This window comes from Epilithonimonas sp. KH_059, assembly GCF_057838485.1.
The window spans coordinates 1,727,094-1,784,764 of sequence record NZ_CM174468.1 but is presented as its reverse complement, the minus strand read 5'-3'; the positions used below and the strand labels follow the sequence as shown (position 1 = coordinate 1,784,764).

Here is a 57,671-nt window from a genome sequence, read left to right as displayed (position 1 = left end):
TAAGCCTATTCAAGCATTCATTCTTGACGCATCGTAGAGCAAACGATTTCAAATTTTGATATTCATGCAGAGTCTCACGTTTTTGCCAAAACTTAATCATCAAATCTTGCACAATATCTTGCGCTTCGTCACTGCTACGCACGAATTTTTTGGCAAAACGATACATCTCATCTTTGAGAGTAAATACGGTCGCTTCAAAATCGTCCTGAGTCATATTTTTGGGTTCTAATAATAAGACAATACCAAGTCTTAAAGTATTACATCGAATCGAAAAAATCCGTCAAAAAAAGACGGATTTTATTATTTAGTATCCTAGAGTCGCTTCTATTGCTGCTCGTACACATATTTTAGAATTGCTTTGTCGCTCTCCAAAAGAGGAATTTTCCGTCTTGACATTGCTTTCTCTGCTACTTCGTAGGCTTTTTCTATTCTAAACTTAGGATCTCCTTTCATTCCACCCCAGGAAAAATGCTCCACTAAATTGGGTGGGAAACCACTTTTAAAAATATTAGCCCCGACGCCAACAACCGTTCCTGTATTTAGCTGTGTATTAATAGCCGTTTTTGAATGATCCGCCATGATTAGACCCGCAAATTGAAGTCCGGTCCCTTCGAAGCGTTTGGTTCGGTAGCTCCAGAGTTTCACTTCTGCGTAATTGTTCTTTAAATTGGATGAATTTGTATCGGCTCCTAAATTACACCATTCACCAATCACAGAGTTTCCGACAAACCCGTCGTGCCCTTTGTTTGAGTAGCCAAAAATAATGATATTATTAATTTCCCCTCCTACCTTGCAATGAGGACCAATCGTAGTGGCGCCATACACTTTTGCCCCTAAATTGAATTTAGAATGATCTCCTAAAACAATAGGACCGCGCAAATGACAGCCTTCCATTACTTCCGCATCCTTTCCAATATAAATTTTACCGCTTCTTGTGTTTAACGTTGCAAACTCTAACTCAGCACCCGGTTCTATAAACAGATCCTTTGGATCTCCAAGAAACCCACAAGTCTCTGAAAGAGGTGCGGAGGTTCTTCCCTTGGTAGCAAGTTCAAAATCGAAATCAATGGCCTCCTTATTAAAGGTAAACAAATCCGTCGGCTGCGAGTAAAACAAAAGATCTTCTGTAATATCCGTCATCTTCTCAATTTGGCTCAAAGAGAAATCCTTCATATTCACTCTCGCCACTAGAAGTTCATTGTTATAAACAAGTGCTTCTCCCAAACTTAAAGATCTAATTTGCTCTAGTACACTTGGAGTCGGTAAAAAATTAGGAACAATAAATAAGCTCTCTACCATTTCCGGCGCTGGGAACTTAGCCTCGAGATACGCCTCTGTCACATAGCTTGCTCGATCTGTATCTAAAAGTTTTTGCCAACGTTCAGCAAACGTATAAATACCACAACGCATCGAGGCCACTGGCCTTGTATAGGTTAAAGGAAGAAAATCCTCCCAATATTGGGCATCTGAAAACACTAATTGAATCATAAATAACGTATTATCTTGGTATCAAAAATACGATAATTCTGCTATTTTTACCTATTCTACCCTAAATAACCACAAAAAAAGCTGCTCCTTTTGGAACAGCTTTGTGGTAATTAAATACTTCTTTTTCCCAATGGGCAAAAAGAAAAGTAATGATTCGCTTACTTCGCGAACTTTTTATATTTGTTCATGAACTTGTCTACACGACCCGCCGTGTCAACTAATTTCACTTTCCCAGTATAAAATGGGTGAGATGTAGAAGAGATCTCCATTTTGATTAATGGGTAAGTCGATCCTTCGAACTCAATGGTGTCTTTTGTTTCTGCAGTTGACTTGCAAAGAAACATCTCGTCGTTACTCATATCTTTGAAAACAACAAGTCTATAATTTTCTGGGTGAATTCCTTGTTTCATAATAAAAATTTTAAAAAAATTAAAGGTTTGCTTCAGAAATAGTAATGGATATTCCTCTGCTAAAATTTAGACTGCAAAATTAAGATTTTTTTTCAAATACACAAAATGATTTGCAATAAAAATTAAGCCAAAAGTAATCCGATTTTATTACATTTGACAAGTTAGGAAAGTATCTGCTTATCAACTACTTTTTCGCCTCGATTTGTTCGCGGCATTTGCAGAGTACTTCAGCCAATTAATCGATATTTTTAGGAAAACAAAAACAGTTTAGGGTTTGGAAATCACACAATTACAAGCTAGGGTAGATCAGTGGATCGAGACGGTTGGCGTACGCTATTTTAGCGAACTTACCAACATGGCGATCCTTACTGAAGAAGTAGGAGAAGTAGCACGAATCATGGCCCGGCGCTACGGAGAACAAAGCGAAAAGCCTAGTGACCAAGAAAAAGATTTAGGCGAAGAGCTTGCAGATGTTCTTTTTGTCACTTTGTGCCTCGCCAATCAAACCGGTATCAATCTCCAAGATGCTTTTGATCGCAAGATGCTTTTGAAGACGAAACGCGACGAGCAAAGACATCAAAACAACCCAAAATTAAAATAAAGTCTTACTTATTAGAGCGTATGTTACTTACACACTCCACATTAATACCCAATCAAACCGTACAAATATGCGGTTCAAAAAGCGTTTCCAATCGCCTCATTATATTAAATGCCCTTTTCCAAAACGTAAAAATGGAAAATCTTTCGGATTCGAAAGACACACAGGTTTTAATCAATGCCATTCAAAGTGAGGAGCAAACGATTAACATTGGTCACGCAGGGACCGCGATGCGCTTTCTAACCTCCTATTATGCAATTCAGGAGGGTGAAGTTAAAATTTTAACGGGCTCTACACGCATGAAACAGCGTCCAATAGGCCCATTAGTTGAAGCGCTACGGGAACTCGGGGCCGAAATTGAATACGTTGAGAAAGAAGGGTATCCTCCTTTAAAAATAACAGGACGCAAAATCCAAAAGAGTAAAGTTCGGATTGCCTCCGATATCTCGAGTCAGTACATTACCTCTCTAATGTTAATTGGTGCGAAACTAATCCATGGGATCCGTATTGAACTTGAAGGAGAAATCACTTCTAAACCTTATCTCCTACTCACCAGAAGACTCCTAAAGAACATTGGGATAGAAGTGCAGATATCCGATAATAGAATTGATATAAAGCCCTTAAAACTCGAAGAAAAGCTATCCAACACTACGTTTGTAAAAGTGGAAAGCGACTGGTCCTCGGCATCTTATTTTTACTCCCTGGCAGCCATTGCAAGACAGCCTATTAAACTTCGTAGTTTCAAAAGCCATTCCTACCAAGGGGATTCAGCCTTAAAGCGGTATTACTGGGAGTTTTTCGGTGTGAATACAGTCACGGATACTCAAGAAACACTAATTAGTCTACTTCCAGAGCTAGCCCATTATCCTGAGGCAATAACAGCGGATTTAAACGACAGTCCAGACATTGCTCAAACGCTTTGTGTGACAGCTGCCATCTTAAAAATTCCGTTTTATTTTACGGGACTTAAGACTTTAAAAATAAAAGAAACAGACCGACTTCTAGCCCTTCAACAAGAACTAAAAAAAATTGGTTGTATTGTAAAGGTGACAGAAGAAACCATAGAGACCTTGGAATACACATCCCCGGACTCCTCGATCGAAATCGAGACTTATGACGACCATCGAATGGCCATGAGTTTTGCTCCGTATCTATTGCAAGGAGATCTGAAAATTTTAGACCCGATGGTGGTTGAAAAATCTTATCCTAAATTTTGGAGCGATCTAAAGCACGTAACAAAACCTATAAAAACAAATAACATTGAATAAAGTAATCGTAATCACGGGGAGTTCCACCGGCATAGGTAAGACCCTAGCGGAGCATCTTTCCACACAAGGGCACACTGTCTATGGTCTCAGTCGTAAGGACATTCAAAACCCACAGTTTCAAACGATCCCTACCGATATAACCCAAAAGGCTGAAATAGCTTCTGCCCTTTCGTATATCCTAGAAAAGGAAAAAAGAGTTGATGTCTTAATTAACAACGCAGGAATGGGAATGGTCGGAGCCATTGAAGACGCACTAAAAAATGAAATCCAAAAATTATTTGCACTAAATCTAATTGGAACCGTGGAAATGATTTCGGCTGTTCTTCCTAGTATGCGCGAAAGAAAAGCGGGACAAATCATTAACATCTCAAGTATTGGATCTGAAATGGGACTTCCGTTTCGGGGATTTTACAGTGCTTCGAAAGCGGCTGTGGACCGCGTCACCGAAGCCATCCGATATGAAGTACGCCCCTGGAACGTCCAAATTTGCAGTCTGCATCTAGGCGACATTCAAACCAGTATAGCGGATTCCCGAGTGAAAAGCTCCATTTCAAAGCCTTACGAAGACGTATTCAATAAAGTATATGGACTGATGAATACCCACGTAGACAAAGGAAGTACGACCCTCGAAGTCGCTCAGTACATAGAGTCACTGCTTCACAAGAAAAACTGGAAGGCACACTATTATTTCGGTAAATTGGGTCAGAGAATTGGAGTTCCTCTTAAATGGCTCTTGCCTCAGAACTTCTACGAAACCCTCATGAGGAAATACAACAAAATAGAGTAATACCCCTCTGCATTAACCCACAAAAGCATCCCTTCTCGGATGCTTTTTTTGTTGTGTATGGGAGCATAGGGACTAGATCCCTTGTTGGTTTAGGGGTTCTTATCTTCTGTATTCGAGAAGTAAGGGCATAAAAAAATCCCCAATCACAATGTGATTGAAGATTCAAAAAAAAAAACTGGCGGCGACCTACTCTCCCGCGTTAGCAGTACCATCGGCGCTAGAGGGCTTAACTTCTGTGTTCGGAATGGGAACAGGTGAGCCCCTCTGCTAAAACCACCCTAAATATTGTAGGTTGTCTCCATTTATGTGTGATAAATGAAGTCAGCCTTATTAAAGCGATAAAAACGCTCACAAAGAAAAAACCTTTCTTGCACTTTTGAGTGACCAAATAGGCTATAAATCTACGGGTAATTAGTACTACTCGGCTATGCTGTTGCCAGCTTTACACCTGTAGCCTATCAACGTCGTCATCTCCAACGACCCTTAAAAGATGTCTCATCTTGAGGCAGGTTTCGCACTTATATGCTTTCAGTGCTTATCCGTACCAAACGTAGCTACTCTGCGGTGCGCCTGGCGGCACAACAGATACACCAGAGGTTTGTTCAAATCGGTCCTCTCGTACTAGATTCAAGCCCTCTCAAACATCTAACGCCCGCAATAGATAGAGACCGAACTGTCTCACGACGTTCTGAACCCAGCTCGCGTGCCACTTTAATGGGCGAACAGCCCAACCCTTGGGACCTTCTCCAGCCCCAGGATGTGACGAGCCGACATCGAGGTGCCGAACCTCCCCGTCGATGTGAGCTCTTGGGGGAGACTAGCCTGTTATCCCCGGAGTACCTTTTATCCTATGAGCGATGGCCCTTCCATACGGAACCACCGGATCACTATGTCCTGCTTTCGCACCTGATCGACTTGTAGGTCTCACAGTCAAGCACCCTTATGCCATTACACTCTACGCACGGTTACCAAGCGTGCTGAGGGTACCTTTGAAAGCCTCCGTTACTCTTTTGGAGGCGACCACCCCAGTCAAACTACCCACCACGCAGTGTCCTTCTTTCGAAGTTAGGCTCCAAGTAAGCAAAGGGTGGTATTTCAACAATGACTCCACCGACACTAGCGTGCCAGCTTCAAAGTCTCCCACCTATCCTACACATTGCTTACTCAAAGTCAATACGAAGTTATAGTAAAGGTTCACAGGGTCTTTTCGTCCCATTGCGGGTAATCGGCATCTTCACCGATACTACAATTTCACCGAGCTCGTGGCTGAGACAGTGCCCAGATCGTTACACCATTCGTGCAGGTCGGAACTTACCCGACAAGGAATTTCGCTACCTTAGGACCGTTATAGTTACGGCCGCCGTTTACTGGGGCTTCAGTTAAAAGCTTCGCTTACGCTAACTTCCTTCCTTAACCTTCCAGCACCGGGCAGGTGTCAGACCCTATACAGCATCTTTCGATTTAGCAGAGTCCTGTGTTTTTGATAAACAGTCGCCTGGGCCTCTTTACTGAGGCCTCCCCTGAGGGAGGCGTCCCTTCTTCCGAAGTTACGAGACTATTTTGCCTAGTTCCTTAGCCACGACTCACTCGAGCACCTTAGGATTCTCTCCTCGACTACCTGTGTCGGTTTTGGTACGGGTTGCTTCACTTCGGCTTTTCTTGGAAGCACTTTCCCTGCAGCAGCTTCGCCCGAAGGCTAGGCCTTGACTATTCCGTCAGTCTCCAGCAGGTACGGCACTCCGTCCCCTTTTTAGTGTGAGCAAGTATGGGAATATTAACCCATTGTCCATCCACTACCCCTTTCGGGTTCGCGTTAGGTCCCGACTAACCCTCAGCTGATTAGCATGGCTGAGGAACCCTTAGTCTTTCGGTGTGCAGGTTTCTCGCCTGCATTATCGTTACTTATGCCTACATTTTCTTTTCTATAAGCTCCACAATACCTCGCAGTACTGCTTCAACGCCGATAGAATGCTCCCCTACCCAGTATAAATACTGCCATAGCTTCGGTAATATGCTTATGCCCGATTATTATCCATGCCGGACCGCTCGACTAGTGAGCTGTTACGCACTCTTTAAATGAATGGCTGCTTCCAAGCCAACATCCTAGCTGTCAATGCAGTCCAACCGCGTTATTTCAACTTAGCATATATTTGGGGACCTTAGCTGTTGGTCCGGGTTCTTTCCCTCTCGGACATGGACCTTAGCACCCATGCCCTCACTGCTGATCATCATTTATTAGCATTCGGAGTTTGTCAGGAATTGGTAGGCGATGAAACCCCCGCATCCAATCAGTAGCTCTACCTCTAATAAACTAAAATCAACGCTGCACCTAAATGCATTTCGGGGAGTACGAGCTATCTCCCAGTTTGATTGGCCTTTCACCCCTACCCACAGGTCATCCGAAGACTTTTCAACGTCAACCGGTTCGGTCCTCCACTTTGTGTTACCAAAGCTTCAACCTGCCCATGGGTAGATCACAAGGTTTCGCGTCTAATCCTACTAACTATGCGCCCTATTCAGACTCGCTTTCGCTTCGGCTCCGGACCTTAAGTCCTTAACCTCGCTAGTAAAATTAACTCGTAGGCTCATTATGCAAAAGGCACGCCGTCACTCAACTTGTGAGCTCCGACCGCTTGTAGGCGTACGGTTTCAGGTTCTCTTTCACCCTTCTATTCGAAGTGCTTTTCACCTTTCCTTCACAGTACTTGTTCACTATCGGTCTTTCAGGAGTATTTAGCCTTGGAGGATGGTCCCCCCATATTCAGACAGGATTTCTCGTGTCCCGCCTTACTCATTTATCATTTAAATATGCCTTTCATATACGGGGCTATCACCCTCTATGGCCGCTCTTTCCAAAGCGTTCTATTAAACATATAAAAACTTTTGGGCTAATCCGCGTTCGCTCGCCACTACTTACGGAATCTCTTCGATTTCTTTTCCTCCGGGTACTTAGATGTTTCAGTTCTCCGGGTTTGCTCTGCTTACGCAGTAATACATCTTCAATGTATTGGGTTGCCCCATTCGGACATCTGCGGATCAATTCGTGTGTGCCAATCCCCGCAGCTTTTCGCAGCTTACCACGTCCTTCTTCGCCTCTGAAAGCCTAGGCATCCGCCATACGCCCTTAACGATTTCTTTCCTATTTTTTTAGTTTCCTAAAGCACTCAAAAGTGCTCGGTTTTCTCTTTGTGATGTCTTTACCGTTAATGTCAATGATCTATTTCGCTTTCTTGAGTGTCCGAGTACACAATTGTTGTTTTTGGCTCCAATCGTAACTTTTAAACTCGGTCTCAAAAACCGTGGAGAATAAGGGAGTCGAACCCTTGACCTCCTGCGTGCAAGGCAGGCGCTCTAGCCAGCTGAGCTAATTCCCCCTTCTTAAATTAGTAGTCTCGGGCAGGCTCGAACTGCCGACCTCTACATTATCAGTGTAGCGCTCTAACCAGCTGAGCTACGAGACTTCATTATAAAGAAACCAAAAGGCCTCTTAATCTCTCTGTTCCCTGATACTAATCCTAGGGGTTTATGAATAAAATAATAACAACCAAATAATTAAAAAAAACCAAAGCGAAAACTTTTGAGTAAGTACTCTAAAATTATTTTTCTGACGTACTGTCTCTAAAATGAGATGTTCCAGCCGCACCTTCCGGTACGGCTACCTTGTTACGACTTAGCCCTAGTTACTTGTTTTACCCTAGGCAGCTCCTATTACGGTCACCGACTTCAGGTACCCCAAACTTCCATGGCTTGACGGGCGGTGTGTACAAGGCCCGGGAACGTATTCACCGCGCCATGGCTGATGCGCGATTACTAGCGATTCCAGCTTCATAGAGTCGAGTTGCAGACTCCAATCCGAACTGAGACCGGCTTTCGAGATTCGCATCACTTCGCAGTGTAGCTGCCCTCTGTACCGGCCATTGTATTACGTGTGTGGCCCAAGACGTAAGGGCCGTGATGATTTGACGTCATCCCCACCTTCCTCTCTACTTGCGTAGGCAGTCTCACTAGAGTCCTCAACTAAATGTTAGCAACTAGTGACAGGGGTTGCGCTCGTTGCAGGACTTAACCTAACACCTCACGGCACGAGCTGACGACAACCATGCAGCACCTTGAAAATTGTCCGAAGAAGGATCTATTTCTAAATCTGTCAATTCCCATTTAAGTCTTGGTAAGGTTCCTCGCGTATCATCGAATTAAACCACATAATCCACCGCTTGTGCGGGCCCCCGTCAATTCCTTTGAGTTTCATTCTTGCGAACGTACTCCCCAGGTGGCTAACTTATCACTTTCGCTTGGTCTCTGAATCCGAAAATCCAAAAACGAGTTAGCATCGTTTACAGCGTGGACTACCAGGGTATCTAATCCTGTTCGCTCCCCACGCTTTCGTCCATCAGCGTCAGTTGTAACTTGGTAACCTGCCTTCGCAATTGGTGTTCCGAGTAATATCTATGCATTTCACCGCTACACTACTCATTCCAGCTACCTCAACTACACTCAAGACCGACAGTATCAATGGCAGTTCTACAGTTGAGCTGTAGGATTTCACCACTGACTTACCGGTCCGCCTACGGACCCTTTAAACCCAATAAATCCGGATAACGCTTGCACCCTCCGTATTACCGCGGCTGCTGGCACGGAGTTAGCCGGTGCTTATTCATACAGTACCTTCAGCTCTCCTCACGAGGAGAGGTTTATCCCTGTATAAAAGAAGTTTACAATCCATAGGACCTTAATCCTTCACGCGGGATGGCTGGATCAGGCTTTCACCCATTGTCCAATATTCCTCACTGCTGCCTCCCGTAGGAGTCTGGTCCGTGTCTCAGTACCAGTGTGGGGGATCACCCTCTCAGGCCCCCTAAAGATCGTAGACTTGGTGAGCCGTTACCTCACCAACTATCTAATCTTGCGCGTGCCCATCTCTATCCGCCGGAGCTTTCAATATTAAATGATGCCATTCAATATATTATGGGATATTAATCTTTCTTTCGAAAGGCTATCTCCCAGATAAAGGCAGGTTGCACACGTGTTCCTCACCCGTACGCCGCTCTCAAATATCCGAAGATATTCTACCGCTCGGCTTGCATGTGTTAGGCCTCCCGCTAGCGTTCATCCTGAGCCAGGATCAAACTCTCCATTGTATGTTTGTTTGACCTACTCAAAGTTTTGACTTCGCTTTGGTTTTATATTTTTTCCTTACTTGGTTGTTGTTATTGTATTTTCAATGATCTTCTATTCCTCTCGCTACTCAAATTACTTCTGTCGTTTCATCTGATTTGCGAGTGCAAAAGTATAAACTTTTTTTTACTTGACAAAATGTTTTGGAAGTTTTTTTTAAAAAGTTTTTCTTAATCCCTGACGGGCCTAATAAAACCAAACTCCTAACCTCTATCTCCTTCTACATCTTCCTTCTCGTTTACTTCTGCGCTCCTACGTTCTTTCGATTTCGGATTGCAAAGATAGGGGTTTTTCCTTGTGCTCCAAATTATATTTGAATTATTTGTTAACGAAAGTGCTAACCTTTTGAAATTGAGTGAGAAAAATTTCAGCATTTTTGCCTTCTTTTTTGGAGCCTTTCTCCAGCAGGCAACAAATCGAGATTCTAGGGTATAAAACGTAAAATCGCAAAGTCCTCCAAATTCTATTTTCCCCAGCTTCTCAAAAGAGAAAATTAATTTTGTTTCGGGTAAATAGTAGTAAGAAATTCTGCGAACGATCTTTCTACATTTACTATATCTCCCGATTTAAAATTAAGTCCTCCTTCTGAACTTGCATGATTGGCCCGAACACCTGCAGGCAAAATAAGGAAGTATTGAACCGGCTGCCCCTCTTTATAGGAGAGATTAATTTTGGAACCTAAGAGCCTACCAACGGAAATACTTTGCATATCACCTGGCACTAATTCCGATTCTATATAAGATTTAGGTTCTAGGACCACGACTTTATTATTGATCCTAACTTTGATAGGCTTGTCATAGGAGGAAATCAAATAGACCTTATTGTCTCGCACCGGCTTTTTTGCCACTTCATATAGATTCAAATAATAATGAGACCTATTAAGCTTATAGGGACTCTGATCGATCGTCTCCAAGGATTTCAGTTCAAAGGCATTTGCTCCGATGCTTTTTGCCTTCTTATAGATCTTATCAAAGAGATCCGTTTCGCTCATTGCATACTCTTGAATTTCCAACTCGCCTAAATAGACTTTCTCTTTCTCAGAGGAATCTACTTTATATAGGAACTTATCCGTTCGATCACTAATTTTCTCAGCCTTGCTCAAAGTGACTTGCTGAGCAAACCCCAATTGAACGCCTAAGAATAAACTAAGTAAGAGGGACTTCTTTATCATTCTTTCGTGGTTAATAATTCAACAGTCTCTTCTAAACTTACGTCCCAGTATTTCGGTTCAATGCCATACACCTTCTCAATCTTATCCAGTGCCATGGTGCTGCGTTTTGGTCTCGGAGCCGGAGTGGGATAATTTGAGGTATCAATACGATTAAGCTGGATCTCACTCTTCGAGAGCTGTGCAATCTTCGAAGCAAATTCAAACCATGTAGTTTCCGGATAATTGGAAAAATGGAAAATCCCATAGACTTTTTCTCGATGAGAAATAATATCCAGGATCGCCTGGGCTAAATCATTGGCATTTGTGGGCTGTCCAAACTGATCGTGTACAATCCCTAGTTCTTTCTTTTGTTCAAAAAGATTTAGCATGGTCGTCACAAAATTCTTACTAAACTCGGAGTAGAGCCAGGAAGTACGCAGGATTACAGTTCGGGGGTTGGCTTCAAGCGCCAGGATTTCTCCTTCTCGTTTGGAAGCTCCATAGACTCCAAGTGGACTCGTGAAGTTGTCTTCCTCGTAGGAGAGGTTAGTATCCCCATCAAAAACATAATCCGTTGAGATGTGAATAAGCTCTACTCCATACTCTTTGCAAGCAAAGGCAAGATTTTCAACTCCCTGAGCATTGATTAAAAAAGCTCTCTCCCCTTCGCTTTCCGCTAAATCTACGGCCGTGTAGGCAGCCGCATTAATACAGTAGTGAGGCTTAAAATCCTCAAATACCTCCTCGATACTCGAACTGTTTGTAATATCAAGTTCATTGGAACTGCAGAACTTGAACTTGTACTCTAGTTCATACTGCGCAGAAAGCTTTTCTAAACATTGACCTAGCTGTCCACGTCCTCCAGCAACCAGTATTTTTTTCCTTTTATTATGCATGCTTATTTTGTTTTCGTAAGAATTCGGTTCTTGACTGAAAATCCTTTTGGGGTAAATCTACCAAATACTTGTGAAAAAGCTCACTCGTCTCCGGTGGATGAACCTGCGATTTTCGTGTTTTAAGGTTAAAGTAAATCACTGTAATCCATAAAACGCTATGAATGGTTTGCCCATCCTCACTCTTCATGAGGATCTCCACTTTAGAGATTCGATCTCGCACCTCTATCGTTTTGCTGGAAATCACAACTTTTGAATTGTATTTCACCTCTTTCAAATAGGCAATCTCATTTTGTATTGCAATCCAGGTACAACCTGTTTGCTTCATATATTGTTCGTAGGTAAAGCCGTAGAATTCTTCTACGTGGTCCTCTCTTGCATTGAGCATGTACTCTAAATACTTGACATTATTTAAATGCCCGATGGGGTCACAGTCGGAGAAGCGAACCTTTACACTGCTTGAAATCTCGTTTATCATTTGACAAAAATAAAAAAACCACCCTTATAAAGGATGGTTTTGTGTTTTAATAATTAGAAATTATAGTCCTAGCTCTTTTCTAACGAGCGCAGTTGCATCCGCTCCTGCTTTGTAGATCAGACCTGAGTTATTTGCATCAAAGATGAATTCCCATCCGTTGGCTTTGGCTACTTTCGTTACGGCATCGTTGAACTTTTTCTCAATTGGAGCGTACGCGACGTTGGTTTTATCCATTAAATCCTTCTGAGCTGCTTGTTGCAATTGCTCTAGGTTTCCTCTTAATTTAGCGAGCTCTTGGTTACGTTGCTCGTTAATCTGTTGAGTTTGCGTCGGCGCTTCTTTGCTGTATTTTTCAAAAAGATCGTCTGCTGCTTTCGCTTGCTTTTCTAGCTCAGCTCCTTTAGAGTTACGAAGTGCTAGTAATTGATCATCTGCTTTCTTCTTCTCTGGCATTAAATTTAAAACTGCTGCTACATCTAATGAAGCTATCTTCTGAGCTTTTGCTACCCCTACAGACATTACCATCATTACGGCCGCAAATAATACACTTAGTTTTTTCATAATAGGTCGTTAAATTATTTTAATTGTTGTTGTTTACTTCTACTGATTTTAGATTGTACGATTGCCTAAAAGTTAAATTCCCGGCAAATCAGATCGCAAATCTAATAATTTTTACTAATTAATTTTCATTTTTATTAGGATACTTTTTAAGAGTCCTATGCTCTATAAACAAGAACTATGCCTTGCCCCTCCTTCAAATCGTAACGCATTGCTACAGAGACTGATTCATTAGGAAGTGAGTCTGCCATCCAGAAGGTTCGCTTGTACCAATCGGCGAATCAAATCCATAGGCGAAGTCAAATCCAATCAAACCAAAGGCACCCATATAAACCCGGATTCCTACCCCAGCAGAGCGCTTAAGCTGGAACGGATTAAAAGTACCCCATGAATTCCATGCGTTCCCTCCTTCCACAAATCCAAGTGCATAGATCTTTGCAGTTTGGTTTAAGGAAATTGGATAGCGGAGTTCCGCGGACAATCGGCTATAAATAGTCGCCCCTCCGTAAGGAGTAATGTCGTACGGAGACGAAGGAGTATATCCGGTAGTCGAAGCGTTTTCATATCCACGAAGTGGAATTAACTCACGCCCATCAAATCTTCCTCCAAAAAGTCCAGTCCCTCCCACGTAAAAACGTTCAAATGGAGGTGGGCCTAATTCTTTATTGTATCCGTTCATAAAGCCCATTTCCGCTGTACTACGTAAAACCAGTTTCCCGATCACCGTATTGTAGGTATCTGCTTTCAATTTCACTTTATAGAACTCCATCCATTGGTATTTTTCAACCGGAGACATGTTTGAGTAATCTTTATCACTTAACAAAGAGTACGGCGGTGTAAATTTCACAGTCGCCTCTATATTGGATCCCGTCGTAGGGAAGATAGGGTCAAAACCGGCAGAATTTCTAGTAAGTCCAATATTGAACGTGAAGTTCTTCGCATTACCATAGTATTCGGTGGTTTCCCCGAACTGGAATGGATAGTTTTCAAAATTATAAGACTGGAACTGTACTCCTGTGTATAAAGAGAACCAATCGTCTGGCCAGCTAAGTCTTCTATTTAGTCCCGCATTTGCAGAGAAAATACCTAATTTCTGATCCATACCGAAGGAATCGGTATAATTTACTTTCGAGTAATTAACTCCTACAGACAATGCCGTAGGTTTACTTCCAAATAGCCAAGGCTCCGTGAAGCTAATTCCATAATTCTGGAAATACTGTCCGGCTTGTGCTTGCACCGAGAAAGTTTGTCCATCCCCTTGCGGTACAGGTTTAAATTCTTTAAATCGGAGGAAGTTTCTAAGAGAGAAGTTATTGAAAGTTAATCCAAGAGTTCCAATAAAGGAGTTCCCTCCATACCCTGCTTGCAACTGCACTTGGGATGAACCTTTCTCTACCACCGTCCAATGCATATCCACAGAGTTATCTTGTGGGTTGGGAGATATGTTTTGACCTAACTGTTGTGGGTCAAAATAAGGAAGTCCAGCAAGTGTGAAATAGGTTCTTTTAATCATAGATTTAGAGAACAAATCGCCCGGCTTGGTTTCCAGTGCTCTTAAAATTACGTGGTCATGAGTGGTTGTGTTACCCGACCAGGTCACTCGGTTCCAAGAAGCTTTCTCGCCCTCGTTAATTCGGATTTCTAAATTAATGGAATCTCCGACAACCGATTTCTCTACCGGTACAACCTGGGAGAATAAATATCCATTATTTAAATAAAGGGACTTGATGTCGGTGTCGTCTTCCGCACCGCCGTCTTCGCCCACTTTCTTATTAAATCCGACCGCATCATAGATGTCACCGCTTTTGTATCCAAGGAGTTTTTCTAATACCTCTGTGGAATACGTAGTATTGCCTAGGAACGAAATATCCCCAATGTAATATTTTTTCCCTTCGTTTAGTTTTACATTGACTTCAATGTCATTTTTCGGATTTCTCCAAACCGAGTCGGACACGATTTGCGCATCTCTAAACCCTAAGGATTGGTAGTAGTTGATTAGATTTACTTTGTCTTCCTCGTACTTTTCCTTGATGAATTTAGAAGACTTCAAGATACCGCCGATTCCAAAACGTTTTTGCTTGGTTTCTTTAAACCCTTTCTTTCTTAATTTTGCATCGGAAACACTATCGTTGCCCTCAAATTCAATGTGGGCAATTTTGATACGACGACCTCTGTCCACCTCGATGGTCCAGTCGACAAGTTCGGGATCGCTTGCATTGACTTTGTCCTCAATCGTCAATTTCGCATCGGCATATCCCTTGCCTACATATTCCAATGGAATTTTTGATTTGATGGAGGAAACCAAATCACTAGTGATTTTCGTTCCCGGTTTCAAGTTGTAGTCCTTTACAAATTTTTCTTGCTTAGACTTGGTAACCCCTTTTCCTTCAAACTTAACTTCCCCAAGTTCTTTTAGGTCTTCAAGCTTGAATCGAAGAACCACTTGTTCTCCCTCGATATTCTCCACATAGACTTCTACGACAGAGAAAATATTCTGCTCCCAGAGTCTTTTGATTGCGGAACTGATTCGCTGTCCTGGAATTTCTACTTTCTCATTCTTATTGAGGCCTGTAAAACGCAGAATCTGAGCAGGGGAGTATTTTTTTACACCGTCAATCACGATATCCTTCAGGAAATACACTCCCTGTTGGTCTTGCTCGGCTACCGCAGCATTTTGCTCCTGCGAACCGCTGGTGGGCGGCGTTTCTTGGCCATAAAAATAGGCCGAAGCCGCAAACATGATGATGGGTATGAATTTTAATCTCATCTTTATAATCTAAGTCTAATCTATATCTCTTTTATTTTCGCTTTCTAGCTGTTCGCTGATCTTTCCGTATCTTCTTTCTTTGCATTGGTAATCCAAAATGCATTTAAAGAAGGCTTCTCGATCAAAGTCGGGCCAAAAAATATCTAAAAACTGAAGTTCTGCATAGGCAATTTGCCACAACAGAAAATTACTAATTCGAACCTCGCCACTGGTTCGTATCAAAAGGTCTACTGCAGGAAACGAGCGCGTATACAAATGGTCCTCAAAAACGGCCTCTGTAATTTCACTGGAATTCAATTCCCCCTTTTTAACCTTTTCACTTATCGCTTGAACGGCGTTTAAAATTTCTTTCTGTGACCCATAGCTTAAGGCAAGAATAAGATTGCCATTATTGCTCTCTTTGGTCAACTCCATCATGGTTTCCAATTGATCTCTCACGAGATCGGGCAATTTCTCAATTTCTCCAATCACATGAAGCCTTAGCCCTTTTGTATATATGTTTTCCGCTTCTAATAGAAGGGTTTCTGACAAAAGATTCATCAGACTGTTCACCTCAGACTTCGGACGATTCCAATTTTCAGAGGAAAAGGTGTAGAGAGTTAGGTAGGGAATCCCAATTTCATTGCATGCGTTTATTGCATCACGAACTGCTCGAACCGCACTTTGGTGTCCAAAGGTACGCTGCTCACCGCGCTGTTTTGCCCACCTTCCGTTACCATCCATGATAATGGCTACGTGTTTTGGTAGTTTATTCAGATTTAGTTCGTCTTTATAACTCTTCATATTACTTCTACAGGCCTGCAATCTATTGCTTAAATCTATACCTATCTTGGAAATCCTAATTCAATAAAGGATTTTATTCCTAGACTCATCTTCAAATTACTAGTTTTCCTTTGAAAGGGTCTTTAGAGTCCAATTCCAAATTTGTGCAAATATAAAACAATTTTACATTAACGAAATTCTTAATAGATAGTTAAATTAGACTAAATTCTTATAAAATTGACCTCATTTTGAGGCTTTAAAATCACAAGGGAATTATTTACTTCGTGCTAAGGAAGATTTTACGCTTCCGATCTTAGGTAAGCTCATTCAAAAACCGAACGAGTCGAGGGCTTAGCTCTCCTCGTTTCGCTAGGTCATAATCTTTCTGAGAGCAGGCTAAATTGCTTTGCATTTCTTCCGCATTTCCAAAATACCAAAGTGAGGAGAACGTATCGCGATGGAACGCATACTCACCTTGCGGCGTAAGCACCCAAAACGTCTCGTAACTGCGATTTTTAGGATGAGAGGACTGAATGTTGATCCCTTCAATCAAATACCAAATCATTTGCGCAGCCAATTGAAGATTTAACTCGCTTTGGGAATCTAGTTCCAAATTGAACAGCCCTACGCTTTTGAGATTCTGAGATAGTCCTACTTCCTTCATTAAGGCGCACACTTCGCGGCGGTTCAATCCATTCACCTGTGGGTGAATAGAGAACGGCGTACTAAAACTCTCGACCGCATCACAGTTTAAGGTCACTAGATCTGAACTTCGCAAATACGGTTCGATCGATTCCATCCCGTTCATCATCTCCGCTAGTCTAACTTCTTGAAAATCCACTTCTTTTAAAAGGCTGATGCTGTCTAATTGACTTAAATGCTTTTGGTAGCCTAAATGATGATAATTTTTGATTTCGAAGTGCTTGGATGCGAAAATCCGACTTAGAAAATTCCTTTCGTTTATCGTATCCTCTTCGTTCTCAAGCGAGATATAGTTTGAAATTTGCGAATAGGAAATCTCCTTTTGATGAAAATCAAGTGCACTGTAGAGCGAAAAACTCAAATCACTACTCCCCCCAATCACAATGGGAATGGTTTTATTATAATGGCAAGCGGATAAAACTTCTTGCAAAACATAGCTAGTATCCTCGCTTGATTTTCCTGAAATTAAATCCCCAAAATCGTACATGGGAACTTGAAAATCATGCGATGAGAGCTGAAATAGCTCTTTTCTTAAAAAATGAAAATCACGGGCATGCGCTTTTCGTCCTGCCCCCCGGTAATCTGAGACGAAGAGTAAGGCAATTCCTCCTTGAACGAGTTCATTTTGAAAAAGGCTTCCTAATTGCCATTTTTTGGTTCTAATTTCCCCAGGTGCGGCAATAAAATCTTGGTAATTCATAGCATGCAATGATCGAAGTCGAAATTTTAGTAAAAACCCTCAGAGCTTTGGCTCTGAAGGCTAGGTTTAGTTTTTCTTCTTATTTTGTTTTTGTACCTCCTTTCGCTGCGGAAGGTTTCTTTGCCGCCGCTTTTTTAGGAGCTGCCTTTTTGGCGGCGGGTTTCTTTGCCGCCGGCTTCTTCGCGGCCGCTTTCTTAGCTTTGAATGCACTTGGATCTTGTTCGGTGATCCATTTCTTCACTTGCTCGAGATCTACTTCTTTTAATTCTTCTTGAGAATATTTTTCGCCCTCATCGTTCTTTGGGATCTTGAAGTTTGCTTTACCGAACTTAATAAAAGCGCCCCACCTTCCGTTTTCAATTGCGATTTTCTCGTCTTGCCACTGCTGTACATAGCGATTGGCCTCCTTTTCTAGTTTTGCGGCAATTAATTCCTCGATATCGTCTTTTGATAGATTCTCAAAATCATACTTTTTGGGTACATTTACATACAGATCCTTGTACTTTAAGAAGGGGCCAAAACGTCCTTTGCCTTTGGTGACAGGTTCACCTTTGTAGGTGGAAACGGGCGCATCTGCAATTTTTTTCTCCTCAATGAGCTCTGTAGCTCTTTTCTGATCGATGCTCAAAGGATCTTCTCCTTTGGGTATACTTATAAAGGTATCTCCCCATTTCACATAAGGACCGAATCGGCCTACCGCTACACTTACTTCTTTCCCTTCAACCGGTTGAAGAGAGAACGGAAGCTTGAATAGCTCTAAGGCCTCTTCAAGAGTAATGGTGGCTATGTTTTGATTTGCCATCAAACTTGCAAACGTCGGTTTCTCTTCGTCGTCCGATTCCCCAATTTGAATCATCGCTCCGTAACGCCCCATTCGCGCGTAAATCGGTTTGCCTGTTTTTGGATCGTCTCCTAATTTTCGTTCTCCTGTGGCGCGTTCTGCCGTTTCCTCTACATTCTCAATTCTGGGATGGAAAAACTTATAGAATTCCCCCATCATCGTTTGCCAAGGTTTTTGTCCGTCGGCAATTTCGTCAAACTCTCGTTCCACTTTCGCGGTAAAGCCATAATCCAGAATTTCCGCGAAGTTTTGAGTCAAAAATTCATTGACCACTTCGCCGATATCGGTCGGAATAAATTTATTGCGATCTCCACCGTATTTCTCTACGAGGACTTCACGAACAATTTCTTTTTCAAGAGTGAGCCTTACGGCCTCTCTTTCCATCGGTTCTATTTCTCTCTTGTCGACATATTCACGGTTTTGAATCGTCTGAATCGTCGGCGCATAAGTAGAGGGTCGACCAATGCCAAGTTCTTCTAATTTCCGAACCAAAGCGGCTTCCGTATAGCGCGCAGAAGGTTTTGTATATTTTTGAGTGGCCGCAATTTGTGTGTAGGAAAGAATCTCTCCAATGTTTACTCGCGGAAGGATTTTATCATTCGTGTCTTCGTCCTCATCCTCGTTTTTGTTAATTCCATACGCTTTTAAAAAGCCTTCGAACACGATTACTTCTCCTTGTGCTTCAAAATGGGGGGTCACGTTCACAGCCCCAATTTCAATAACTGTTTTCTCAATTTTCGCATTTGACATTTGCGAGGCAAGTGTCCTGCGATAAATTAATTGGTATAATTTATTGAGTTGTGCATCTCCTATGCTTTTAAGAGAAAAGTCCGTAGGACGAATCGCCTCGTGAGCTTCTTGAGCAGAGGCCGATTTGGTTGTGTAGTTTCTAGGATTCGAATACTCCTCTCCAAATTCGGATATAATTTGAGCTTTCGCCCCGTTTATTGCTTCTTGCGATAGATTCACACTGTCCGTTCTCATGTAGGTGATAAATCCTTCTTCGTATAGCCTTTGAGCGAGACGCATGGTCGAGGTCACATTGTACCCTAGTCGAGAAGAAGCTTCCTGCTGAAGGGTTGAAGTGGTGAACGGAGCAGAGGCCGAGCGGGTCCCTGGTTTCTTTTCTACATTAAGCACTTTGAATTCACTTCCTTTTGCTTTCTCTAGAAATTCAGAGGCAAGTTCTTCGCTTTTAAAATCCCCTTTTAGCTTTGCAGGCAAATCTGCTTTTTCTTTGGTTAAGAAATTCGCACTCACCTTATAAGAAGAGGCGGAATTAAATTCCCGTATTTCTTTTTCCCTCTCTACAACTAATCGTACGGCAACGGACTGAACACGTCCTGCAGAAAGTCCCGTTTTGACTTTCTTCCAAAGAACAGGGGACATTTCAAATCCTACAATTCTATCTAACACGCGTCGTGCCTGCTGTGCGTTTACAAGATTTTGATCAATGGATCTTGGGTTTTCCACCGCTTTTAGAATCGCATTTTTTGTAATTTCATGAAAGACAATTCGTCTTGTATTTTCACTTTTTAATTTTAGTTCTTGCGCAAGATGCCACGCAATCGCTTCTCCTTCGCGGTCCTCATCCGAAGCGAGCCAAACAATCTGTGCTTTTTTTACTGCCGCTTTTAATTCGCTTACAATTTTTTTCTTGTCTGGGGACACTTCGTAATCGGGAGTAAAGGTTTCAAGGTCAATGCCCATCCCTTTCTTAGGCAGATCTCTAATGTGTCCAAAACTGGATTTCACCTCAAAATCACTACCAAGATACTTTTGAATGGTTTTTGCTTTCGCTGGGGATTCGACAATCACTAAATTCTTTGACATCCTCAATTATTTTTTGCAAAAGTAGAGTTTTTTTTACATTTGTCCGTTTTTCACTAGACAATTGCCCTTCAAGTTGACACTTGGGCACCCTAATTTCCATAAGAAAAGATGCTTTTCCCACTTTATTTTGGAGTAAAATGTCCTAAAACTCCTAAATTCGCAGTACCAATACGGCGAAAATTGAGAAATTTCATCACCAGTACAATTCAAAGCCAGAAAGTCTTCTATCGTTATTTTAGAAAGAAAGGCTTACGGCGCTTTTTGAAGGAAAACATTCTTCAAAGCGAAGGCAGTGCGAAAAACAAAGCGCAGTCCATCGCCTTGGGAGTATTCATTGGCTTTTCTCCTTTTTGGGGACTGCACACAGTACTTGCCCTTAGCCTTAGTACACTCTTAAAAAGAAACAAAACCCTTACTTTCATTTCTTCTCAAATTACAATCCCTCCTGCCATTCCCTTAATCTTGTATTTGTCTATGCTGATTGGGGCTCCTTTCGTGGGGTCCACCAAAAGCTTTGATTTGTTTGAACTTAGCATCGAAGTGGCCAAACAGCATCTACTTCAATACGCGGTGGGAAGTTTGATTCTTGCCACTCTTATGTCTCTTGTCCTTGGGCTACTTTCTTATTTTCTCATTCTAAAATTTAATCCAAAAACAAACCCGAAAGCTTCCCTCAAAAAACCAAACCTATAGCTCTTAAAATTTCACTAAAATTCCTTATATTCGCACACTTAAATTCAATGCAGATAATATTGACAATGAAGAAGTTTAACGAATATAAAAATCTTGATTTATCTTCCATCGCGAGTGGAATTTTAGAATCATGGGACCAGGAGCAAACGTTCAAAAAATCGGTTGAAATTCGTGACGGACAGCCCGAATTTGTATTTTACGAAGGACCTCCCTCCGCCAATGGGATGCCCGGCATTCACCATGTCATGGCTAGAACCATCAAAGATATATTCTGCCGCTTTCAAACGCAAAATGGCAAAAAAGTCTTTCGAAAAGCAGGATGGGATACCCATGGACTTCCGATTGAACTTGGAGTAGAAAAAGAACTTGGAATTACCAAAGAAGATATTGGCGTCAAAATCTCAGTAGAAGACTACAACGAGGCTTGTCGCAAAGCGGTAATGCGCTATACGGATGTATGGAATGATTTGACTCAAAAAATCGGCTATTGGGTCGATTTGGAGGATCCTTATATCACGTACACCTCTAAATACATGGAAACGGTTTGGTGGTTACTTAAAAACATCTATTCCAAGGACTTACTTTACAAAGGATACACCATTCAACCCTATTCGCCTAAAGCAGGAACGGGGCTTTCTTCCCATGAATTAAATCAACCGGGAACCTATAGGGATGTCTCCGACACCACGATTGTGGCTCAGTTCCGAGTAAAGCAGCTGAGCGAAAGTCTCTCCCATTTACAAAAAGAGACTCCGATCGACATCCTGGCCTGGACGACCACTCCTTGGACACTCCCTTCGAACACAGCGTTAGCCGTAGGAAAGGAGATCGATTATTTGCTAGTCAAAACCTTTAATCAATATACCTTCGAACCCCTTACGGTTATTGTGGCAAAATCACTGCTTGCCAAAAACTTGGGCAAAAAATTCAAGGAATCTTCTTTAGAAGAACTTGAAGCCTACAAGAGTGAGGACAAACTCATCCCGTTCCATATTTCGGCAGAATTCAAAGGAAAAGACCTACTTGGAACGAGCTATGAGCAGCTCATCCCTTGGTTCCTTCCCGCAAACGATCCTCAAGATGCCTTTCGAGTGATTGAAGGTGATTTTGTGACCACGGAAGACGGTACCGGAATCGTGCATATCGCACCTACCTTTGGTGCGGACGATAGCCGTGTCGCAAAACAAAATGGAATCCCTCCGATGCTTATTCGAGATACAAACGACAATTTAGTTCCTCTAGTGGATTTGCAAGGCCGTTTTGTAAAAGGAGGAAAAGTCCCTGAAGCTTTTGCAGGCAAATACATTAAGAATGAGTATTACGATGAAAACCAGGCACCCGAAAAATCTTGGGACGTGGAACTTGCCATTTTACTTAAGACAGAAAACAAAGCGTTCAAAGTAGAAAAATATACCCACAGTTACCCACACTGTTGGAGAACGGATAAACCGGTACTCTACTATCCACTCGATTCTTGGTTTGTAAAAATGACAGCCGTGAAAGAGCGTCTAGTCGAATTAAATACACAAATCAATTGGAAACCCAAAAGTACAGGAGAAGGACGTTTCGCGAACTGGTTAGAAAACGTGAACGATTGGAACCTTTCGCGATCTCGCTATTGGGGCATTCCTCTACCTATCTGGAGAACGGAGGATTCCAAAGAAGAAAAAATCATCGGTTCCATTGAGGAGCTAAAGCAGGAGATAGACAAATCAGTTGCTGCAGGGTTCATGAATGAGAATCCGCTTGGTCAATTTGTTCCTGGGGATATGAGTGAAGAAAATTACCTGAAAGTAGATCTTCATAAAAATTACGTGGATCAAATTACACTCGTTTCCGACAGTGGAAGCCCTATGAAAAGGGAAAGCGATCTGATTGACGTTTGGTTTGACTCAGGTTCTATGCCGTACGCGCAATTGCACTACCCTTTTGAAAACCGGGAGCTTATCGACGAAAGAAAAGCATTCCCTGCCGATTTCATAGCAGAAGGAGTGGACCAAACCCGAGGTTGGTTCTATACGCTTCACGCTATTTCCACGGCTGTCTTTGATAGTGTGGCCTATAAAAATGTGGTCTCTAACGGACTCGTACTTGACAAAAACGGTCAAAAAATGTCTAAACGTTTAGGCAATGGAGTTGATCCTTTTAAAACGTTAGAAGATTTCGGTCCCGATGCAACGCGTTGGTACATGATCTCTAATGCAAACCCTTGGGAAAACCTGAAATTCGACCCTCAAGGAATTGAAGAAGTAAAACGTAAGTTCTTTGGAACTCTTTACAATACCTACTCCTTCTTTGCTCTCTATGCCAATGTAGACAAATTTCAGTATAGCGAACAGGAAATCACAGACCGTCCCGAGATTGATCGATGGATCTTATCCGAACTTCACCTTCTTATCAAAGACGTGAAGTCCTATTACGAAGATTACGAACCGACCAAAGTGGCGCGTGCAATCAATACGTTTGTCAACGACAACTTAAGCAATTGGTATGTAAGACTTTGCCGTCGTCGCTTCTGGAAAGGTGAGTATTCAAACGATAAAATCTCAGCGTACCAAACCCTTTATACCTGTCTTGAAACAGTGGCTAAATTATCGGCTCCTATCTCTCCTTTCTTTATGGACAGACTTTACCGTGACCTCAACAAGGTCACAGGGAAAAATGAGGCGCAGTCTATTCACCTTACCGATTTCCCAGTATACGATGCGAGTTTAGTGGAACAGGATCTAGTGGAAAAAACGCATTTGGCGCAAAACATTACCTCAATGGTGTTCTCCCTTCGTAAGAAGGAAAACATAAAGGTGCGTCAACCGCTAACCAAGGTGATGATTCCTGTTTTGGATTCGAAAACAAAATCACAAATCTTAGCCGTAAGCGACCTAATCAAACAGGAAGTAAACGTCAAAGAGCTTGAACTTATCGATCCGAAGGAGGCAGGAGAACTCATTGTCAAACAAATTAAACCTAATTTCAAAACCTTAGGCCCTAAATTAGGAAAGGATATGAAAAAGGTAGGACAAGAGATTCAAGATTTCACCTCTGCGCAGATTCAGACCCTTGAGGCAGAAGGAAAAACTCTAGTTTCAGGATACGAAATCAACCTTGAGGACGTGGAAATCTCGACTAAAGACATTCCGGGCTGGACCGTTACAAGTGATGCGAAACTAACAGTCGCTCTAGACTTAACCCTAACAGAGCAGTTGAAGGCCGAAGGCATCGCTAGGGAGTTCATTAACCGTATTCAGAACATCAGAAAGGACAAAAACTTTGATCTTACAGACAGAATTTCTGTAAAATTAAAAGCCGACGGCCCTTTCACGAGTGAGCTTCAGGCGAACTCAGAATATATTTCCGCCGAAGTATTGTCGGATAAAATAGAATTTGTAAATTCACTCTCAATTTTTGAGCAAATTGAAATCGACGAAATTCAATTTCAAGTTGAAGTGGAAAAATTAAAATGATAATTGCTGGATGTCTTTTAGAAAGAACATCCTATTAACAAAAAAATCAAGCAACCATGGCAGAAGAAAGACAACGCTACAGCGATGCAGATTTGAAAGAATTCAAAGAACTCATTGTCGCAAAAATAAATAAAGCAGAAAAAGACTTAGGACTTATCAATGAGAGCTTTATCAACGATCAAAATAACGGGACGGATGACACCTCTCCTACCTTCAAAGCATTTGAAGAGGGAGCGGAAACCTTAAGCAAGGAGCAGAATGCAATTCTGGCCGGACGTCAAGAAAAATTCATCCGTGATTTAAAGCACGCCCTGATTCGTATTGAAAACAAAACCTACGGGGTATGCCGTGTGACTGGAAAATTAATTCCAAAAGATCGCTTAAGAGCGGTACCGCATGCTACATTGAGTATTGAAGCGAAAAACATGCAGCGCTAAATTTTATTCTGTAAAAACCTGGACTATTTCCAGGTTTTACAGAAATACGCATTCAATCTCATTATGAAAAAAATCGCTCTGATCACTTTGATTATTTTGGTCATTGACCAAGTTTCAAAGTTTTATATCAAAACTAATTTCCAACTCGGAGAAAGCAGTCCCGTACTAGGACTCGAATGGTTTCGAATTACCTTTGTAGAAAATCCGGGTATGGCCTACGGGTTCCACTTTGGAGGACTCCTTGGGAAATACTTTCTCGTCATTGTACGTCTCTTCTTAATCGGAGGTATGGTCTATCTCTTTAGTAAGTGGATCAAACAGGGAATGAATTCCAATTATCTACTGATCCCGATGGCAATGATTTTTGCAGGTGCAATCGGAAACTTAATCGACGGAATGTTCTACGGAATGATCTTCGACAGCGGTACGGTATACGACACTAGCATTGAGAGATGGATTGATTACGGAGGCGTCTCTGAAACCGTACCTTTTGGACAAGGATATTCATCCTTCATGAAAGGGTGTGTCGTGGATATGTTTCACTTTCCCCTTGTCGATTGGCACGTTCCCGAAAGCTGGCCGCTGATTGGAGGAAAACAGATTGAATTTTTTAAATACATTTTCAATGTGGCCGATTCCGCCATTACCCTTGGTGCACTACTTTTGTTAACCTTCCGTAAAAAAGCATTTCCAAACGGAATGGATTTCTAGGGAATCACTCCCTAACTAACTATTTTTACGATTTTAGTCCCTTTGAATAAATAATAAAATGTCAAGAATACTCACTGGAATTCAAGCGACAGGAACCCCCCATTTAGGCAATCTTTTGGGTGCGATTTTCCCTGCAATTGAACTCTCGAAAAACCCACAAAACGACTCTTTCCTTTTTATTGCGAATTTGCACTCCCTAACGTTTATTAAAGACGCGGAAGTTCTTCGCCAAAATACCTACGAAATCGCAGCGGCATGGCTTGCCTGTGGACTTGATCCCAACCGGACCCATTTTTACCGCCAAAGTGATGTACCTCAAGCGACGGAACTCGCTTGGCACCTATCCTGCTTTTTTCCTTACCAAAGACTCACTCTAGCTCATTCGTTCAAAGACAAAGCGGATCGAGTACAAGATGTCAACGTCGGACTCTTCACCTATCCTGTATTAATGGCGGCTGATATATTACTTTACGATGCAGAAATTGTTCCCGTAGGAAAAGACCAATTACAGCATTTGGAGATGGCTCGGGATATGGGCGCAAGATTTAACAATCAAATGGGAGAGGTCTTTGTTCTTCCTAAAGCGGAACTACAAGAAAACACAAAGTATGTTCCGGGAACAGACGGACATAAAATGTCAAAATCTAGAGGAAACATCATCAACATCTTCTTACCAGAAAAAGAGCTGAAAAAGCAAATCATGTCCATTGAGACGGACTCTACGCCGCTCGAAGATCCTAAGGATCCAAACACAGACAAAGTCTTTGCGATATACGAATTGATTGCGACAAAAGAGCAGAGCGACGATCTCCGCGCAAAATACCTTGCAGGGAATTACGGCTATGGTCACGCGAAGAAAGAACTTTTAAATCTTATCCTTACTACCTACGAGCAAGAACGAGAAAAGTTTCATTATTACATGAATCACCTAGAAGAATTAGATGAAATCCTTTTGAAAGGAGCTGAAAAAACAAAAGCAGTGGCAAACCAAACGCTGCAAAGAGTTCGAGAAAGTTTAGGCGTATAGCCAAAACTCTAATAGTAACCTCCGCCTTTTTACTTGCAAAAAGGCGGATTTTATTTTTAAAAACTTTAGTGAAATTTTACCTCTCTACAAAAGGTCCTTGATTTCATGCAAAGAGCGAACAACCTCCACTCCAGGTGCTGTGTACCGGTCTTCAAAAACATCTAAGAAAATGGCGCGCATACCAAAATTAAGCGCTCCTTCCACGTCTGCAATCCAATCGTCTCCAATGTAAATAGAATTCTCTACTCTCGCATCTGTCTTGTCGAACGCCCATTGAAAAAGCTTTGGGTCTGGCTTTCTAATCTCAATTTCATCCGCGCTTGTAATGGTCTTAAAATAAGATTTAATTCCTGAGAGTTCGCATTTGCGAGCTGTCACCTCTTCAAACCCATTCGATAGAATATGCATTGTATACTTCTTTTCGCTTAGGTATTCCAGTAATTCAAAGGTTCCAGGAACCAGTTCGTTGTATTGCAAAATTTCATCCAGAAAACGACTCTCAAAAAGGGCGGCTAGCGGTGCATTGTCAATTTCAAAAGCACGAAAGGTATCCAAAAACCGATGGGTTCTTAAATAAGCTTTATCAATGCTTCCATTACGGATCTTAGCCCATAAATCTTCATTTACCGTATAATACTCTTTATAGAATTCGTCAAATTGAAGTCCGTACTGCTGCTGAATATTTTCCTGTTTAAAGAGACCCGCCAAAGTCAATTCGGCATTCTTTCGGTGGTCCCAAAGGGTGTTGTCTAGATCAAAAAAAAGATGGTTAATCATAGGTTCAAATTTACTAAAAATCAATTCGTAATGGAAAGATTAACGGCTCAATCTCTTTGATTTATCCTGAATGAATTTATAAAAATGTGCAGAAGTACGCTGCCTTCTTTGAAAGTAGAAGCAGGAGGGTACGACTCGAACTTAAGAAATGAGTTGAAAAGTAGAATTCGTTCTTAATTAAGGAGCTCGCCTATCATTACAAAGGGTAAGTTCAGCGCCAAGTTAATATTGAGCCCTTCCAGCTTTTTGCCATCTAGTCCTTTGTCATCAATTGAAAATCCATACCCCGCAGAGAGATCTAGAATCCCAAAAAGCGAAAATCCCACTTTAGGAGCAATGTACTTTGTGGTAAACTCTGCTCCGGCTAGAAAATAGTATGAATGGTAAAAGTCAACTCCCTTTTGAAAATTAAGCAAAACGTCTGTTTGCAACTTAGGCAGAACCTTCACCTCCCCTTCATGAGCCCCGATTAAAGCAGATCCTCCCACTCGGTAAAGTACATCGTCGTTACTTAACATAAGGGCTCGTAGTCCTACTTCTCCAAAACTCTGGTTTTGGTATACGTAACCCACATGCGCCATTTTATGAACCGTAAGTTGCGCTGCAAATGGGCTTAGAAGTAACACGAAAAACAGTAGGGAAAGCACTCGTTTCATTTCGGAAATATATTTAAGCAAATTTAGAAAAAGTTATGTGAAGTTCCTTAAGAAATAACAGCCTTCGAGAAAACTCTCGAAGGCTGCAATTCGTATTTTAAAAAAAAGGACTAGACTAAAGTCCAAATTTTGCTTTGATATCGTCTTGGCGGTCTAATTTTTCCCAAGTGAAGAATTCCAGACCTTCCAGGGTGAGCTCGTTGCTTTTTCCTTTGTTGAAAGTCTTGTTTCCAATATAATGCTCTCTTCCCATGTGGCCATAGGCCGCCGTTTCTTGGTAAATAGGATTTCTTAGTTTTAAGTTTTGCTCAATCGCATAGGGGCGTAAATCAAAAAGTTCAAGAACTTTCGCCGCGATCTCGCTGTCACTTAGTCCCACCTTGCCCGTTCCATTCGTTGTAATGTTTAGACCACATGGCTCTGGAACTCCAATGGCATAAGACACCTGTACTAAAACCTCGTCCGCTACTCCTGCAGCTACTAAATTCTTTGCGATGTGTCGCGTGGCATAGGCCGCACTTCGGTCCACTTTCGACGGATCCTTTCCTGAGAAAGCTCCTCCACCGTGGGCCCCTTTTCCTCCGTAGGTATCTACAATGATTTTTCGACCTGTAAGTCCTGTATCTCCATGAGGTCCTCCAATGACGAATTTCCCGGTAGGATTGATGTGGTATTTAATCTGGTCATTGAATAAATCTTGAACCTCTAGTTTCTGATTTGCTTTCACGCGCGGAATCAGGATCTCGATCATGTCTTTTCGAATCTTAGCTAGCATTTCTTGGTCTGCTCCAAATTCATCGTGCTGGGTTGAGACTACGATCGAATCAATTCGAATCGGTTTGTGATCGTCGGAGTATTCAATGGTCACCTGAGATTTTGAATCTGGACGCAAATATGGAATTACTCCCTCCTTACGAAGGATTGCCAACTCTCTTAAAATGGTGTGTGCCAAATCGAGTGCGAGTGGCATATAATGAGCCGTTTCGTTAGTGGCATACCCAAACATCATTCCCTGGTCTCCTGCACCTTGCGCATTGGCTCTAAGTTCAAAGTCTTCCCCTTCAATTACACGATCCACTCCCTGATTAATATCGGGCGATTGATCGTGAATCGCGGAAATTACACCGCAAGAATCTCCTGCGAACATATATTCTCCTTTCGTGTATCCAATTTGGTTAATTACGTCTCTTGCGATAGACTGTACATCAAGATAAGTACTGGATTTTACCTCGCCGGCAAGTACCACTTGACCCGTGGTCACTAAGGTCTCACAGGCCACTTTCGAACTCGGATCGTAGGCTAGAAAATGATCAATTAAGGCGTCTGATATTTGGTCCGCAATTTTATCTGGATGCCCCTCAGAGACAGACTCAGATGTAAATAAATAAGGCATATTAAGTTTCTTATATTAAAGATTATACGTACGAAAAAGTGCAGAATTGCAAAAGAAACTAAAATAGAAAAATATCTGTTTTAGCATTTTTTTACGAGGTTGCAATCAGCACAAATTTTTCCTCTGCTTTCACTGGGCAAATTTACAGACTATATTCCAACTCTGCAAAAAAACTAACGGGCTTTTCTTTTACTGGGGTCGAACGCCTACGAATTCTTCGGGAGCATTATTGTAGTTTAATTTTGGCTCCACTGAAGACTTGATTGCTTGGACTAACTCATCTACAATTTTTTGCTTGTACGTGGGCTTATAATAAATTAAACTAACTTCCCTATACGGAAAAGGCTTTCTGAATCGATGCAACTTCTGCTTTTGCTCACTGGACAATTGTCCTTGAGCTAGCTCGGGTATCACCGTGACACCTCCCACTCGATCCACCATCTGCACTAGGGTATTGATGCTGGAGGCTAAGAAGTCTAAATTCTTTGGCTTTAGAGAGTTCTCCTTCAACTTACATATGTTCTCGAATTGAGTGCGAAGACAGTTTCCTTCTTCTAAAAGCCATACTTTCTCTACATCAAGTTCCTCTGGAATCACAAAGGAATCTTCCTTTGAATCTAAATCGCTTGAATAAACCATTAATTCCTCGTTAAAGAGAAACTCATGATAGAATTCGCTTGCTGCTTCGTAGGGTGTAGAAATAATTCCTGCATCTAACTCACCGGACTTTAATCCTTTAATGATTCCATCGGTGGTCATCTCCTTCACTTTCATTTCAATCTTTTCATGGGTAGAAAGAAAGTCGAAAATTTCTGTAGGCAGAATGTAGGTAGAAATTGTGGGGATAATTCCGAGGGTAATTTTCCCTCCTAATACATTGTTTAACAAATCGGCTTTGCTTCGTAGCTCATTGACGGCATCAATTACTTTCTTGGCTTGCACAATAATTTCAACACCCACATCGGTCGTGCGTATAGGATGGGTGGTTCGGTCAAAAACTTTCACATCTAATTCGTCTTCGAACTTTTGAATCATCGCACTTAAAGTAGGCTGCGTAATAAAACACGCCTGCGCGGCTTTTCCGAAATGTCGAAACTTATCTACGGCGATTAGGTACTCTAACTGTTGAATATTCATTGTGGATGTATTAGCACTTGCAAATATAGTTGTTTTCTATGGAATCACGCTCAACTTCAGCTCGAAAAGAAGCGCTTCGAGCTTACTCTAAAGGTCCTTTTTTTTCGACAACGATCACCCCATCGCTCTCCATTCCTCCTGGAATTGAAAGACTCATTTCCCTCATTTACAAGGCAAATTCGCATCTCATATGAGAAAAAAATACTAATTTGCATGTTCAAACGAAAATCAGAATTTCCATGAGTACGTACGATACAATAAAACTATCAAAGAACGAGCATTACACACTTTTAACAATCTCTCGTCCGCAAAGCTTAAACGCCCTAAATTCCCAAACTATTGAAGAACTTTCGGCTGCACTGGATGAGCTCGATAAAGATTTGAGTTGTCGCGTCGTTATTCTCACAGGGGAAGGCGAGAAAGCTTTTGTCGCGGGAGCGGACATCAAGGAGTTTAGTGATTTCACCACGGAGCAAGCAGAAGAACTTGCACGAAAAGGACAAGACCGTCTGTTTAATAAAATTGAAAATCTTTCCAAACCCGTCCTTGCTGCTGTCAACGGCTTTGCGCTTGGCGGAGGATTAGAGCTTGCCATGGCCTGTCATATTCGATACGCATCCACCAATGCAAAACTAGGTCTCCCGGAAGTAACCCTTGGGCTTATTCCTGGATACGGTGGAACGCAAAGACTTCCAAAATTAGTAGGAAAAGGACATGCAAATGAACTTATTTTTTCAGCCAAAATGGTGAGCGCAGAAAAAGCAAAAGAAATTGGACTCGTGAATGAGGTTTTTTCGCAGGAGGAATTGCTTGCGCAGACGATCTTACTTGCACAGACGATCGCGAAAAACTCGCCTCAAGGAATCTCTAGAGCCATTAAAGCGGTAAATTTATCGGACAGCTCAGAGGGATTTGATTATGAAATTGAACAGTTTGGAGTACTCTTTGAACTGAGCGATAAAAAAGAAGGCGTGAGTGCCTTTTTAGAGAAAAGAAAACCTAAATTTTAAACATTCTCAAACCGGAAGCTTTGGATAGAAATGAAACTATGGTAAGTTATAACAAATTTGATCTTGCATACCTTAAAATGGCACAAGAATGGGCGAAACTTTCCTATTGCCAACGTAAAAAAGTGGGTGCATTGGTGGTGAAGGACCGTATGATCATTTCGGACGGTTATAACGGCACACCCTCGGGGTCTGAAAATCAATGCGAAGATTGCGAAGGAAATACACACTGGTATGTGCTGCATGCCGAGGCGAATGCCATCCTTAAACTCGCAAGTTCGACCCAGTCTGCGAAAGGCGCTACGCTTTACATTACCTTATCTCCTTGCAAAGAATGCAGTAAACTAGTCTTGCAGTCGGGCATTTCCCGAGTGGTCTACATGGACGCCTACTCCGACAATCAAGGCATTTCCTTTTTGAAAAGCCACGGGGTCGAAGTTTTACAAATTGAACGAAGCGAAATTATTAAATCTGAGTAAATGAAGTGGGAAGAGAGACTTAACGATTTTGAACATTTTTTAAGATTCGAAAGGCAGTTTTCGGACAATTCAGTCGATGCCTACCTTCGGGATTTAATGAAGCTAAGTGATTTTGCCACGACCGAGCTCCAAGTTACTCCGGATTCGATCACGTATGCTCACCTTCAAGAGTTTTTGTACCATTTATCAAAAGAAAAATTAAGTGAGAGAACCCAGGCTCGCTGGGTGTCCTCCACGAAAGCATTTTTTAAATATTTGTTAGAAGAAGAAATTCGATCAGACAACCCGGCCACCCTCCTCGAGGGACCCAAACTAGGCCTCTATCTCCCCGACACACTTAGCTTTGAAGACGTAGAAAAAATTATGCAGGCCGTGGAACAACAAACTCCACTTGGACAGCGTAATTATTGCATTATTGAAGTTTTGTACGGATGTGGCCTTCGCGTTTCCGAATTAATTGATCTCAAAATTTCAGCCATTAACTTTAAAGAAGGCTATCTAAAAGTGGTGGGAAAAGGAAACAAAGTGCGTTTCGTTCCCTTGGCAGCGTACACCGCTAAACTCATTAAAAATTACATTCATGAGGTGCGCTCTTCCTACAAAATTCATAAAAAATTTGAAGACCATCTCTTCCTTAACAGCAGAGGCTCTTCCATGTCTAGAGTGATTGTATTTATCATCATTAAAGAACTTGCCGAAAAGGCTGGGATTCATAAAAAAATATCCCCTCACACCTTTCGACATTCTTTTGCCACTCACCTGCTTCAAAACGGTGCCGACCTTCGTTTTATTCAAGAAATGCTTGGTCATTCCAGCATTACGACCACAGGAATTTACACCCATCTAAAAACAGACGAATTGCGGCAAGTGATTTTAAATTTCCATCCTAGAAATGCGAAATAATGAAAGGAGGGACTGAGTTAAAATATTGCCCCCATTGTGGAAATAGCAGTCTTACTTGGGACGGAGAGAAACGTTGGAGTTGTACGCAATGTCAATTTACGCTCTATCATAATTGTGCGGCCGCCGTGGCGGTCGTTATTCGCTGCGAAGATGAAATTTTAGTAACCAAAAGAAATTTGGACCCCGGAAAAGGTTTGCTCGATTTACCCGGAGGGTTTGTCGATCCTAACGAAAGTGCTGAACAGGCTTGCTCCCGTGAAGTGCGTGAAGAACTTAAAATCGAACTGGAACTAAATTCTCTAAAAATTCTTAAGTCTAGACCCAACGAATATCCGTACAAAGGGATACTCTACCACACACTTGATCTTTTCGTAGAGTATCGGGTCAATGAAAAGCCTCCAATTACAATCGATCGGGGCGAAATTCATTCCGTCGAATGGATGAATCTAAATCAATTAGACCTCACTAAGTGGGCCTTTGAATCGCAAAAAAAATTTCTCAGCACGTACAAATAAATCAATTACGGCGTTTGTTCAAGTATCCCTTGGAAATAATCTACAAGTAATTTTCTTTGTCTTGCATCAAGTCTGGCCTTAGGATGCTGAGCCACATACCCTGCAATAGGCATTTTACTCGCTTTTACCACTTCAATTGAGTTTTCGAGTCTGTCCGTTTTGAGATCGTGATTAGCCGTCTCCCAGGTGGAGAAATTAAGGTGAGTCCTCGCTTTGTTCACATTATGCTTGATAGACCAAGAAAGAGGAGCCACGTACGCGACATTCGGATAGCGGGTTTCGTTCGAATGACAATCATAACAAGAAGTACGAAGAACGCTACGAACTTCCTTAGGGGTATTCATAACGTGTACAAAATCTTCCGAAGCCTTTACGGGAGGGTTCGTTCGGTCGACCGGAATAAACTGAATTAGTGCAAAGACAATAAGACCGTAATAAAGAATGTTTAGTAGAGTTTTTTTCATAAGGGTTGTACGCTCTGCTCTAAGGAATCGATAGGGACTTTAAGAGAGTCTGTAGTGGACTTCTCCACTGAGAGGTCCATGAGAGGATCCGGCTGAATGTTCGGGGTCTCAGTCGATCCGGTCGTTAAATCCCAACTTTCTCGGTTCTCCCAAAGTCCTCGAATCTCAATTCGTTTCGGAAATACAAAAACCGGTTCGGCATATTCAAAGTTTGCGAAATCAGCCGCATCCCAAACTCCATTTCCATTTTGATCCACTAAAATTCGCAATTGATACGTGGCGGGTGGTATTTCGGTAAACCGGTGCTCGGAGCCTTCTGCCAAACGTTGAAACTTGACCACTTCGTTTTGATCTAGAAACTGAATCCAGAATTTAGACTGCGGTGCGCCCTGCAATTGAAGGACTAAGGTACCGTAATTTTCTTCCTTGTCTACTTCAAAATTAAATTGGTAGGCCTTCTCATTGGAAATATAATAAGAACTTACACTTTCTTTTGGAAGGGTTAAACTGTATTTTTTTCCGCTCTCAAAGTGGGCATCGATCTTTAATTTTTTCGGATCGATCTCATCGATTAGTGTTTTAAACTCTAGGGTCGTCACGCTGTCCACTTTCAAGGACCAATTCTGCGAATTCACAGTATCAATCGGATAATTTGAGATAATTTCAAAAGGAGAATTCGGTGGAATGACATTTCCTTTCGCATTGGAAAGTGTCATTTCATTTTGTGGATTCAATCGATAGAATAAGGAGGCTTCCCCGGTTTTATCGTCTGCCTGATAGGAAAGCTTAATGTTTTCACTTTGCGTAATTCCAATGTCTTCCTTACGAGCATCGAACCAAACATGGAGCGAATCCGAATAAGGCTTATAGGTGACTTTGTAATCCTTTATCCGATCGTCCAATTGAACAGAAACGGACCTTGGCTCCCCTTCAAAGAAAAGAGTAAATCCACCAATGGATTCTTTTGTCTCTTTGTATCGGATGGGTTTCTTGCTTGGATAAAGGGTAATGGGAAGACCTGAAATGCTTTGCTTCAAGTCAATCGTATCTTTTAGAAAAGCGACCTTTTCTTCTCCTGCGTCAAAGACTGAATTTTGATTCTCATCTTCAAAAGCTAGCAATCGATAGATTCCGGGAGTCAGGTAGTTTAGCTCATAGTATCCGTCTGGATCCGCTTTGGTAATGTAGTATGGCTTAACTCGGTAGTCCATAGAGTCTTTTTCTTGATAAAGACCCACCACGTAATCTGATTTTCGGGTCGGCTGAAGTTCGTCTTCCTCGCGCGTTCTAAGCATCCCATCTTTCACCTCTCCACTGATATAGGTTTCATCCAAATAATCTCCCGTAGAAAATGCATAATTAAAATAGGAAAGTACATTCCCTTCGTTTAGGTCCGCTATAGCGTTTCCAAAATTCAGATTATAAGTTGTATTTTCTAGCAAAGGTTCTTCCCACTCGATTAGGACGTATTTATTTCCTAACATCGAGGGTAGAATCCTCTTGATCTTAATGGGCGGAGAAATTGTAAGGTTACGTTGCACGTCCTTTAACGTCACGTATTCATCAAAATCAAGCTGAAGTGATTTAAGGGAAGTCGGAACGTTGATTCGGGTGGTGTCAATATTAGACCCCATAAATCGAGGGGCAAGCGAATCCTTCGCTCCTCCTTCGGGGGAGCCTACCCTAGCGCAAGAGGTTAGAATAAGGCTTAAACCTAAAAAGAAAACCAGCTTTTTCATGCAAATACTTTAGGCAAATTTAATCATTTATTGCTCACTTTCAACCGCCTTGTGCGGAGTCCTCATTCGCAGGGAAAATAGGCGCAATATCTTTCTTCAACTTTTCAGCCTCATAAGGGAAATTTTCAAAGAGAGCAGAAAGGGCAAGTGCGGAGTATACGCGCTGTGAAAACTTATTCCCAATAGCTATAATTGTGACCTTGGACTGAAGCAAGTGCCCAAACACAGAATTCGTTCCGTGCCACCAACCGTTGTGGTAAGTAAGCTTGCTGTTTTCATCAAAAATCTTCATTCGAAAGCCAAACCCGTAATTATTCACACCCGGTCTTTCATTACTGTATGGAGAGAATACCGCATCCATTAACTCTTTGCTTAAAAAATTCTCCGCATAAAGTGCTTTGGAAAAATTAAGTAGATCTCGAGGCGTGGTATAAAGATTCTTATCCCCGTAAATTAGATCGAGACGATCGTATGGATGCACACTAGGTCCTCTGGCATAAAAAGACTTGGCCGCCGTTAAGGTATCCTTCTGCTGAAAAATATAAGAATCCTTCATTTCAAGCGGATCGAAAATCATTTCCTTCATGGCCTCAGGAAACTTCGTCTTGGTCACCTTTTCTACGACAAGGGCTAAGAGTGCATAATTGGTATTGCAATACATAAACCCAGTGTCCGGCTTTCTCGCCAAATCCGGTTTGTACTGAATCAATAAATTTAGGATGTCTTCATTGTCCAAATACTCTTTGGCCAATTCTTTGGGCTCCGGCTTAATGCGCTCGATTACGTACTCGTATTTTGGCAGCCCGCTTCGTTGATTCAAAAGCATTTTCACTGTAATTCCCGTGTAAGGAAATTTAGGGAAAATCGTTTTCAAATCTTGGTCCAGGGTTAATTTCTGCGCTTCGATGAGTCTGAGGACGGCCATCGCCGTCACGGACTTACTTACAGAAGCGACATGCAGTGCGGTATGCTTGTCAATCGGTTCCTCGTTATTCGCCTGTGCGTAACCTCGGTAATTCTCATAAAGGATATTATCCCCTTTTGCTACAATAAAACCTCCCCACAGGTTGCCTCTTTCCCAAACTCTTTGATAATACTGATCAAGGGTTTGTTCAATTTCTCCTTGCTGGGGAACCTTGTTGTCTTTGGCATGAAATACGTCGTCTAAATTTACATGGCTAAAGCTCGGTAGTGAATGCGTTGAACTTGATTCTTTGCTTTTTTGATTTTCTTTACAGCTTAGTAGTAATGCAGGCAAAAGAACCCACCACATCATCCTCCTAAAAACTCTCATCTATTCCTCTTTTTCGTCTTTAATCGAGCGCAAGATAAGAGAAATTAAGAAATTATAATAAGACTCAAATCATAAAGAAATGTTAACTAAACTGAGCCAGGATTTTATCCACGATAAATTGCGCTAATTTTTCTTTGCTCTGAACGGTCCATCCTGCAATGTGCGGGGTTAGCAGAACACGCGGAGAACTAGCAAGATACCCTATCGAAGAATCACTTGAATCCAAATTCTCAAACGAGGCTTTTTCCTGCTCCAAAACATCTAGGGCGGCGCAAATTACTTTCCCGGATTCTAGTCCATTAACTAAATCTTTCGTTTTAACCGCTTTCCCTCTCGCCGTGTTGATTAAATAGAAAGGTTTTTGCATGGCTGCGATAAAACCCTCATCAATCATGTGGTGGGTAAGCTCTGTGAAAGGAACATGAAGACTCACGATGTCTGCTCTTTGTTGAAGTTCATTCAAAGAAACCTGCTTTGCGTACTCATCTTCAATTCCAGACTTAAGGTCGTGAAAAATCACCTGCATTCCAAAGCCCGAAAGTCGCCGAGCTGTGGCTTTGCCCATGTTCCCATACCCAATAAGTCCAAAGGTTTTTCCGAGCAGTTCATCGCCTCGGTTTTCTTCACGAAGCCAAATTCCTTTTTCGACCTCAAGGGAGGCTATTTTAAGTCGATGGGCTAATAGAAGCAAGGAGCCAATCACATGTTCCGCGACTGCATCGCGATTCCCTTCTGGAGAATTAATAAGCGTTATGTTTAGTTCCTTTGCTTTCTCCACATCAATATTCTCCATCCCAGCCCCCACTCTTGCAATGAATTTCAGATGAGAGGCGGATGTTAAAAAATGGGCATCCAAAGGAATTCTACTTCGAATAATGAGTCCTTCGTACGCTCCAATTTTGGAAAGGATTTGTTCATAACTAGAACTTGTGTCCTCCTCTATGTCAAACCCTTTTGCGCTTAACTGGCTTTTAATTAAGGGATGGTTGGTGTCAATCTGTAAGACTCGCATACCCTTTAGGATTGACTAAATAATTTTTTAAGCTCTACGGAGTCTTGAGCTTTCATTCGACCCGATAGAATTAAGGAAAGTTCTTTTCTACGAAGAGCCGCATCAAATCGGGAAACCTCTAATTCGGTTTCTGGTTCCATTTGAGGAATCGGCACAGGTTTGTTGAATTCATCCACGGCGACAAACGTGTAAATCCCTTCATTGGTGTGAATTTTCTTTTGAGAAATGGGATCGTCAAGCCAAACATCGACGTATATCTCCATGGAAGTCGAAAACGCTCTTGATACTTTGGATTCAAGCACTACGATTCCTCCTTCTGGAATTGGATGATTGAACGACACGTGATTCACAGAGGCTGTTACCACTCTACGCTCACAATGTCTGCTTGCAGAAATCGAAGCGCATCGATCCATGCGTGATAGCAATTCGCCACCAAATAAGTTTCGAAGGGAATTCGTTTCGTTTGGCAGTACAATGTTAGTCATTACGGTGAACGATGCACTTGCTTTTTTACTTTTAACCATGTAATAATATTAGGGATTAATGCCGGACTTGTTTGTAGATAGAGTACTCTCTAGCGTGGGTCTATTGGCCTTGGGAGTTTCGGTTTGGATTGTATCTTTTTTAGGACTTGGTTTGGAAATTTGAGGAGGGGTTTCAAGGACCGAGTTTTTTCCAAACAAAAATTCTCTATTCGTTAGAGCGAGCACCACCAACCCTGCAGCAGGAATTAGAAGTAACAACAACCATCCATAGGATTTTTGAGTTTTATACGCTGTAGGACTATCTCGATCAGAACCTTTCTTTTCCTTGAGTTTTTTTAAGTCAATTTCTTCTAGACCAAAATTGTCAGGACTGCTAATTTCTAGACGCTGTCCTTTAAAAAGCACCTCGCCACCGTCAGAATAAAAAGTTCCAAGTCCCTCTAGTTTCAATTCTTTAGCCTCGCTCAATTGATTTTTCCAATACAGGGTATGGGTCGAGACTTCTTTTTGCACCTCGGGAAGGGATTGCATGTTCTTCTCGGCTAATTCCTGCGCAAATCCCTTATCCGCCTGCTGATAATCAAATTCCAAGGCAATTTCTTTTGCCGGCGGAAGGATACGCGTCGTTTTTTCCAGAATTTTGGCTTCGGAATTTTTCAAATAAAAGGTTCCGAATCCTTCAAGCGCTACGGAATGATCCGCTTTCAGTTTCTCTAAAATTTGGGTTTCAAGCTTCATATTGCCAGCAAATTTACTATTTTTAACGGACTTCTACCAAGCGTGAGTGAAGAGTCAAACGAAAGAATATCTCCTAGCGAAACTCGTAGCTAAATCCAAATAGGAAATTCGTGCCCGCTTGGGAAAAATAGAAAGGCTCAGAATCATATACATACCCATTGTTTACGTATTTCTGATTGAAAACATTATTCAGTAGCAGTTTAAATTCTACTGCATTTCGAGCTAGCTCCAGTCGGTACCGAGCACTTAAATCGCTTAGAAAATAGGAGCCCGTTCGAAGTGACTCTGTATGCGTATTGTCAAGGTATTGACTTCCGACAAATTGATTTTGGAATTCAAAGGAAAGCGCATCATTGGGTTTGTAGCGAATCGAGAGATTTGCTAGAAACTCAGGTGAAAAGGAAATCGGTGTATTGCCCAGATTGACAACCTCGTTTTCGTCCTCGAGCTTAAAATCAACATTTCTATTGCGGCTAAGGGTTAAATTGGAATTGATTTCCCATTTTTTCGAAAGCTTAGCAAGAGCAGAAACTTCGAGGCCACTGCGAAATGATTTTCCTGAATTTGTCCGAATGAATTCCCCTATGGAGTTGATCTGTCCGCTCAGCACCAGTTGATTCACATAGTGCATATAATAAAGATTTGCAGAAACCAAAAGGGAAGAGCCTAGAGCGTATTCCCATCCTAATTCAAAATCATGCAAGGTTTCTTCTTTGATCTCTGGGTTTGCAAACAAATCGTCCCTGCTGGGTTCGCGGCTTGCTTTCGCATAGGATAGATAGAGTTTCCCACTTGGGATAGGGTAATTAAGTCCCACTTTGGGATTAAAGAAATTCCAGTTTTTCCTCAAATCGGCCCCTTCCTCATCCCCGGGCTGGATTATCTTTGTGTCGTAGACGATGGAGCGCATCTGCAAGTCTCCGAAAACTTCCCATCTACCTACTTTCGCAATGGCCTTTCCAAACCCTGAGACCTCATTTTTCACCGAACGATTTCTATAGTATTCGTTGGAAACGGAATTCGCAACCAAATAATCCTTTGCTTCTCCGAAATGGCGTCCAAAATATTGATTAGCGACAAGTCCGAAGTGCAAATCGATTCCGGATAAATCCCCGTACAAGTTCGAAGCCACCCCATAAAAATCATTATCAAGCCACTTTTTGCGTATAAAATCGGAATAGGCATTGCCGTTCACAGGACTTAGACCATAGGTTTCATAGCTTACGCCTTGTTTGTAATTCTCGTAGTACCCTTTTCCCTTTGTGTAATGCAGGGTGGTTTGCAAGCTCCACGAATCGTTAAACTTCTGGTCCCATAAAAACTGATAGTGATTTTGACGATAATTGTCAGTTTCGTTGTCATAAAACCCTACAATTTCGCTCCAATCGTCGTTGTATATGGCTCCCGATGAATTAAACTTCGGACGGGTTTCCCATGACTCTTTGTCAATTCCATTCCAAGCTTGATAGGTTTGTTCTGCTCCCCCGAAGGCTAGCAATCGCAAGGAAGTTGAACCTCTCTGAAAACGAGCCGAAAGATTGTAAGAGTCTAAATCCGAAAACGCTCGATCAATATACCCGTCCGAATGGATCTTCGTATATCGACCCATAACGGAGAGTTGATCATTCCAAAAAAGACCAGACCCTATTTCTGCTGAATATTTGTAGGTGTTGAAGGACCCATAACTATTGTCCGACCTCACATAAAACTCCTCTGCAGGATCTTTGGAAATCACATTCACGCTAGCTCCAAAAGCGGAAACTCCATTGGTGGAAGTTCCCACCCCTCTCTGAATTACAATAGCCGAGGCGGAACTTGTCAAATCTGGCACGTTCACGAAAAAAGTACCTTGCGATTCGGAATCGTTATAAGGCACCCCATTCATCATGACATTAATAGAGGTTCCACTCACGCCTCGAATCCGAAGCCCTGTGTATCCCACTCCATTCCCTGCATCGGAACTTGAAACCACCGAAATTTGGTTCTTGAGTAGAATCGGCAAATCTTGACCTAAATTCTTTTGGCTTAAGTCTTTCTCTACATTGAGAATTTCTTTCGAGACGGGAAGTCTCCTTGTAAAATGAACACTTTGAATAAGAGATTCTGAAATTGAATCCTCCTTGACATGTTGCCCAAAGGCGAGCGGGCTCATCATTAGCCCTAAAAAAAATAATCCTTTCATTCTTTTAAATTGTTTAAAATTTATAGGAATAAAAGGGGTCGAAAAGTTATACGTGAATACTGCAAAATTGCATTTTAGCAGCTCCCTAAACAGCATTATCTGTTCCAGGTTCATCGGGTATAATCTCAGCCACTCTTTGGTAGCACCCCTTTACTTCTGGCGCAAATATAGCCATTTTAATTTGAGTCAGCCAAAAAAAAAGACCCTTCCTAAGCCCATACCTTTTGCCCTGCCCCCCTTTTCCCTTGCTAACCTCTTAATTTACAAAGGAAAAAGCATCTCGGTAGCGATCGACTCGAAATTGCTTAACAGGAGATTTTAAATCCTTGTAGAGCTCCTGAACTTCTCTATATTCCCGACTCTGAACAATCGAGCGCATTGCACTTCCGGAAGGAGAAAACAATAGAGTGTAACGAACCGGACGACCAAAAGTGTCCAAATCTAAAAACTCACGTTTGGTTCTCATCTCGGGGGTAATCTTCTTCTTTAATATCCCCTCATAAAACAATCGAAACGCACTATTCTTTCCAAAACTACTAGTGAAAAAAATCTGATTAATATCGGAGTTCGTAATTTGTTCCACGAGTTCTACGTTAAGTTCGATCTCGCTCATCGCGCTGTCCAGGGCAGAATTATTTAACCGAATACAACTTAAAACAGTGTCACTCATAGCAATTTCTCCTTTCTTCAGAAACGTTACTATTTCATTTAAAGAAATCTCTTCTTGGCTTTTGGCCACAAATTGCTTTGGAAAAGCCTCACGTAGAATACCCCAAATACTATTCCGATTGCCATAAAAAAAAGGAGTAAGAAAACGCTCTACTCTCAAGGGATGAAATGTACCTAATATAAGGCGTTTATGCTTTGGATTAATTGGATATTTCTCGAGAAAAAGATGTATACTTCGACTTTGCATCTCTAATAGCGGTTGTTGTAACGATCTACAAAATAATACTCTTTCCCGTCGTTGCTTACCTCAAACAAACGAGCGAGCTTCCAACTGAAATTCCGTTTTATATCCGCATATCGAAACGGAATAATTATATTCCCCTCAATGTCAATGACTCCAAATCGATTGTCGTAAGTCGCAATAATCATGGGATTTTCTAAATCATCGCCTTCCATAATGTGGAGGTACTGAAACTGAGGATAGATTACGTACTGTCGGTAATCCATCTCATTTTCAAATTTGCTCCGGTCAATCACACCGTAAAATCCACTACGTACATAGGAATGGTACAATTGAGCCTTATATTCATATGGACATTTTCCAAGATCCTCCTCTTTATATCGGTAGACTTTTTTTCCTGCTTTGTCAATGCGGTAATCTACATTCTGAAGAGTTCGAATCGATGCATACGCATCCGATCCATACTCTCTAAGCTTCTCATTGGGAGAGTTTAAAAGTTTACAGTCGTTGGTGAAAAATCCCACATTTTTGTACTGGGCTGGTATTATCATTTCCCCACTTTGATTTACAAAGCCGAATTTGCCCTCCTGTTTCCGCGGAATCAATTCCGGAATGGAATCGTTGATTTTCTCGTATTTTGAATTTTGCGATTCCTTCGCTGTAGGGGTACTCGTTTTTTGCCCGCTTACTCCGATCGATATACAAAACAGAATAGAGGCTAGACTTTTCAAAAATAACTTCATAAAATTAACTACACTAAACACTTGCCAAAGTTAACACATCTTCGAGGAATTCGAAAAATAGATTTTTGGTATACAATTTATAACGAATATAAATTGGATTTTGAATCAAACCCTTAAATTTTTCGTAAATTTGGGCTTTAACTATTATTTTTAAAATCAAAAACATTTTGCAATATGACTTTTGACATTGAAATGATCAAAAAGGTGTACGCGCGTTACCCTCAACGTGTTGAAACTGCGAGAAAAGCAGTAGGGAAACCGCTTACATTATCCGAAAAAATTCTATACTCTCACCTTTGGCAAGGCGATACCACTGCGGCATACGAAAGAGGAAATTCTTATGTAGATTTCGCTCCGGATCGTGTGGCGATGCAGGATGCGACAGCGCAAATGGCACTCCTTCAATTTATGCAAGCAGGAAAAAGCAAAGTTGCCGTACCTTCAACAGCGCATGCCGATCACCTTATTCAAGCGAAAGTAGGAGCGGAAAAAGATTTACAAGAATCCATCAATAAAAACTCTGAAGTATTTAATTTCTTGAGTTCTGTATGTGATAAATACGGAATTGGATTCTGGAAACCAGGCGCAGGTATTATTCACCAGGTAGTTCTGGAAAATTATGCATTCCCAGGAGGAATGATGATTGGAACAGACTCCCATACTGTGAATGCCGGTGGTCTTGGAATGGTGGCTATTGGTGTAGGAGGCGCAGACGCCGTTGACGTAATGGCAGGAATGCCATGGGAATTGAAAATGCCTAAATTAATTGGGGTTAAATTAACCGGAAAATTAAGTGGCTGGACTGCAGCAAAAGACGTGATTCTTAAAGTGGCGGGTATCCTTACTGTGAAAGGAGGAACGGGCTGCATCGTCGAGTATTTCGGTGAAGGAGCTCAGAGCATGTCCGCTACCGGAAAGGGTACGATCTGTAACATGGGCGCAGAAATTGGAGCGACCACTTCTACATTTGGATACGACGATTCTATGCGTCGTTACTTAAGTGCAACAGGAAGACAGGACGTTGTGGATGCTGCGGACCAAATCAAGGAGCATTTAACTGCCGACCCAGAAGTATACGCGAACCCAGAGCAGTATTTCGATCAAGTTATCGAAATCAATCTTTCCGAATTAACACCTCACCTAAACGGACCGTTCACACCGGACCTAGCAACACCAGTCTCTGAATTCAAAGAGAAAGCAGAAGCTAACGGATGGCCATTAGATGTAGAATGGGCTCTTATCGGATCTTGTACGAACTCTTCGTATGAAGATTTATCACGCGCCGCTTCTATTGTAGAAGATGCAGTAGCGAAAGGAGTTAAACCAAAAGCAATCCTAGGAGTAAACCCAGGTTCTGAACAAGTGAAATTCACAGCAGAACGCGATGGATTCCTAGACAGCTTCCGCAAATTTGAAAATGCAAGAATCTTCACGAACGCATGTGGTCCATGTATTGGACAGTGGGACCGTGAAGGTGCTGAAAAAGGAGAAAAGAACTCTATTATTCACTCGTTCAACCGTAACTTTGCTAAAAGAGCAGACGGGAACCCGAATACTCATGCCTTTGTAGCCTCTCCAGAAATGGTGGCTGCCATTGCCATTTCAGGACGCCTAGATTTCAACCCTCTAAGCGATACCTTAACGAACGAACAAGGTGAGCAAGTGAAGTTAGACGAACCAAAAGGAATTGAACTTCCTTCAAAAGGGTTCGATGTTGGAGATAACGGATACCAAGCTCCGTCTCATGATGGGTCTTCCGTTCAAGTGAATGTAAACCCAGAGTCTGACAGACTGCAACTATTGGTTCCTTTCACCCCATGGGATGGTAAAAACATTGAAGGAGCGAAGGTTCTTATCAAAGCGTACGGTAAATGTACCACAGACCACATCTCCATGGCAGGACCTTGGCTTAAGTACAGAGGTCACCTTGATAACATTTCGAACAACATGTTAATTGGAGCTGTAAATGCTTACAACATGGAAACCAACAAAGTGAAAAACCTTCTGGACGGTTCTTTTGATGAAGTACCGAACGTGGCAAGAGCTTACAAAGCCGCTGGAGTTCCTACCTTAGTGGTTGGAGATGAAAACTACGGTGAAGGATCTTCCCGTGAACACGCGGCCATGGAACCTCGTCACCTAGGAGTAAGAGCTGTACTTGTAAAATCATTTGCTCGTATTCACGAAACGAATCTTAAAAAGCAAGGGATGCTCGGAATCACTTTCAACAACAAGGAAGATTACGATAAAATCCAAGAAAACGATACCGTGAACTTTGTAGACTTACAAGACTTCGCGGCAGGCAAACCCCTTACCCTTGAATTCCTTCATGAAGACGGAAGCAAGGATATCGTGGTTGCGAACCATACGTATAACGAACAGCAAATCGGATGGTTTAAAGCAGGATCTGCATTAAACTTGATCGCAGAAGAAGCAAGCAAAGGATAACCTCCAAAGCTTAAGCGTATAGAAAAATGCCACGAGGAATTTCCTTGTGGCATTTTCTATATTAACTCTTTAATAAGTTGACTTTAGGATTCGATGCAGGCTTGCCAAATGGGATCGCCTTTTGGAACTTCCGCTGTGATCGTAATCTGTTCTTTTGTGACGGGATGGATGAATTCTAATTGGCGTGCATGCAAATGAATTCCGCCGTCAGGATTCGATCTTGGAGACCCGTACTTCAAGTCCCCCTTTATAGGCACTCCAATTTTGGACAATTGCGCACGAATTTGGTGGTGGCGTCCTGTTTTCAGATCTACTTCTAGGAGCATATAATTGGCAAGTAGAGTATGGACACGATACGAGAGAATTGCTTCTTTTGCCCCTGGTGCTTCTCTTGGAAAAACAATAGCCTTGTTGTTCTTTTCGTTCTTTTTCAGATAGTGAATAAGTTCGCCTGTGTCTCCAATTCCCGCCTTAGGCACCACAGCCCAATACGTCTTGCGAATCTCGCGGTTCTTCACCATCTGAGTTAGCCTTGAGAGTGCTTTGGAAGTCTTGGCGTAAATCACTAATCCTGAAGTAGGACGATCGATACGATGCACCAAGCCTAAAAACACATTTCCAGGTTTATGATCGCGTACTTTGATAAAATTCTTGATAAGTTCAATAAGGGAATCGTCCTGAGTCTTGTCTCCTTGAACCAACTGACCTACATGCTTATTGATAACAAGCAAATGATTGTCCTCATACGCAATTTGGTCGGGACTAATTTGCGCTGCACTCTTTTGCACCTTAACGTTTTGGGACTCTTGGTCGATTAAATAAGGAAATTAAAACGCCTGCAAACAGTCCAATGGTTTTAAGCGCTGCCAAACGACTTTCGATCGGGAAAAAAATGCCAATCACACACAAGGCCGCTGCAATATACATCGGAATCACAAATTTTGGATTGGTTAGAATCGGAGCCATGAGGACAAAACTAATTCCGATCAGCACATAAAAGAGCTTTTGGTATAAAAACTCATTGACTTCAGGGCTGAAAAAATTGAACCATCCTGTCAGCAGACATAAAAGTGCACCTACCGATACGATAGCTTGCAGTTTGTTTAATTGACTTACATTATTCATTAATAACTTTCTTTTTCGTTAGGGAAATCAGCGGTTTTCACATCGCTGACAAATTGGGAAACTGCTCCCGATATTTGAGCGTATAAATCTAGGTAACGTCGTAAGAACTTAGGAGAAAAACCTTGGTTCATACCCACCATATCTTGGTAAACAAGCACTTGACCGTCACAATCTGGTCCGGCTCCAATCCCTATCGTGGGAATGGAAATACTCTCACTGACCCTTTTTGCAAGGTCTGCGGGGATTTTTTCTAAAACAAGAGCAAAACAACCTAATTCTTCCACTAGTTTCGCATCTCTTAGTAGTTTTTCCGCTTCTTCCTCTTCTTTTGCTCGAACTTTATAGGTTCCAAATTGGTAAATAGACTGAGGAGTTAATCCTAAATGGGCCATCACAGGAATTCCTGCGTTCACAATTTTACGAATCGATTTTTCAATTTCAATACCGCCTTCAATTTTCACGGCGTGAGCACCTCCTTCTTTCATCATTCGAACAGCAGACTCTAAGGCTTTCTCTGGATTACTTTGGTAGCTACCAAAAGGAAGGTCTGCCACAATAAGAGCTCTATCCACACCTCGTACCACGCACTGCGTATGGTAAATCATTTGATCAAGTGTAATGGGTAATGTGGTTTCATGGCCTGCCATCACATTGGCTGCTGAGTCCCCCACCAAGATCGAATCCACACCGCCCGCATCCACCATTTTGGCAGTCGTAAAATCGTATGCCGTAAGCATGGTGATCTTCTCCTTGTCGAACTTCATTTTTCGCAAGGACTCTGTGGTTACTTTTTTAATTTCAGAATGCACCGACATAGATTTCTTTTTGTATTTAATTAGAAAGACTAAATGTAATGCGTAGATAAATATACCTATTTACGCTCGATTCTTAGTCTCAGAACTTCTCTTTTAGATGTTCACATGCCCTAGTTTAATGAGCTTATCGTGATTTTTTATTTTGATATGCCGCCCTTCGGTTTCAATCAATTGGTCGTTTTTGAATTCAGAAATGAGTCGAATCGCACTTTCGGTCGCCGTACCAATTAAATTTGCCACTTCCTCACGGGTGAGCGCAATTTTAATAAACCCTTCTGGATCGGTACCCAGCTTCTGTTCGAGCAGCAGGAGTACTTCCGCCAAGCGCTCTCTTACCGTCTTTTGCGCTAAATAGGTCACCGTATTGGAAGACTCTCCTAACTCGTATGCAAACTTCTGAAGCATGGTAAAAGAAAGTTGAGAATCTACTTTTAGCATATGCAAAAAGACATCGCCCGGAACAAACACGGCTGTTACCTCTGACATGGCCTCCGCTTTTGCTTGGAAATTCTCCTCAATTAAAAGAGATCTATATCCAATCAAATCTCCTTCTTTAATAAAACGAAGAATCTGATCCTTTCCATACACTCCAGACTTTGAGAGCTTCACGGTTCCTTCCTTAATAAAATAAACGCCGTGCGGATTTTCATCTTCTTCAAAAAGCAATTGCCCCTTATGGATATGAATCTCTCTTTTCGCCGCCATGTATTTTTTGAAGTCTTCCTCGGATAGGACTTCGCGAAAAGAATCCTCATTAAAAACGCTCAGAAAATTCCGATCTATAAGCTCTTGTTTCTCAATCGACATACCTATGACATTTATCAGCAAAAATAGGTAAAATTAGCACCAAGGGCAATTATTTTTGTCATAATTTTGCAGGTCTAGGATAAATGGAAGTGGAAAATTGTTATCATTGCGGAGAGGGAATTAAAAAGGAGCGACTCGCTTTCGATGAGAAGGTATTTTGCTGTCATGGATGCCAGTCCGTTTATGAAATTTTAAGTTTCAATCAATTAGGAAATTTCTATGAGCTGAACAAAAGCTCTGGGATCCGTCCTGATGACAACCTAGACCAATACAACTACTTAGACACGCCCGAAATCTTTGATCGTGTGGTGGATTTCTCAGACGATAAGACCACGATAGTCACCTTCAAAATTCCGGTCATTCACTGTTCTTCTTGCATTTGGCTCCTGGAGAGCTTATCGAGTTTGAATCCTGCGATCTCCTACTCACAAGTGCATTTTACGAGAAAGACTTTGCAAATCTATTTCGATCCTGAAAAATTACCCCTAAGTGAACTTGCTAAGTTTTTAGCCAATTTAGGCTACAAGCCTGTCATCAACTTAGAAACAGCAGATCGAATTGTTGAAAAATCGGACAAAACCCTTCTCATCAAATTAGCCATTGCGGGCTTTGCATTTGGGAACGGGATGCTTTTCAGCTTCCCCGAATACGTAGAAATCGTTCTCGGCACCACGGACTATTGGATGCAGCAGTATAAGAATCTCTTCCGATTCATCATGTTCCTTCTTGCTACTCCGGTTGTGTTTTACTCGGCTTCCGATTATTTTAAATCTGCCTATTACGGTCTGAAAAACAAGATCATCAACATTGACGTGCCGATTGTACTCGGAATCCTAGTTCTTTATGGTCGAAGCATTTACGAGACCCTTACCGACTATGGCCCCGGCTACTTCGACACCTTGTGTGGACTTCTATTTTTCATGCTACTCGGGAAAATATTTCAAAAACGCACCTACAGTTCCCTTTCTTACGATCGCGACTATAAATCCTTTTACCCCATTGCCGTGACCCGATTAGATTCGAAGGGTCAGCAGGAAAGCATTTTACTTTCAGAACTCTCCATTGGGGACCGAATCATGGTACGAAACCAAGAAATCATCCCTGTAGATGCCATTCTAATTCGTGGGGAGGGACACATTGACAACAGTTTCATTACCGGAGAAAGCAACGCAGTCCCAAAAGAGGCAGGCGACCGCATCTATGCAGGAGGAAAGCAAGTGGGCGCCGCGTTAGAACTAGAAGTGATCAAGAATGTGGACCAAAGTTATCTAACCCAACTTTGGAACAAGGAAGCCTTTAAGAAAAAAGAAACAGGACTCGACAACCTTACCAATACCATAAGCAAGTACTTCACCTTAGTGATCTTGGGGATTACCTTACTTGCCGGTATTTATTGGTCTCAAGTGGATATGGAAAAGATGTTCCAAGTGGTTTCTGCCATTTTGATTGTAGCCTGTCCATGTGCTCTGGCTCTGTCCGCACCTTTTACCCTGGGGCATATCATGCGAATTTTAGGCAGAAATAAGTTCTATGTGAAAGATACGCTCACGATTGAAAAACTAGCCAAAATTCAAACGTTGGTATTTGATAAAACAGGAACCATCACTCACAACGACGAATCACAAATCCTTTACGAAGGCAGTCCAATCAGTTCCTGGGATGTACAGAATCTCAAATCTCTACTGAAGAACTCAAACCATCCTTTGTCCAAAACTCTTTACACTTTTCTACAAGAGCCTGATTTGTATTTTCCGATTGAGAATTTTGTCGACCAGCCCGGAAAAGGCTATAGTGCAGTGGTAAGAGGCCACCACTATAAAATTGGTTCGGCCTCGTACAACTCACAGGCGTCGACAAACCTTGAAACGGCCGTACACATCAGCAAAGACGACGAGTATTTAGGGAAATATATATTTAAAAACGAGTATCGATCTGGGCTAACCCCACTTTTCCAACATTTAGAGTCTTTCCAAGTGCATGTATTAAGTGGAGATAACGAATCCGAGAAAAACAAACTAAAGCAAACCATTCCTACTGCGAGGGGTATGGCATTTAACCAAGATCCAGAAAGCAAGTTAAATTACATCAAAGATTTGCAAGAAAAAGGTCAAAATGTCGCTATGATTGGGGATGGACTGAACGATGCAGGTGCTTTAAAACAAAGTAACATCGGAATTGCAGTGGCAGACGACACGAACTCTTTCACTCCTTCGTCCGATGTAATTATGGCGGGAGAAAAGATTCCAACCCTCCATCATTTTTTAAGTCTCTCCAAAGACGCAATGAGGATTGTGAAGTTCACTTTTGCCATCAGCTTACTTTACAATGTGATCGGAGTCACCATTGCAATTTTAGGATACATGTCTCCTTTGGTTGCCGCTATTTTAATGCCAATTAGCTCCATAACCGTGGTGGCATTCACCTCCCTAGCCACTTGGATACGTAGCTTAAAATATTTTGCGATATAGGAACTTAGGAAAGGTCACTATTTAGAAGGGTTTTAAATTAACAAAATTTAACACGAAATGACTTTTATCATTATTTTTCCATAAATTTGACGATCCTAAAAAATTAAATTTGCCTAAGAAATGGATATACTATATTTGATGATCATTTGCAGTGTATCTTTGGCAGTGGTTTTTTTGATAATCTTCATTATTAATGCCCGTCGAGGCCAGTTTGAAGACGACGAATCACCCGCAGTAAGGATACTCTTTGAGGATGAAATAAGGCCGGAGAAAAAAATAAAAGCTCCAGAAGAAAATACAGAAACAACCGACGAAAAAAGTAATTAATTATATGGAAACACAAAAGTTTAGTTATGACAACAGCATTGTCCGCGCATTCCTATACGCCACCATCGGATTTGGTGTCTTAGGGTTCTTGTTTGGTCTTACTGCTGCCTTAATGCTATTCTATCCCGAGCTCCCTGAATTTTTCTTAGGGACCGACGACCCAACCATAAAAAGTCTCGCCGCGGGAAACATTGAAGGCTTAATCAACTCTAACGGTGCATTCGGATTCGGAAGAATCAGAATGATTCACACCTCCTTAGTGATCTTTGCATTTGTATGTAACGGTGTGTTTGCAGGAGCGTACTACTCAATTCAAAGACTACTTAAGGCAAGAATGTACAGCGATTTTATTTCGTGGGCTCATTTTTGGACTTGGCAACTGATGATCGTGGCTGCAATAATCACCTTCTTTATGGGGATTAATACTTCGAAAGAATACGCAGAACACGAATGGCCAATCGATATCTTAATCACCATCTCTTGGGTTTTGTTTGGACTCAACATGTTTGGAACGATTGCAAGAAGAAGAGTACGTCACTTATACGTAGCGATTTGGTTCTATTTAGGAACTTGGGTTGCTGTGGCTATGCTTCATATCTTCAACAACCTTGAAGTACCCCTTACGATGTGGAAATCGTATTCTGCTTACGCAGGAGTTAAAGATGCCCTGGTACAATGGTGGTATGGACACAATGCGGTGGCCTTTATCTTAACCACTCCGGTATTAGGACTTATGTACTACTTCCTACCGAAGGCAGCGAACCGCCCCGTGTTTTCTTACAAATTGTCGATCATTCACTTTTGGTCTCTCATTTTCGTTTACATTTGGGCAGGACCTCACCACCTTCAATACACGGCACTTCCAGCATGGGCGCAAGCACTTGCCACCGGATTCTCTATTATGCTTATCGCACCGTCTTGGGGAGGTATGCTTAATGGTCTCTTAACGTTAAGAGGTGCATGGGATAAAGTAAGAGAAGAACCTATCTTGAAATTCTTTGTTGTGGCCGTAACTTGTTACGGGATGGCTACTTTTGAAGGGCCGATTCTAGCGACAAAAACTTTAAATAAAATTGGTCACTTTACAGACTGGGTTATTGGACATGTTCACTTAGGAGCTTTAGGCTGGAACGGGTTTATGACCTTTGGTATGATCTACTACGTAATTCCAATCCTTTGGAGAACGAAACTTTGGTCTACCAAATTAGCCAACTGGCACTTCTGGCTTGGAACCTTAGGGATTATCTTCTATGCAGTTCCCCTTTACATTGCAGGTTTCACTCAAGGACTAATGTGGAAACAATTTAATCCAGACGGTACCCTACTTTGGAAAAACTGGTTGGATACCGTAACGGCAATCATCCCTTACTATATCATGCGATTTGTAGGAGGATCTCTCTACATTTCAGGAGCAATCCTAATGGTAGTGAACGTAATTGCTACGGTTAGAAAAGGTTCTTTCCAAAAGAACGTACCGGCAGAAGCTCCAGCGCTTGCCCACATCGGAAAAGAAAGAAAACAAGGAGAGGGTGCTCACCTTTGGTTAGAAAGAATGCCGGTTTACCTTACAATCTTATCCTTTGTCGCTGTCGCCATTGGTGGAGCCGTACAGATTATCCCTACACTTACTGTGAAAGAAAACGTACCGACGATTTCGGCTGTAAAACCTTACACGCCACTTGAACTCGAAGGTAGAGATCTCTATATCCGTGAAGGATGTAACGCTTGTCACTCACAAATGATCAGACCGTTCCGAGACGAAGTCGTACGATTCAACGGAAAGAATGGTCAATACTCAAAAGCAGGAGAATTTGTCTACGACAGACCTTTCCTTTGGGGATCAAAACGTACAGGACCGGATTTACATCGTCAAGGTGGAAAGAACCCAAGTTCTTGGCACTACAAACACATGTACAACCCAAGATCGACTTCAGCAGGTTCCATTATGCCTCGTTACCCATGGTTAATCGCGAACGATTTAGATCGTTCTCAAACCATCAACAAATTAAACCTAATGAAAGACGTGTTTGATGTTCCGTACACAAGTGCTCAAATCGACACAGCAGATGCTTGGGTAGATAACCAAGCGAAGCACATCGTCACTCAGATCTTTAGCGAAGCTGCGGATTTAAAACAGGCGTATGCGTCTAGACCGGAAGGAGAACTTGAGAAAAAAGAAATCGTGGCTCTGATTGCCTACCTACAACGTTTAGGTACGGACATTAAAACCACGCAAGTACAAACTGCAAGCAATAACTAATTTAATCTAAGTATTAAAAAGTCATGATCCCACAAAACTTAAAAGACATCGTCTCTAGTGAAGAATATACAGGGTTTTACCAAACCCTTGCGCTACTGCTATTTTTGATGTTTTTTGTTGGATTGATTATGTATGTCTTCAGTCGTTCAAAGAAATACTACGACGAACAGGCCCATGCGCCACTAGAAGACGATGACCAACCCTTTGATTTAAAAAATTAACTGTCATGAAACAAAGAACTCCCGCTATTATTAATATAGTCGTAATCCTTGCGATCACCTTTGTACTCTATTACATGTTTGTACAGAGTACTGCATTTCTCTCTTCTCCCTATTATTGGGGGACGGTAGTGATCAGTATCATCTTGGCACTCATTCACTCTGCTCTAGGAGACTTAATTGAAAACAATACGTTTAAAGAATTATCTCCTGAAGCAAAAGCGCAATACCTAGAAAGTAAGAAAACTCCTTACCTCAAGACTCTATGGAAAGCGGCTTTTGCAAAGCAATCTGCGAAGGAAGAAAAAGACATTCTTATCGACCACGGATTCGATGGAATTATGGAGCTTGACAACCAGCTACCTAAATGGTGGTTAGGCCTATTCTATTTTGGAGTGGTTTATTGCGTTGTGTACATGCTCGCTTTCTTCTTCACTGATTTTGCGGATCCAATTAAAGAATATGACGACGAATACAAGGCTCAAATTGCCTCAGTTGAAGAATACCTAAAAACGGCCCCGCAGGCTACCATTGAAAGTGCTATTTACAATGCAGACTATGTAGCTGAAGGAGAAGAGATATTCAAAACGAGTTGCGTATCTTGCCATATGGATGGTGGTCGTGGTGGAATTGGACCCAACCTAACGGACAACCACTGGATCAACCAACCGGAGCAAACGTTATTTAAAAATGTATTCCATGTCGTATGGAACGGATCTCCAAACAACCCAACCATGGTTCCCTTTGGAGCAAATGGACTGTTAACAGGGAATGACATTGAAAAAGTGGCATCCTACATTTATCACATTAACCAAGAACAAAAGCCAATTACCGTCGCAGAAGGTGGTGCAGCTCCACAAGGAGACGAGGCGAACTGGCAAAAATAATACAATTTGAATTCTTATAAAGAACATAGTTTACTACACCACCTCGTAGTAAGCTATGTTCTTTTTTAAATATATAGATTATGGCAATCCCAGAAGAACATAATACCTATCGTGGTGGACAAGGTCAAGTACTGGATCCAGAAACATTCCGTGACTCAGTCAACACGATGGACCAAACCGGAAAAAGAAAATGGGTTTTCCCACGTAAGCCTAAAGGAAAATACACTAATTATCGACTATTAGTAAGTATTCTTTTGCTTGCGATCTTCTTTATCCTTCCCTTTTTAACGATCAACGGAAATCCTGTCCTATTACTAAACATTTTAGATCGTGAGTTCTATATTATGGGACAACCTTTCTACCCCCAAGACTTCTTTATTCTAGCGATTGGAGCCATTACCTCTCTTGTGTTTATCATTTTATTTACGGTAGTATTTGGTCGAATCTTTTGCGGATGGATTTGTCCGCAGACCATCTTTATGGAAATGGTCTTTCGGAAAATTGAATACGCAATCGAAGGAGACCGAAACAAACAAATAAGACTAGAAAATCAACCGTGGAATGCAGAGAAAATCTGGAAGAAAGGCTTGAAATGGACCATATTCCTCATTATCTCACTTATTGTCACCCATGTGATGTACATGTACATTGTGGGCTACCAGAGGGTTTATGATATCATGCTAGAAGGGCCGATGGTGTATCCGACGAACTTCATCGTCATGATTCTATTCGCCCTTGCTTTCTTCTTTGTATTCGCCTGGCTTAGAGAACAGGTTTGTACGCTCGTGTGTCCCTACGGACGTTTGCAAGGAGTTCTTATTGACAAGCAAACCATCAACGTTTACTATGACTTTAAAAGAGGCGAAAATCGTTCCAAATGGAGAAACGGCGAAGATCGAAAAGCAGAAGGCAAAGGAGACTGTATTGATTGTAACCAATGTGTGGTCGTTTGTCCGACAGGGATTGACATTCGTAACGGTCAGCAATTAGAATGTGTAAACTGTACAGCTTGTATTGATGCCTGTGATGAGGTCATGGAAAAAGTAGGTCTTCCGAAAGGACTTATCCGTTATGCAACGGAGGATGAAATTGAACAGGAAAGACCGTTTGTGTTCACTGGGAAAATGAAAGCTTATTCCCTTGTCCTAGTGCTTCTCTTTGGATTCCTAGGATTCTTATTGAACAACCGTGGAACCATGGAGGCCAAATTTATTAAGCCCGCAGGATCTACCTTCTTCCTTCGGCATGGAAAAATAACAAATATCTACAACTACACCTTCCTAAATAAATCCAATAAGGACCAAGTCGTTACCATTAAAGTGGTGGAACCAAAAGAAGGAACCATTACCTTTAGTAACTCGGACAAAATTAAATTAAAGAAAAATGAAATCACGAAAGGGACGGTGAATGTAAGTTTCCCAGAAAAGAACATCAACCTTTCGAAACAAAATGTAACCATCGGGGTTTACAACGAACAGGGGGAACTTCTAGATTCGTTTGAAACTTATTTTGAAGGACCGTTTAAATTACAATTTTAAAAGAAGCTATGCTAAAGAATTTTACATGGGGACATGGAGTTGTGGTCGCACTTGGCGCCTTTATGATCTTCATTCTATCGCTCGTTTTTATCTTTGGTCGAGGATGGCAAAATGCAGAAATGGTGTCTCGCGATTACTACGAGGAAGAACTGCGCTATCAAGACGTCATTGATGCAAAAAACCAAGCAGATTTGTTAAAAGAAAAACCGATATACAATCAAAACAGTCAGGGCATTACCCTTGAATTTCCAGAAAGCATACTGGTGGATCAAAACAAGGTCAAATTTCATTTGTTTCGAACGGACGATGCTAAACTTGATGCGGAAAAAGAACTACCCTTTCAGAATGGAAGAAAAATTCACATTCCGAAACAAATTCTTTTCCCCGGTTCTTATACCTTAAAAATCAATTGGGAATCGAAAAGCGTTCCGTACCAACTGGATTATGACATTCTATGGAAATAGCTCTAATTTTAACCGCTTTAGGCCTTGGCTTTGCCTCGGGATTTCATTGCATTGGAATGTGCGGACCCATTGCTCTCTCCATGGGACTCACCAAAAACGAAGCGATTCGTTTCCAATTGCAGAACTTCACGTATAATTTTGGGCGGGTGGTCACCTATAGTATTTTAGGCGCCTTCTTAGGTCTGATTGGGCAAGGCTTTCAAATGGCAGGGATCCAAAAGTATTTAACCATCGCCGTGGGTGTACTGCTCATATGCATGGCTTTATTTTCCTTTGGAGGAAACGATTTCGTTAGTAAGATTTCTTTCCTAAATAAGCCCCTATTAAAAGTGAAAATGGCCCTAGGTACCCTTTTACAACGTTCGGATTACAAATCTAGATTTACCACAGGACTCTTAAATGGACTGCTCCCATGCGGAATGGTCTACATGGCGCTTACAGCCTCCCTGGCAGCAGGAGGTGTATGGCAAGGGGCTACCTTTATGTTTCTCTTTGGCCTTGGAACCTTTCCATTCATGTTCGCGGTGGTCTTTGCAGGAGGAATAATGACCCAAGCTTTCCGATTAAAAGTCTTAAAATTAGTACCTATCCTCATGCTCGTCATGGGATCTCTATTTATTATTAGAGCTTTAGAGTTAGGGATACCCTATCTATCGCCACCTTCTAGTGCTCTCCAAGTAGAACATAATGGCTCCTTACAGCACCAGCATGGAGATCATTCTACTTGCCATTAGGCAAAATCAAAATATATAAGATACAAATCAAAAGCCAGATTCATTCAAATCTGGCTTTTGCTTTATAATGGAAAGGTACTTTGCGTAGGCCTTCTATTTTATGAACTCAAAGCGAGTATACTCCGCAATTTTCTTTGGAATGCGAATTCCCTCTGATGTTTGGTTGTTTTCAAGCAACGCCGCCATGATTCTAGGTAAGGCCATCGCAGAACCGTTTAACGTATGCACGAGTTGCGCTTTCGCATCTCCTGATTTGTATCGGCATTTGAGACGATTGGCTTGGAAGGTTTCAAAATTAGAAACCGAACTCACCTCTAACCATTTCTCCTGAGCTGCGCTCCAAACCTCAAAATCGTAAGTCATTGCCGCTGTAAAGCCCATATCTCCCCCACAAAGACGAAGAATAC

Annotated in this window: 50 protein-coding genes, 2 tRNA genes and 3 rRNA genes (2 of these 55 cut by a window edge); 21 read left to right on the top strand and 34 right to left on the bottom strand. The window is 41.8% G+C overall.

Going from position 1 to position 57,671, the window contains the following annotated elements; translation table 11 throughout:
* The 3 genes from AC3IRX_RS08400 to AC3IRX_RS08390 all read right to left on the bottom strand — a co-directional run.
* Positions 1-214, bottom strand: the 5' portion of a protein-coding gene (locus tag AC3IRX_RS08400; RefSeq protein WP_489209650.1) for an RNA polymerase sigma factor. It extends 302 nt beyond the left edge of the window; the window shows 214 of its 516 coding nt (coding positions 1-214); its start codon is at positions 212-214; its stop codon lies off the left edge, out of view.
* Positions 215-324: 110 nt separating this feature from the next.
* Positions 325-1,488 (bottom strand): GlmU family protein, encoded by a 1,164-nt coding sequence (locus AC3IRX_RS08395; protein ID WP_489209648.1) that lies wholly within the window; start codon positions 1,486-1,488, stop codon positions 325-327.
* A 158-nt stretch (positions 1,489-1,646) separates the two neighbouring features.
* Positions 1,647-1,898, bottom strand: a complete 252-nt coding sequence (locus tag AC3IRX_RS08390; RefSeq protein ID WP_459084802.1) for a type B 50S ribosomal protein L31 — start codon at positions 1,896-1,898, stop codon at positions 1,647-1,649.
* Between the two features lie 274 nt (positions 1,899-2,172).
* Between AC3IRX_RS08390 and AC3IRX_RS08385 the strand changes: the two genes are divergently transcribed.
* From AC3IRX_RS08385 to AC3IRX_RS08375, 3 genes are all read left to right on the top strand, one after another.
* Positions 2,173-2,499 (top strand): nucleotide pyrophosphohydrolase, encoded by a 327-nt coding sequence (locus AC3IRX_RS08385; RefSeq protein ID WP_489209646.1) that lies wholly within the window; start codon positions 2,173-2,175, stop codon positions 2,497-2,499.
* A 131-nt stretch (positions 2,500-2,630) separates the two neighbouring features.
* Complete coding sequence (locus tag AC3IRX_RS08380) at positions 2,631-3,764, top strand: 3-phosphoshikimate 1-carboxyvinyltransferase (RefSeq protein ID WP_489209644.1); 1,134 nt, start codon at positions 2,631-2,633, stop codon at positions 3,762-3,764.
* A complete protein-coding gene (locus tag AC3IRX_RS08375; RefSeq protein WP_489209642.1) occupies positions 3,757-4,551 on the top strand; it encodes an SDR family oxidoreductase in 795 nt (264 codons plus the stop codon). The genes AC3IRX_RS08380 and AC3IRX_RS08375 overlap by 8 nt, the downstream gene beginning before the upstream one ends.
* Positions 4,552-4,724: 173 nt before the next feature.
* Here the strand turns inward: AC3IRX_RS08375 and rrf are convergent.
* The 13 genes from rrf to topA form a co-directional block, all read right to left on the bottom strand.
* A 5S ribosomal RNA gene (rrf, locus tag AC3IRX_RS08370) occupies positions 4,725-4,832 on the bottom strand.
* A 110-nt stretch (positions 4,833-4,942) separates the two neighbouring features.
* Positions 4,943-7,689: ribosomal RNA gene (locus AC3IRX_RS08365) — 23S ribosomal RNA — on the bottom strand.
* 162 nt (positions 7,690-7,851) lie between these two features.
* Positions 7,852-7,925, bottom strand: a tRNA-Ala gene (locus AC3IRX_RS08360).
* 13 nt (positions 7,926-7,938) lie between these two features.
* Positions 7,939-8,012: transfer RNA gene (locus AC3IRX_RS08355), tRNA-Ile, on the bottom strand.
* Positions 8,013-8,172: 160 nt separating this feature from the next.
* Positions 8,173-9,689 (bottom strand): 16S ribosomal RNA (locus AC3IRX_RS08350).
* Together the 16S, 23S and 5S rRNA genes with 2 tRNA genes alongside form the textbook arrangement of a ribosomal RNA operon.
* Before the next feature lie 530 nt (positions 9,690-10,219).
* The gene (locus tag AC3IRX_RS08345) at positions 10,220-10,897 is read right to left on the bottom strand and encodes a hypothetical protein (protein ID WP_489209641.1); all 678 of its coding nucleotides are present in this window, start codon (positions 10,895-10,897) and stop codon (positions 10,220-10,222) included.
* Positions 10,894-11,772 carry a dTDP-4-dehydrorhamnose reductase gene (gene rfbD / locus AC3IRX_RS08340; RefSeq protein WP_489209640.1) on the bottom strand — a complete coding sequence of 293 codons (879 nt, stop codon included), beginning with the start codon at positions 11,770-11,772 and terminating at the stop codon, positions 10,894-10,896. The genes AC3IRX_RS08345 and rfbD overlap by 4 nt, the downstream gene beginning before the upstream one ends.
* On the bottom strand, positions 11,765-12,247 hold the full coding sequence (locus tag AC3IRX_RS08335; protein ID WP_489209638.1) for an acyl-CoA thioesterase: 483 nt from the start codon (positions 12,245-12,247) through the stop codon (positions 11,765-11,767). The genes rfbD and AC3IRX_RS08335 overlap by 8 nt, the downstream gene beginning before the upstream one ends.
* A 60-nt stretch (positions 12,248-12,307) precedes the next feature.
* Complete coding sequence (locus AC3IRX_RS08330; protein ID WP_489209637.1) at positions 12,308-12,808, bottom strand: OmpH/Skp family outer membrane protein; 501 nt, start codon at positions 12,806-12,808, stop codon at positions 12,308-12,310.
* 211 nt (positions 12,809-13,019) lie between these two features.
* Positions 13,020-15,572, bottom strand: coding sequence for a BamA/OMP85 family outer membrane protein (locus tag AC3IRX_RS08325; RefSeq protein ID WP_489209635.1), 2,553 nt, complete (start codon positions 15,570-15,572; stop codon positions 13,020-13,022).
* A gap of 15 nt (positions 15,573-15,587) precedes the next feature.
* A complete protein-coding gene (gene uppS, locus AC3IRX_RS08320; RefSeq protein WP_489209633.1) occupies positions 15,588-16,355 on the bottom strand; it encodes a polyprenyl diphosphate synthase in 768 nt (255 codons plus the stop codon).
* Positions 16,356-16,647: 292 nt separating this feature from the next.
* On the bottom strand, positions 16,648-17,736 hold the full coding sequence (locus tag AC3IRX_RS08315; RefSeq protein ID WP_489209631.1) for an arginase family protein: 1,089 nt from the start codon (positions 17,734-17,736) through the stop codon (positions 16,648-16,650).
* 79 nt (positions 17,737-17,815) lie between these two features.
* Positions 17,816-20,410: a type I DNA topoisomerase gene (gene topA / locus AC3IRX_RS08310; RefSeq protein ID WP_489209629.1), complete on the bottom strand. Its 2,595-nt coding sequence runs from the start codon at positions 20,408-20,410 to the stop codon at positions 17,816-17,818.
* A gap of 180 nt (positions 20,411-20,590) precedes the next feature.
* Here topA and AC3IRX_RS08305 point away from each other — a divergent pair, with 180 nt between their 5' ends.
* The 5 genes from AC3IRX_RS08305 to trpS all read left to right on the top strand — a co-directional run bounded on the left by AC3IRX_RS08305 (position 20,591) and on the right by trpS (position 26,739).
* The gene (locus AC3IRX_RS08305; protein ID WP_489209627.1) at positions 20,591-21,103 is read left to right on the top strand and encodes a DUF2062 domain-containing protein; all 513 of its coding nucleotides are present in this window, start codon (positions 20,591-20,593) and stop codon (positions 21,101-21,103) included.
* Positions 21,104-21,168: 65 nt separating this feature from the next.
* Positions 21,169-24,564, top strand: a complete 3,396-nt coding sequence (gene ileS, locus AC3IRX_RS08300; RefSeq protein WP_489209625.1) for an isoleucine--tRNA ligase — start codon at positions 21,169-21,171, stop codon at positions 24,562-24,564.
* Positions 24,565-24,620: 56 nt separating this feature from the next.
* Positions 24,621-25,001, top strand: a complete 381-nt coding sequence (locus tag AC3IRX_RS08295; RefSeq protein WP_459082547.1) for a TraR/DksA family transcriptional regulator — start codon at positions 24,621-24,623, stop codon at positions 24,999-25,001.
* 63 nt (positions 25,002-25,064) lie between these two features.
* Entirely contained in the window at positions 25,065-25,712 is a 648-nt protein-coding gene (locus AC3IRX_RS08290; RefSeq protein WP_459082549.1) for a lipoprotein signal peptidase, read from the top strand.
* Between the two features lie 58 nt (positions 25,713-25,770).
* Positions 25,771-26,739: a tryptophan--tRNA ligase gene (gene trpS / locus AC3IRX_RS08285; protein ID WP_489209623.1), complete on the top strand. Its 969-nt coding sequence runs from the start codon at positions 25,771-25,773 to the stop codon at positions 26,737-26,739.
* A gap of 84 nt (positions 26,740-26,823) precedes the next feature.
* Here trpS and AC3IRX_RS08280 read toward each other — a convergent pair whose 3' ends face one another.
* The 4 genes from AC3IRX_RS08280 to AC3IRX_RS08265 form a co-directional block, all read right to left on the bottom strand.
* A complete protein-coding gene (locus tag AC3IRX_RS08280) occupies positions 26,824-27,516 on the bottom strand; it encodes a YjjG family noncanonical pyrimidine nucleotidase (RefSeq protein ID WP_489209622.1) in 693 nt (230 codons plus the stop codon).
* A gap of 173 nt (positions 27,517-27,689) precedes the next feature.
* On the bottom strand, positions 27,690-28,172 hold the full coding sequence (locus AC3IRX_RS08275) for a hypothetical protein (RefSeq protein ID WP_489209620.1): 483 nt from the start codon (positions 28,170-28,172) through the stop codon (positions 27,690-27,692).
* 115 nt (positions 28,173-28,287) lie between these two features.
* Positions 28,288-29,565, bottom strand: a complete 1,278-nt coding sequence (gene metK, locus AC3IRX_RS08270) for a methionine adenosyltransferase (RefSeq protein ID WP_489209618.1) — start codon at positions 29,563-29,565, stop codon at positions 28,288-28,290.
* A 189-nt stretch (positions 29,566-29,754) separates the two neighbouring features.
* Positions 29,755-30,702 (bottom strand): hydrogen peroxide-inducible genes activator, encoded by a 948-nt coding sequence (locus AC3IRX_RS08265; protein WP_489209617.1) that lies wholly within the window; start codon positions 30,700-30,702, stop codon positions 29,755-29,757.
* Between the two features lie 239 nt (positions 30,703-30,941).
* Between AC3IRX_RS08265 and AC3IRX_RS08260 the strand changes: the two genes are divergently transcribed.
* The 4 genes from AC3IRX_RS08260 to AC3IRX_RS08245 are packed head-to-tail and all read left to right on the top strand — an operon-like array spanning position 30,942 to position 33,606.
* Entirely contained in the window at positions 30,942-31,712 is a 771-nt protein-coding gene (locus tag AC3IRX_RS08260) for an enoyl-CoA hydratase/isomerase family protein (protein ID WP_489209616.1), read from the top strand.
* 38 nt (positions 31,713-31,750) lie between these two features.
* Positions 31,751-32,188 carry a deoxycytidylate deaminase gene (locus tag AC3IRX_RS08255; RefSeq protein ID WP_459082563.1) on the top strand — a complete coding sequence of 146 codons (438 nt, stop codon included), beginning with the start codon at positions 31,751-31,753 and terminating at the stop codon, positions 32,186-32,188.
* Positions 32,189-33,091 carry a site-specific tyrosine recombinase XerD gene (gene xerD / locus AC3IRX_RS08250; protein ID WP_489209615.1) on the top strand — a complete coding sequence of 301 codons (903 nt, stop codon included), beginning with the start codon at positions 32,189-32,191 and terminating at the stop codon, positions 33,089-33,091.
* The gene (locus AC3IRX_RS08245) at positions 33,091-33,606 is read left to right on the top strand and encodes an NUDIX hydrolase (RefSeq protein ID WP_489209613.1); all 516 of its coding nucleotides are present in this window, start codon (positions 33,091-33,093) and stop codon (positions 33,604-33,606) included. The genes xerD and AC3IRX_RS08245 overlap by 1 nt, the downstream gene beginning before the upstream one ends.
* Positions 33,607-33,611: 5 nt before the next feature.
* On the opposite strand, the gene AC3IRX_RS08240 is transcribed toward AC3IRX_RS08245, so the two are convergent.
* From AC3IRX_RS08240 to AC3IRX_RS08200, 9 genes are all read right to left on the bottom strand, one after another.
* Positions 33,612-34,070, bottom strand: coding sequence for a heme-binding domain-containing protein (locus AC3IRX_RS08240; RefSeq protein ID WP_459082569.1), 459 nt, complete (start codon positions 34,068-34,070; stop codon positions 33,612-33,614).
* Positions 34,067-35,809: an Ig-like domain-containing domain gene (locus AC3IRX_RS08235; protein WP_489209611.1), complete on the bottom strand. Its 1,743-nt coding sequence runs from the start codon at positions 35,807-35,809 to the stop codon at positions 34,067-34,069. The genes AC3IRX_RS08240 and AC3IRX_RS08235 overlap by 4 nt, the downstream gene beginning before the upstream one ends.
* A gap of 40 nt (positions 35,810-35,849) precedes the next feature.
* Positions 35,850-37,103: a serine hydrolase domain-containing protein gene (locus AC3IRX_RS08230; RefSeq protein ID WP_489209610.1), complete on the bottom strand. Its 1,254-nt coding sequence runs from the start codon at positions 37,101-37,103 to the stop codon at positions 35,850-35,852.
* 82 nt (positions 37,104-37,185) lie between these two features.
* Positions 37,186-38,115, bottom strand: a complete 930-nt coding sequence (locus AC3IRX_RS08225; RefSeq protein ID WP_459082575.1) for an NAD(P)-dependent oxidoreductase — start codon at positions 38,113-38,115, stop codon at positions 37,186-37,188.
* Positions 38,116-38,120: 5 nt separating this feature from the next.
* A complete protein-coding gene (locus tag AC3IRX_RS08220; RefSeq protein ID WP_459082577.1) occupies positions 38,121-38,639 on the bottom strand; it encodes an acyl-CoA thioesterase in 519 nt (172 codons plus the stop codon).
* Positions 38,640-38,648: 9 nt separating this feature from the next.
* Positions 38,649-39,338 (bottom strand): hypothetical protein, encoded by a 690-nt coding sequence (locus AC3IRX_RS08215; RefSeq protein WP_489209607.1) that lies wholly within the window; start codon positions 39,336-39,338, stop codon positions 38,649-38,651.
* A gap of 73 nt (positions 39,339-39,411) precedes the next feature.
* The gene (locus tag AC3IRX_RS08210; protein WP_489209605.1) at positions 39,412-41,520 is read right to left on the bottom strand and encodes a TonB-dependent receptor; all 2,109 of its coding nucleotides are present in this window, start codon (positions 41,518-41,520) and stop codon (positions 39,412-39,414) included.
* A 256-nt stretch (positions 41,521-41,776) separates the two neighbouring features.
* The gene (locus AC3IRX_RS08205; protein WP_489209603.1) at positions 41,777-42,190 is read right to left on the bottom strand and encodes a hypothetical protein; all 414 of its coding nucleotides are present in this window, start codon (positions 42,188-42,190) and stop codon (positions 41,777-41,779) included.
* A 248-nt stretch (positions 42,191-42,438) separates the two neighbouring features.
* Positions 42,439-43,173: a WG repeat-containing protein gene (locus AC3IRX_RS08200; protein ID WP_489209601.1), complete on the bottom strand. Its 735-nt coding sequence runs from the start codon at positions 43,171-43,173 to the stop codon at positions 42,439-42,441.
* A gap of 174 nt (positions 43,174-43,347) precedes the next feature.
* Between AC3IRX_RS08200 and AC3IRX_RS08195 the strand changes: the two genes are divergently transcribed.
* Positions 43,348-45,621 (top strand): aconitate hydratase, encoded by a 2,274-nt coding sequence (locus AC3IRX_RS08195; RefSeq protein ID WP_489209599.1) that lies wholly within the window; start codon positions 43,348-43,350, stop codon positions 45,619-45,621.
* Positions 45,622-45,704: 83 nt separating this feature from the next.
* Here the strand turns inward: AC3IRX_RS08195 and AC3IRX_RS08190 are convergent, their stop codons facing one another.
* From AC3IRX_RS08190 to AC3IRX_RS08175, 4 genes are all read right to left on the bottom strand, one after another.
* Entirely contained in the window at positions 45,705-46,388 is a 684-nt protein-coding gene (locus tag AC3IRX_RS08190; protein ID WP_489211482.1) for an RluA family pseudouridine synthase, read from the bottom strand.
* Positions 46,389-46,410: 22 nt separating this feature from the next.
* Complete coding sequence (locus AC3IRX_RS08185; RefSeq protein WP_459082589.1) at positions 46,411-46,746, bottom strand: hypothetical protein; 336 nt, start codon at positions 46,744-46,746, stop codon at positions 46,411-46,413.
* A complete protein-coding gene (gene panB / locus AC3IRX_RS08180; RefSeq protein WP_489209597.1) occupies positions 46,746-47,561 on the bottom strand; it encodes a 3-methyl-2-oxobutanoate hydroxymethyltransferase in 816 nt (271 codons plus the stop codon). The genes AC3IRX_RS08185 and panB overlap by 1 nt, the downstream gene beginning before the upstream one ends.
* Positions 47,562-47,654: 93 nt before the next feature.
* Positions 47,655-48,368, bottom strand: coding sequence for a Crp/Fnr family transcriptional regulator (locus AC3IRX_RS08175; RefSeq protein WP_489209596.1), 714 nt, complete (start codon positions 48,366-48,368; stop codon positions 47,655-47,657).
* An 83-nt stretch (positions 48,369-48,451) separates the two neighbouring features.
* Between AC3IRX_RS08175 and AC3IRX_RS08170 the strand changes: the two genes are divergently transcribed.
* The 8 genes from AC3IRX_RS08170 to AC3IRX_RS08135 all read left to right on the top strand — a co-directional run bounded on the left by AC3IRX_RS08170 (position 48,452) and on the right by AC3IRX_RS08135 (position 57,264).
* Positions 48,452-50,836, top strand: a complete 2,385-nt coding sequence (locus AC3IRX_RS08170) for a heavy metal translocating P-type ATPase (protein ID WP_489209594.1) — start codon at positions 48,452-48,454, stop codon at positions 50,834-50,836.
* Positions 50,837-50,956: 120 nt separating this feature from the next.
* A complete protein-coding gene (gene ccoS / locus AC3IRX_RS08165) occupies positions 50,957-51,163 on the top strand; it encodes a cbb3-type cytochrome oxidase assembly protein CcoS (protein ID WP_489209592.1) in 207 nt (68 codons plus the stop codon).
* Positions 51,164-51,167: 4 nt separating this feature from the next.
* Positions 51,168-53,423, top strand: coding sequence for a cytochrome-c oxidase, cbb3-type subunit I (gene ccoN / locus AC3IRX_RS08160; RefSeq protein ID WP_489209590.1), 2,256 nt, complete (start codon positions 51,168-51,170; stop codon positions 53,421-53,423).
* 23 nt (positions 53,424-53,446) lie between these two features.
* A complete protein-coding gene (locus AC3IRX_RS08155) occupies positions 53,447-53,644 on the top strand; it encodes a CcoQ/FixQ family Cbb3-type cytochrome c oxidase assembly chaperone (protein WP_489209588.1) in 198 nt (65 codons plus the stop codon).
* A gap of 5 nt (positions 53,645-53,649) precedes the next feature.
* Positions 53,650-54,528, top strand: a complete 879-nt coding sequence (locus AC3IRX_RS08150) for a c-type cytochrome (protein ID WP_489209587.1) — start codon at positions 53,650-53,652, stop codon at positions 54,526-54,528.
* Between the two features lie 80 nt (positions 54,529-54,608).
* Entirely contained in the window at positions 54,609-56,066 is a 1,458-nt protein-coding gene (ccoG, locus tag AC3IRX_RS08145) for a cytochrome c oxidase accessory protein CcoG (protein ID WP_489209585.1), read from the top strand.
* An 8-nt stretch (positions 56,067-56,074) separates the two neighbouring features.
* Positions 56,075-56,530 (top strand): FixH family protein, encoded by a 456-nt coding sequence (locus tag AC3IRX_RS08140; RefSeq protein ID WP_489209583.1) that lies wholly within the window; start codon positions 56,075-56,077, stop codon positions 56,528-56,530.
* Positions 56,521-57,264: a sulfite exporter TauE/SafE family protein gene (locus AC3IRX_RS08135; protein ID WP_489209581.1), complete on the top strand. Its 744-nt coding sequence runs from the start codon at positions 56,521-56,523 to the stop codon at positions 57,262-57,264. The genes AC3IRX_RS08140 and AC3IRX_RS08135 overlap by 10 nt, the downstream gene beginning before the upstream one ends.
* Before the next feature lie 93 nt (positions 57,265-57,357).
* Here AC3IRX_RS08135 and serS read toward each other — a convergent pair whose 3' ends face one another.
* A protein-coding gene (gene serS, locus AC3IRX_RS08130; protein WP_489209580.1) for a serine--tRNA ligase crosses the window boundary here: on the bottom strand, positions 57,358-57,671 show its end. Its footprint extends 958 nt past the window's final position; 314 of the gene's 1,272 nt are visible here — the last part of the coding sequence; its start codon lies beyond the right edge, outside the window; it ends in the stop codon at positions 57,358-57,360.

Excerpts from the sequence above, each read along its gene's own strand:
- AC3IRX_RS08325 (WP_489209635.1), bottom strand. The coding sequence starts at position 15,572 with ATGAGATTAAAATTCATACCCATCATCATGTTTGCGGCTTCGGCCTAT.
- AC3IRX_RS08215 (WP_489209607.1), bottom strand. The coding sequence starts at position 39,338 with ATGAAGCTTGAAACCCAAATTTTAGAGAAACTGAAAGCGGATCATTCC.
- AC3IRX_RS08395 (WP_489209648.1), bottom strand. The coding sequence starts at position 1,488 with ATGATTCAATTAGTGTTTTCAGATGCCCAATATTGGGAGGATTTTCTT.
- xerD (WP_489209615.1), top strand. The coding sequence starts at position 32,189 with ATGAAGTGGGAAGAGAGACTTAACGATTTTGAACATTTTTTAAGATTC.
- AC3IRX_RS08345 (WP_489209641.1), bottom strand. The coding sequence starts at position 10,897 with ATGATAAAGAAGTCCCTCTTACTTAGTTTATTCTTAGGCGTTCAATTG.
- AC3IRX_RS08280 (WP_489209622.1), bottom strand. The coding sequence starts at position 27,516 with ATGATTAACCATCTTTTTTTTGATCTAGACAACACCCTTTGGGACCAC.
- AC3IRX_RS08275 (WP_489209620.1), bottom strand. The coding sequence starts at position 28,172 with ATGAAACGAGTGCTTTCCCTACTGTTTTTCGTGTTACTTCTAAGCCCA.
- ccoN (WP_489209590.1), top strand. The coding sequence starts at position 51,168 with ATGGAAACACAAAAGTTTAGTTATGACAACAGCATTGTCCGCGCATTC.
- AC3IRX_RS08235 (WP_489209611.1), bottom strand. The coding sequence starts at position 35,809 with ATGAAAAAGCTGGTTTTCTTTTTAGGTTTAAGCCTTATTCTAACCTCT.
- ccoG (WP_489209585.1), top strand. The coding sequence starts at position 54,609 with ATGGCAATCCCAGAAGAACATAATACCTATCGTGGTGGACAAGGTCAA.
- AC3IRX_RS08195 (WP_489209599.1), top strand. The coding sequence starts at position 43,348 with ATGACTTTTGACATTGAAATGATCAAAAAGGTGTACGCGCGTTACCCT.
- AC3IRX_RS08290 (WP_459082549.1), top strand. The coding sequence starts at position 25,065 with ATGAAAAAAATCGCTCTGATCACTTTGATTATTTTGGTCATTGACCAA.
- AC3IRX_RS08315 (WP_489209631.1), bottom strand. The coding sequence starts at position 17,736 with ATGAATTACCAAGATTTTATTGCCGCACCTGGGGAAATTAGAACCAAA.
- AC3IRX_RS08295 (WP_459082547.1), top strand. The coding sequence starts at position 24,621 with ATGGCAGAAGAAAGACAACGCTACAGCGATGCAGATTTGAAAGAATTC.
- AC3IRX_RS08205 (WP_489209603.1), bottom strand. The coding sequence starts at position 42,190 with ATGAGTGACACTGTTTTAAGTTGTATTCGGTTAAATAATTCTGCCCTG.
- AC3IRX_RS08380 (WP_489209644.1), top strand. The coding sequence starts at position 2,631 with ATGGAAAATCTTTCGGATTCGAAAGACACACAGGTTTTAATCAATGCC.
- AC3IRX_RS08225 (WP_459082575.1), bottom strand. The coding sequence starts at position 38,115 with ATGCGAGTCTTACAGATTGACACCAACCATCCCTTAATTAAAAGCCAG.
- AC3IRX_RS08260 (WP_489209616.1), top strand. The coding sequence starts at position 30,942 with ATGAGTACGTACGATACAATAAAACTATCAAAGAACGAGCATTACACA.
- ccoS (WP_489209592.1), top strand. The coding sequence starts at position 50,957 with ATGGATATACTATATTTGATGATCATTTGCAGTGTATCTTTGGCAGTG.
- trpS (WP_489209623.1), top strand. The coding sequence starts at position 25,771 with ATGTCAAGAATACTCACTGGAATTCAAGCGACAGGAACCCCCCATTTA.
- AC3IRX_RS08265 (WP_489209617.1), bottom strand. The coding sequence starts at position 30,702 with ATGAATATTCAACAGTTAGAGTACCTAATCGCCGTAGATAAGTTTCGA.
- AC3IRX_RS08390 (WP_459084802.1), bottom strand. The coding sequence starts at position 1,898 with ATGAAACAAGGAATTCACCCAGAAAATTATAGACTTGTTGTTTTCAAA.
- AC3IRX_RS08240 (WP_459082569.1), bottom strand. The coding sequence starts at position 34,070 with ATGAAAAAAACTCTACTAAACATTCTTTATTACGGTCTTATTGTCTTT.
- rfbD (WP_489209640.1), bottom strand. The coding sequence starts at position 11,772 with ATGCATAATAAAAGGAAAAAAATACTGGTTGCTGGAGGACGTGGACAG.
- AC3IRX_RS08140 (WP_489209583.1), top strand. The coding sequence starts at position 56,075 with ATGCTAAAGAATTTTACATGGGGACATGGAGTTGTGGTCGCACTTGGC.
- AC3IRX_RS08135 (WP_489209581.1), top strand. The coding sequence starts at position 56,521 with ATGGAAATAGCTCTAATTTTAACCGCTTTAGGCCTTGGCTTTGCCTCG.
- AC3IRX_RS08155 (WP_489209588.1), top strand. The coding sequence starts at position 53,447 with ATGATCCCACAAAACTTAAAAGACATCGTCTCTAGTGAAGAATATACA.
- AC3IRX_RS08175 (WP_489209596.1), bottom strand. The coding sequence starts at position 48,368 with ATGTCGATTGAGAAACAAGAGCTTATAGATCGGAATTTTCTGAGCGTT.
- AC3IRX_RS08150 (WP_489209587.1), top strand. The coding sequence starts at position 53,650 with ATGAAACAAAGAACTCCCGCTATTATTAATATAGTCGTAATCCTTGCG.
- AC3IRX_RS08255 (WP_459082563.1), top strand. The coding sequence starts at position 31,751 with ATGGTAAGTTATAACAAATTTGATCTTGCATACCTTAAAATGGCACAA.
- AC3IRX_RS08335 (WP_489209638.1), bottom strand. The coding sequence starts at position 12,247 with ATGATAAACGAGATTTCAAGCAGTGTAAAGGTTCGCTTCTCCGACTGT.
- ileS (WP_489209625.1), top strand. The coding sequence starts at position 21,169 with ATGAAGAAGTTTAACGAATATAAAAATCTTGATTTATCTTCCATCGCG.
- AC3IRX_RS08210 (WP_489209605.1), bottom strand. The coding sequence starts at position 41,520 with ATGAAAGGATTATTTTTTTTAGGGCTAATGATGAGCCCGCTCGCCTTT.
- AC3IRX_RS08170 (WP_489209594.1), top strand. The coding sequence starts at position 48,452 with ATGGAAGTGGAAAATTGTTATCATTGCGGAGAGGGAATTAAAAAGGAG.
- AC3IRX_RS08230 (WP_489209610.1), bottom strand. The coding sequence starts at position 37,103 with ATGAGAGTTTTTAGGAGGATGATGTGGTGGGTTCTTTTGCCTGCATTA.
- AC3IRX_RS08245 (WP_489209613.1), top strand. The coding sequence starts at position 33,091 with ATGAAAGGAGGGACTGAGTTAAAATATTGCCCCCATTGTGGAAATAGC.
- AC3IRX_RS08330 (WP_489209637.1), bottom strand. The coding sequence starts at position 12,808 with ATGAAAAAACTAAGTGTATTATTTGCGGCCGTAATGATGGTAATGTCT.
- metK (WP_489209618.1), bottom strand. The coding sequence starts at position 29,565 with ATGCCTTATTTATTTACATCTGAGTCTGTCTCTGAGGGGCATCCAGAT.
- AC3IRX_RS08220 (WP_459082577.1), bottom strand. The coding sequence starts at position 38,639 with ATGGTTAAAAGTAAAAAAGCAAGTGCATCGTTCACCGTAATGACTAAC.
- AC3IRX_RS08200 (WP_489209601.1), bottom strand. The coding sequence starts at position 43,173 with ATGAAGTTATTTTTGAAAAGTCTAGCCTCTATTCTGTTTTGTATATCG.
- uppS (WP_489209633.1), bottom strand. The coding sequence starts at position 16,355 with ATGAAGAGTTATAAAGACGAACTAAATCTGAATAAACTACCAAAACAC.
- topA (WP_489209629.1), bottom strand. The coding sequence starts at position 20,410 with ATGTCAAAGAATTTAGTGATTGTCGAATCCCCAGCGAAAGCAAAAACC.
- AC3IRX_RS08185 (WP_459082589.1), bottom strand. The coding sequence starts at position 46,746 with ATGAATAATGTAAGTCAATTAAACAAACTGCAAGCTATCGTATCGGTA.
- panB (WP_489209597.1), bottom strand. The coding sequence starts at position 47,561 with ATGTCGGTGCATTCTGAAATTAAAAAAGTAACCACAGAGTCCTTGCGA.